Origin of the sequence: Hathewaya limosa, assembly GCF_030815255.1 — a bacterium.
Classification (GTDB): Bacteria; Bacillota; Clostridia; order Clostridiales; family Clostridiaceae; genus Hathewaya; species Hathewaya limosa.
The window spans coordinates 57,672-107,877 of the sequence record NZ_JAUSWN010000012.1 but is presented as its reverse complement, the minus strand read 5'-3'; the positions used below and the strand labels follow the sequence as shown (position 1 = coordinate 107,877).

Genomic DNA, 50,206 nt, shown 5'->3' with positions numbered 1-50,206 from the left:
TTTCCTCCATAATTAAATTTAATTTATGAAGATCTTCTAGTTTATCTATTTGAATTTCAGAATTAATATTCATTTGTATAATCATAATTACCTCCCGTTTGAATGTTGGTAATTATATTATTATACATAAACTTAATTCTTACATCCTTAAATGATCACTTTCTTACATTTTTATAGTATCATTTATACTGTATTAAACATTGACATAATCATTCCCTTTTCTAAAGAACTATCTTATCTACCACAAACCTTTTGTATGAAAAATTCGTCTATAAGTACCTCCACCCTTACAGGTTTCTATATTGGCAACGCTATGGACACATATTCTCATGTAACAGAAAAGATTCAAAATAATACAATATATATATTTTAAAAATTAGTAGTAAAAAATAAATTTGCTACCAACTAAATATCATTGGTAGCAAATTCGTAGTAATTATTAAAATTTTATATATTAAATGTTTTTAAAACGTTGGTATTACTTAGTTAAACTAACCACAGTTTCTAGCAGTAGCTTTCTGCCGTTCAAAGTTCGTCTCCGACTCCTTTTCATGGGAAAGCCTTGCATGGACAGTTGTAGTAAACTTACTTCGTCCCTTTGGTCCTTGTAAGTTTAACCACAGTTTCTAAATGCATGTAGGGGTTATATAAGGCAAAAAGGAAAAATATAAATAATTCATTTACCTAAATTCACTCTTTTGTGTATGCATCTATATATAGCTCGATTGCTCTTTGTGTTAAACGATATCTGTATGGTTCATTATCCTTAAATTTCACTCTTTCAATCAAACCTTGCTTTATATCCAAAAGCTTACAACGTGTAGCTACTACGTTTTTAGAATAATCTAACTCCTCTGCGATTTCTCTTGCAAACTTATACTCATTATCTGCATTAGAAAGTTCAATAATGATATTCAAATCTTCTTTTGGTAATAATTTTCTTTGATCAATTTTAGATATTTCATTTAGTAACTGTGGTGAAAATGACTGTATTACTACTTGACTTCCACATACATTACATTTATTATTACTAAACTCTAAAAAAGGTACATCTTCAATTCTGAATAATTTCCCACAATCTTTATTAGTACATTGTATTTTTTTTGTGGTAGCCATATATTCTGTAACTACTTTATTAAAATTAAATGGTCTCTCGATAAAATATTTTCTATATTCAGTACCTTTAGGCTTTCCCCAACTAATATTATTACTCTTAGCTAAACCATAATTAATACAGTAAATGTATACTAACTTACCATCTTTATCACTTAACTCATCATATTTACTTAGAAAATGATTTAATTCCAGTGTCTTTAAGAAGTTTTCTAAGTTTGGATATACATGAAAGTGACTTGAGTACGGTGAATTTGATAAATATATTTTACCTTTCAAATCCCCTGTAACTATCCTCTTCTTTATTTCTAATAATTTATCTATAAGTAATCTTTTTAACTCATTTAATTGAAAAATAGAAATTCTTTCATTTAGCGACATTAAGCAATATGTATTTGTATGAAAAAATGTATCAATCTTTTCATTAAAATACTTTTCAGCAGCTACTTCTATATCTGACTTCGTTATTTGCTTTTGGAAAATTATTCTGTTTTGATGGCAATAAGAAAGTATATATCCTATTATTCTCGGAACATTCATTGAAACTTGAAATAAAAGTTCATAGTACTCACTAATATTAGTTTTTGATGTATCGAAAAAATATTCTAAGTCCTTTCCGGTAAAGTGTAAAATTCTTTTTTCTATTAATCTCTTTGTAAAATCAATAGCATATTCCTCCATCTTATTCCTATCAAACTCTGAATATAAGTTATAAAAATCTAAATTTATTGTATCTATTTTGCCTGGATCAATCTTACCGTAATGAATACGGTTTGGATATGCAGCAATTTTAAATTTAATAAACTCCTCTGACCAATTATTTAGAGGCGCAATAATTGTATCTACAAACATTTTGATTGCATCATCATCTATTTCTGATAAGTCATCCAATAGAACTACCAAATGTTTAACATCAAGTGCTTTTAGTATTTCTTGTATCTCATTTATTATATCCTTAATTTGAAAGACTTTTAAAAATATCTCTGAAAATTGAACTGCTTTTCCATTAATATCTTTAGTTTGTTTTCCAGTATCATACTTTGAATTATCTTTTAGTCCTAGAGTTATTGAATCTGGTTTAATAGTTGCTGTAGTTTCTGTTACACCAATTGATTTAGATGCTGATTTTTGTTGTTCTAAGCTATTATTGATACTAATGTTACTTTGTTTTATAACAGGTATTTCTATCTCCATTAGGTGTCTATTATTCTCAATTTTATTATTTAAATTTTCAATCTTATCTTTAACAATTGTAGGCTTTGTATTAATAATTTTACTAATAGTACGCTGAAATAAACTGTTATATTTTTGAGTTAACTCATTCTTAATTGCCTTCAGTATGTTTTGAATAAATGTTCTTTCTAATAAATATTTTTCTAGTATCTGTGGAGTCAAATATTCCCTCAGATGATCATAATCTATAACTTGCGCTTGTGATGATTCATATATTGTTTTTACATCAATATAACATGGCAAATATGTCTTCTTTTTTCTAAGTTCTCTTTCCATCTTTAAAAATATTGTAGATTTACCAGTTCCTTTTCTACCTATTAGAAAAGTTGTATTATCTAATAAGCACTTTTTTAATATATGATCGTTTGGCAATAAATCTGTATATAACTCATCTAAAAGATTTTCTCCATCTTCATCTATTAAATCAGCTCTTCGGTATTTTTTAAGGACTCCACAGTCTGTGAAAAATTATCTATCTCTTTCTTTGTATATCTCATACCTTTCACCCCAAATAACACTTATATTATTTTAGTTAACTATTCTAGTACACTCTAATCTAATTCATTTACCAATTTAAAAGCCTTAATTGTTTCTTCATAACAATCTATATAATTTTATATATTATCTAACTAAATATCTTTATCTTTTTTAGTTACTGCAACTTCTGAAAATGTATAAGCATTATAGTGCAATGAACTTTGAATATTATCTAGATTACCTTTATATTCATCAGCTAAATTCCAAATATCATCAAAATGTTTTAAATATGATTGAAAAATTCCATCCTTAACATTTTTGTATGAAAATAATGGTGCAGCTGAACCTTTTACCCCATATAAATGTGGAGTTACTAGCATTTCTGAATCAAATCTATATATTGAGCAATACAATGGAGTATCATGGAGCCTTATCTCTATACATCCTAATTTAATTAGTTCATTTAATCTGATTAAGCTTGTCTCGATTCTAGAAGTGATAGATCCTTCTTCTTTTTCCTCAATATTTCTTTGACTAACAGAAGCACAATTTGGTTTTCCTAATAATATCCTAATCCTACAATTTTGTTTATACTTATCTTGTATTATTTTTTTAAAATCAGGATGGTCTGGTAAAAATGCTACAGCATAACCTAAAATATCTATATTTTCTTTAGCATCTGCAATTTTCTTTATCCAAATATTATTATCTAGTAATCCTCTTTTGGACCACACACCTACAACTCCTGTTTTTGAAGCTTGTTCTAATAGATTTACTGATTCTCTTAAACTTATATCTACTTTTTGAAGTTTATTTACTACTGGTTTTAAAGGATCGCCAACAAAAGAATTAAGTAAAAAATAGATTACGCATGCTGCAATTATTGATGTACCTATGCTAACAAAAATACTTCCAACATTTTGATTTATAAAAAATGATACTATTATAGTTATAATTCCTATTAAAAAAATAATTATATAAACTATAGATTCCTTACTTTTAAAATTCTCATTCATTATAATAATACTGCCTTTCCTACTTAATAAATGGATATTCTTTATTATCAAGATAATCTTTAATCCTTACCCATTGTGCCTCATGAATATTTAATTTATTTAGTTCATCTATATTAAAGAATTGTACATCTTTTGATTCATCACTAATAGTAAGATTACCTGCCACAACCTCACAATTAAAGCATATAGAAAATTGTTGTCTTATTTCACCATCTGAATATTCAATAACATGCTGTGGATCTGTATATATTCCTATTAACTTATTAATCTTTACATCATACCCTGACTCTTCCTTAACTTCTCTTATAATCGTTTGTGAAATTGATTCACCAGTTTCCATTGCTCCACCTAATAATGACCACATATTATTGTCTTTCCTTTTATGTAGTAATATTCTACCAGATTGATCTATTATAACAGCAGATGCTGCTGCAACAATTGAGTTTGCCATAGGTGAATTTTTATCATGATAGTAATCTTTTCTTCCCATTTTTAATACCCTCCTCAATTTAAATTAAAAATTTTTATTCTATATAAACATTTTTATATTATTTATAATCTATTTCTTAATGAAACTATCCCATTTTAAACTTATCTACTATAATTATACTTCAATTTTTCCTATTATTCCATTATTTTTCCTAAAATAATATTTCTTTTCCTATAATACCACTCTTAAACACAAACTCCACTTCCACCAAACTTATCACCTTTACCTGCTCCACCACCTGCATAAAAAGCTCCTCATCAAACTCTTTAAGAATATCTTCCTTATTTTTAAGCAATTTCTTAATTTCTTTTACTTTCTGAAATCCCTTCTCCCTTATTAAATCCGTATTATCAAACTTAGCTTTCTTTTCTTTTAACTTCTGTATTTCTTCTTCAAGTCTTTGGTATTCTTCATCATAAATCTGATTGTCTAAGCCACTTCTTACATTCAACCTTACCAAATTCATCATTTGTTCTTTCAGCTCTTGTAGCCTTTCATTTATGCCCTTTACCTCTTCCTCATCTTCTTTACTTTCAAAAACTTTGTTTATATTTTTCATTAGTTTTTTAATAAACTCCTCTTTGTTCTCAATAATCTTATTTATTGATTTTACAAAAGCAGCTTTTAACTTTTCTTCATCTACTGCTTTCATATCGCAAGCCTTAACCCCGTTGTCTATATGATTTGCACAAAGCCAAACTGGTCTTATGTCAATATCATGGACACGAAAGGTCAAGTTCAGTCATTTTTCTTTGAACTCTCTTTAATGATACATTAAACCCTTGTGTACTAAGTATATGATGAATCCTAGGAGCACCGTATATGCCTTTATTCTCTTTGTATATCCTTTTAATAGCTGATTTTAGTTCCTTATTTTCTACTTCTCTTGCAGAGTTAGTTTTATCAAAAGATTTATAATATGTGCTTCTGGCTACGCCTAGAACAGTACACATAGTCTTAATATTATGGTTGTTTTTATTAATGTCTATAAATTCTATTACTTGATTTAATTTCTTGTTGCAAATATGGCCATAGCTTTTTTTAATATTTCATTTTCCTCTTTAATTTTTGCCATTTCTTTTTTTAGAGTTTTAACTTCTTTTAAGGTCATGACTTCATTATGATCTATTTTTACTTCTTTAACATCTTTTATCTAGCCGTTAATTGTTGATTTTGCAATGCCATATTCGCTATTTAGCTCTGTTAAGCTCATCCCTGTTTTATATAAGTCTACTATCATATCTTTATATTCTTGATCGTATCTTTTGCCCTTTCCCATTGTGGACACATCCCTTCTTAACTAAATATTATTTTACTTAGTTTGACTTAATGTGTCCACTACTTTATACTAATACCAACCTTTGTTTTATCTACTTTTGGTACAAGTTTTTAAAATGTACCTGTTTTAATCTTAAGTATCTTAGAAACAATTATTTAGTTCTTGTAAACTTGCTTTAGTTTTCATCTTTTATATATGTTAACTGTGGACCATAAATAGGAATTCTCATTTTACCAAATTTATTACCCCTGTAACGCTTCCATCCTCCTATTTTTACTAAAATACCTTGTATTTCAAAAGAATCACTTCTTTTTATATCTTCTTTCTTTTTACCAAAACATTCACACCAGATCTCTTGAATGCATACTCTCATTCTTTTTACGTTACCTACTAAAGTTTCAGTGCCAAATTCGCTGTCACCGACTAAAAAATTACGTCTTTGAAATAAGTCCATCTCATCCCAATTATGAGGTAAAAGTGTATTTAAATAATCTCTAACAAGACCTTCACGATCATCTTCTTCCATAGCCTCTTGCTGATGCTGATAAGCCATTACTGCTGATTCTCCTTTTAAGGTTAGTTCTTCTCCTGCTTTATACTTCACAATTGCCTCTGCCCAAATTTGATCGACTTCATTTTGTGTAAGTTCATCCCAAACACTCTTTTTTCCTAATTTAACTTGAACGGGCCAAAATCTTCTGTTGCCTGTAACATCTCTTAAAAATCCTTTTTCTGCATTAGTAGTTCCAACTATAATACACTGTCTAGGGTGGTTTTCAACAATTACTCCATAGCTTTGTCTAAACTTATCATCTGTTCTAGTTATAAAGGATTTAACTGTTTCAACATCCATTTTTCTAAGCCCCGCAAACTCTCCAAGTTCTAAAATCCAGTATCCTTGAAGCTTTTCTGCGGCAGCTTTATCTCTCATATCTGATATAGTTAAACTGTCAGAAAACCATTTTCCTGCAAGCTTAGAAAAGAACGTAGATTTTCCACTACCTTGATCTCCATTTAAAATTAAGACATAATCAAATTTTGTACCGGGTTCATATATTCTAGCTACTGCTGCAACTAAAGTTTTTCTCATTACCTCTTTTGTATAAGGGTTATCTTCAGCATCAAAATAATCAATAAGAAGTGTATCTACTCTTTCCTTTTCATCCCAATTAGGTAGTGAATTAAAATAATTCTTAATTGGATGAAATGCTCTTTCTGATGCTCCTGCAAGTAGTGCATCTTTAAACTTTCCAGGAGACCAAATACCATACTTTTTATCTAAATACACTTTGGCATAAGAAAAGTCTGAATCATTCCATCCCTTTTTTACTTGTTTCCATGGAAGTTCTCCATTGACATCTATGGTATGAGATAACTCATTGTATGCAATAGACTTAAACATACTATCATGACGAAATATTTCTGTTATATTACTAAGAGTATCTTTAACTGTCCCATTTTTATTAAGTTCTAAATTAAGCTCCCACTCATTATCATTTTTAAATTCTTCCAAAGCCTCTTCTTCACGTTCTTTTGAAAGCTGCCTTTTTACCTTTTCATCTTCTCTGCAAAATTCCATCATTGCTTTATAGGATGGTAACTGTTTCTTTTCATCTGCATCTGCATCTTCATCCATATCTCCATAGCTATGAGTTCTTACAAGGTCAAATGCATTTAAAAGTTTGTTGCATGCTGGATCTGTAGCATGATGTGAATATGCATATTTATTATCATAAATAATAACCCTAGCTGCAGAATCAGCAGGAATATAATCATACCTATCTGTAATAATACTAGGCGCATAAATATCTGATAAAAAAGTTTCTATAGCTTCTATAATTGTATAACTTCTGCAAAATGCTCCTACCATACCTTGTTTCTTTAAAGGATCTTCCTGCTTTTTCATAGTCTTTTGAATAATAGCTGTTTGCCTTGAAGATACAGGCCATGAAGATGTATCCTTCCAATCTTTATATAAAGAAAGAATATCAACCTATTTGGCTCATAAGTGGTATCATCAAATAATCCAATACCTATTTCCTTTGCTATCATTCGTGATATAGCTTGATACTCATCTGCATTTACAGTTTTTGATAAAGGAATAATAATTCTAAGTCTTGGGTTATCTTTGGTATGCTTATGAGTAGAATAAATGCAACAAGCATAATCATATAGCATTTCAATATCTGAAGTTATTACTTCTGCATCATCTGCATAATCCATATCTAAAGTTAACATGGAACGTGATAAAACATTTTCCTTCTTACGTCTACCATCTTTAAGTTCTCCTGCTACAAAACTACCTACATCTTTTACATTATCCTGCTGAAATTTTTTCATTTTTCTATACTCTGCTTGGGTTTCGCTTGTAACAGTTGTATGAAAAAGTTTTTGTGTAAACTCCTCCCAAGTTACTGATTGTTTTTTCCATAATTTATCTTTACGGCTATTGCCAGTTGAAATAACAAAATTCATGGTACCGTTACCTCCTCTTTCTTCCTATATTTTCTCTATGATGTACTTTACTTTCTTTAAGTACATACTTAATCTTTCATATAAAAATTGCATTCATAGCCATCTGCTTTTAAGGGTAATCCCTTTACCCATTTAGGTGATTCTGCCATAATTGCACACATTTCTTCTACAGAACCTTCTCCTATAGGTACTTCACATATGGCTTCATCATGTACGTGGGCCACTATTTTATACCCTGCTTTATCTAATCTAAGCATGGCTTCTGCTAATAAATCTCTTGAAGTTGCTTGCACAATATTTTCTACAATTTTAGGTCCATAAGTTTCTATCCTCTCCCACTTTTTTGTTGCTCCAATGCCTTCATAAGTAAGTCCTTCTCTACCAAATTTATTTAATCCAATCCTTGGTTTTACATAAACGAGGTTTCTTCCAGATGGCAAAGTAACAAATAGCATTCCACTTTTATAAGTAAAAATAATCCCATGGGTAGATGTTTGTCCTCTTTCCTTTACTGCTTTAATAGCTACCTTATCAACATCCCACCAAAACTTCACAATATGAGGATTTGCAGTTCTCCAATTATCAATAAGCCCTTGAAGTTCAGCTTCCTCAACTCCCATCTCTAAAGCTCCCATAGATTTTAAAGCACCAACACCGCCGCCATATCCACAAGCCAATTCTGAAATCTTCCCTTTCTGCCTTAGTGGACTTCCTTTAGTAATGCTTTCAATAGGTACATGAAACATCATAGATGCCGCAGCTTCATATATCTTTCCATGGGATGCAAAGACATCAAGTCTCCACTTCTCACCAGCAAGCCATGAGATTACTCTTGCCTCTATTGCTGAAAAATCAGCTACTATAAAACGATGTCCCTCTTTAGGAATAAAATTAGTTCTTATAAGTTCAGATAAAACACTAGGTGTATTTCCAAATAGAAGTTCTACATCCTCAAATCTGCCTTCTTTTATTAAATCTCTTGCAAGAGTTAAATCCTTAAGATGGTTTTGGGGTAGGTTTTGGAACTGAACTAAACGACCACTCCACCTGTCAGTTCTATTTGCACCATAAAACTGAAATAATCCATGAACCCTGACATCACAGCAAACTACTCTTTCTATAGCTTCATATTTTTTAACACTAGTTTTAGCCATTAAAAGTCTTAACTTTAAAGCTTCAGCAACTTCTCCTTCTGTTTCTTCTACTAAATCCATTACAGCTTTCTTTGAAAGGCTCTGGACTTCAACTCCTCGCTCTTTTAGCCAACCTTTCAGCTGTGCTACAGAATTGGGATTTTCAAGTCCTGTTAATTCATATGCTTTTTCTGTAGCTACAACTGTAAACTGCCTATGGCAAGAAATAGCTTCTTCTACTAATTTCATATCTACTAATAATCCAAGATCATTTATTTTCTGATCTAGTACATAAAATTCTTGCTCTTTTTCTGATATAGGATACTTCTTTAACTTTTCACGAATGGCAAGTTCTACTTGAACATCCCTAACATTATATTTTTTAAATAACTCCCATTTTTCTGGGGCATCCTTTGGCATATTCCTTGTTCTTCCTCCATTAGCTGCAGTAGCTCTACAAGGTGTACAAAAATATCTAATTAATGCTTTACCTTCATCCATTTTCTGCTCATCAAGTTTTAACACTTTGCCTACTCCTGCTAAACTAAGTGGTAATCCTAGCATTGAAGCTTGTACTTCTGTACAACTCCATGAAGATGAATGAAGGTATATACTTTTATTTAATAATCTTGAAAGATATCTCATTAAACAAACCCTTTCAAACTGAGCATTAAAAGCTGTTTTTATAACATTATCATCAATTATTGCATCTATAATAAACTGTGGTAGTTTTTCTCCACTAGCCATATCTATTACTTCTACTGGTCCACCATCTATACTGTATCCAAATAACAAAATATCAAAATTTGAACTATCAGCATAACGATATACACCACATTTACCAATATCAACATCAGAAAAAGTTTCTATATCTATAGATAATATCTTCAATTCTTCACTACCTCCTTATGCAAGGCAAAGAGCCAATAAGGCTCTACCTGCATAAAAGTTATTTTATTTTTATGACATAAAGTCATCATCATCGTCTTCTTCAATTTCAAAGTCATCCTCAGCTCTACTATGACCACCTAAAGATTCCCCATCTCGAAGCTTTTGAACATTACCAAGACCTGCTGCAATTCCACGATTTCCATTTACATTAAATGCATAAAAGTTAACACTTACCTTTCCATAGCAGCCACTATAAACTTCACTTCTATCAAGAATTGGCTGTATTCTTTTATCTACAATCTGAGGTGCATCTTTTGAATTTGTATTTATAAAATAGCTATTTTCATATGCTGGATCATCGGGTCTGTCAATATCCCCATCTCTTAGTGGAGTTTTTAAGTTTTTAGGAATCTTTCCACCAAACTTACCTATACCTTCTTTTTTAGCATCTTCAACTGCTTTTTGAATCATAGTTAAAGTTTTCTTATCACCTTTAGGTATAATTATAGAAACACTATACTTAGGCTCACTTCCATTAATACTTTTTGGCTCAAATAGATTTGTATAACTTAATCTCCCTGGTATTACTACTTTTGTATTTTTACTCATAACAAAATCCTCCTAATATTTTAAATTCAGCTATTTTAAGCTGTATATTATTCTTCAACTTGAAACTCTCCAGCTACTACATCTACTGCATTTCTTTTATCTGTATCTAAAACTAATGTTAATTTACCTTTTGGTTTTTCTACAAAAGAGCCTAATATATCCTTAAACTTTTTCTTTCCCATTAACTTTTCCATCTCAGTTATGGAAATTAAGTTCTTCTTATAAATATCACTATATCCAGCACCCTTTGCAGCTTGAGCTACAGCTTCTTCATCCGTATATTTTCTTCTAGTCCTTCCTTCTACAAGTTTAAATCCATTCCAATTTTTGCCTTCATTAATAGCAAGTGCTGTAGCATAGGTATAAATATCACTTGCCCACTTAGAAAGTTCTTCTGCAACTCCCATAATTTCAGATATTTCATCATCTGAAAGTAATGCTGGGTCAGAAAATTCATATTTCAAAAGTTCTAAATTTTTAACTGCTCTAGCTCTACACTGATTTTTAGCTCTGCAAAACCTACAATGTTCTCCAGCACAAAATTCTCCTTCTCCTTTTAATGCTAATTCTGCTTTTGGTTTTAGTTCTTCTTCTGCCCATTTAAGAAGTTCATCTACAGTTATTTCATAGGTAGAAAAGTTATCTACTCTTGGCTGAACTATAGTCATAGTAACTTTTTCTATGTCATAAAGCATATCAAATAAAGATAAAGCACCTAATGCATAAAGCATCATCTGTGGATTTTTTTCTGCAGATACTATAACCCCTCTGCCATATTTAAAATCTATAACCTGAAGTGTACCTGTTCCAACTATCACAAGATCTCCAGTTCCAAAGCCACCTTCAACATAGTCACTAAAATCTAACTTTTGCTCAATTAAAATCTGAAGGTCTTTGCAATTTTCCCTAGCCTTTTCTATAATTCCTAAGCTGTACTCTACATAAATATCTGTATACTCATCCATTTCATCTGAATCATACTTGCTAACGGGTTTTCTTGACCTCATTTTTAAAGCTTTCTTTAATTTATGTTCAGCGAGATCATGTGCCGCAGTTCCTTCTTCTGCATAGGTGCTTGTCTCATTTGGAAACTGCTGCTCTAAAAGCATTGAAGGTGTGCAAGCTAAAATTCTATGAGCCGCTGATGGTGAAAATTTAGAATGCTCATTATAAGAACCACTCATTTTATTTCACCAACTTCCTTAAGTACCTCTGCATAACACTTTGGCTCAAGTGCAGTTAACTTATTTGCTCCATACTTTACTATAATTGCCTTAACCTCTTCTCTATGTCCTTCACGATTTTTCTCAGCCATAACTGCTCTAACTTCTTCTAAGGTTGGTTGTTTTTGCTCTTGTGAATCTTCTTTATTTGCTTTAACCTTAGACTCTTTTACTGCATTTTCTTTTCCTTCTACTTCTTCTGAATTTACTGGCTCATTTAATACTTTTGTTAAAGTTTCTAAACTACCAGTAATACCCTTTAGATTGTCTATAATGTGTTGAATTATTTCAATTTTGTTCATGCCTTACTTCTCCTTTCTTATTTTCTTTTTCACTTTGTTCTATTAATCTTGTAGCTACTCTCTTAGATACAATACTTATTGCAGTAAGAACACCAACCATTTCCTCTTGCATTTCTTTGTTTACATTTGCCTCCATATATTTTTACTCCCTTCATTTTTTAATTAACCCCTTCACTTATTAGCCAATGACAAGTATGGTTTGGTAACCAAAATTTAAAAATTTTATTAGTTCTTCTTTTCAAAATAATAAAAGTTGCTTTATTCCTGGAGTATTACTCAAATTTAAGTAATACTCCTCAGTTATTAGCCTTTAAAAATACATTTTGGGTAACCTATGTTTGAAAATTTTTATATAGATGATCCTTTTATTAAAAGCCTAAAAGTTTCTCTTCCTTTTGGAGTAATAAGTGTCTGTGTACCAACCCATCCTGTCTTTTCATTTTTTACTTCCTTAATTTCAAACAGTCCATCATTTTTATCTGCATAAGGCTTAAGTTTTTGTTTTTTATCACGATAGACATATCCTATATTTAGAAGAAAACTAATAAATGCTTTTTCCTTAACCTTTAATTCTTTAGCTGTATCTCTAAAATTAGTAAGTAAATTTCTATCTACTAATTCATCAAAATATTCAGCCTTGGGTTGCATATTAGTATTAGCAACTAATAGTTCTTCATTTTCTATCTGTAGATTTTTTATTGTTATATCTGCCATCTTTAATGCTCTAGACATAACCATTTCTGGTGTATTCCATGCTTTTTCTATAGAAAGAAAATACTGACGTGCCATTTTTCCTTTTTCCGTTCTTTGAATCATACACAATTCCTTTGCCATTGGAATTGTAAGTTCATGATCAGTTGATGGTCTTCCTCCACATCCATATGTTTTACTCAAATTTGAGTAAAAGTCTACACCCTCCGTAAATCCATATTCACACATTCTCTTAAACCAATCATTATATCTAGTTTCTACTTCTAAAAACTCATGTAATTCTCTACCAGATACTGTTGGTTCTTCTTTGCTATAATCTACTTTAATTAGTTCATTCATTTATATAACCTCCGTATACTTTGATGGGAGATAACCCCCTCACTTGTTAGCCAATGAGGAGATATGTTTGGTAACCAAATTTATAAAAAATATTTTTTAAGCTTTTCTAGAATTTTTTTATGTTTTTTACCAACTGTTACATGAGATTTGTTTATTTTCTTTCCTGTTTCCCTAGTTGTGAAATTTTTGTAATATAATGAATCTATAATTTCACGTTCCTCATTATTTAGTTCTTCCATAGCTTTTTGTAAAATAAAAAGCATTGCTTTATCACAAACAATGTCTTCTACATCTTGGACATCTGCAAAATCTAATCCCTTGTCCATTAATCTTTCAATAGAATCTTCTTTGCTAGGTTTATATTTAATTGCTCCTGTTATTGGGTCAATCTTACTACTTCCTACTTTCACATCTTTTTGAAGATATCTAGCATGTCTATCCATCTTGTAGTAAGCTTTATAAACCTCATCTGTTACTGGTATAGGCTCCTTTCCAATAAAAATCACTCTATCTTCTCTACAATTAGTATCTACTGCTTTATCATCACAATTGTGTAGTGTATCTGTATCCCCATTTTCATTAGGTATAATTTCTATCGCTTGTCCATCAGTTGAGTAATAAATATAGTTGGTTTTAAATTTTCTTAACATAATTCATCCTTTCCACCAGACTGCATTGGCGGCAAAGGATATAAAAATAGGTCTGTGCCAAAAAGTACACAGACCCATATGCTGTAAAAAGGACGCAATAAGGTTAAGGTACTTCGATTGCACCGCAACTGTTCTTGTTAACAGTGCGAAACAATATGTATCCTTTGCCCTTATTGCAAATCAGGCATTCGATTATTTTTACAGACGGAAATGATAGGATTTTCTACTTACGAATAACCTTTCCTCTGTCTATTATTATTGTAATGCGCCAAAATTAGTAAGTATAATCCGTAAATACTCTATTACTATTTATAATTTTTTTTATAATCATTATTGTTAACATTATTATTTTTTGATATATTATAAATAACATTACTTTTATCATTACTACAATAAAGCAAAAAATTTTTAAGTTATTTTTATCATTATTTATTAAAGAGATGAGGTTAACATTAATGGGCGAAAAAAAAGAAAATTTTTTTGAAAATAATTTATTTAGATATGACAGTTTCTCTTGTCACTGCGATGAAGATACATTTCATGAAACTCTTGGACGTGAACCAATTAAGACTTTGAAAATACAAAGTATGTCTAATCAACCTGTTAGATTTGCATTTGCTGCTCAAGATGGGTTAATTCGTCTTGCACATACCGGATCCATTGAGGAAAAGAATATACTTGCCTCTTTAATCTCACTTCCAAATAGGAACTTATCTGCTATTTTTAATTTTTTTAAGCAAAACGGTTTCTTTTTCCCTGTAAGCAATTATGAATATGAAGCTATTGATGCCGCTACTATTCAAGAACTAATCAATCGAATCAAAGCTACAGTAAGACTTATGAGTGCCATTGGTGCTATTAGAAAAAACTATCAAGAAATATTGCATCTAACCCTATACTTACTACTATCTGAACCTGTCTCCTTACAAATGCAGTCACTCATACATCCATATATAACTTGTCAGCATCCATTTAAAACAGAATTAGAAAAAGCCTCAAGTCTACAAGTTATAAACCGAGGCCAAGAGGCTTTTGATAACGATACATATACAATTGTTGATACGCTTTACCCACCAACATATGAAATTGATATTAATGAATATAATGATATAACAGCAGGATATGATATTTCCGTCCCCGGTGCTGATGATTACCGTTATAAGAACATCGTATTACTATATTGTAATGCTCTAAATGTAGATCCATCCATAAGATTTATTGTTGATTTTCTTTTTCATTATCAACATGATGTTGGCATCATTAGAGGAATTGACTATGAAAGTGGACTAGAATACTATACTGAACCCGATTACTCCAAATTCAATAATTCCATGAAACGTGCTCTCATAGATATTGCAAAAATTGTAATCGGCGAAGAAATAAATTCAAACCTTGATGGAATTCATCCTCAATATAATGTTACAAAAATGAGTCCATCTTGGAAAGTTGATTCATTAATGGGAGCTATATATTTTTCAATTTTTTATATGAAACCAGACTTAGAACTTTACCGACGATGTGAAAATCCTACTTGCAACAACTATTTCTTGGTTAAATCAACATCTACGAGAAATAAATATTGTAGTCCAGAATGTTGCAACCGTGCTTCCCAAAGCAGGTATAGAAAAAGGAAAAGAGAAGAAAAAGAAAACTTATAAAAAAAAGACCTTGGTCTACTAGATTTTTTCTATAGATCAAAGGTCTTATTATCTTATGTACATGCTACTTGTTCATTTGTCATCAATATCTCTTCTTTAGCTTTTGCTGCTACTTCGTTTTTTGTAGTAAAAGTCTCTTCTATAGATTGTGACAATGCCTCTATACTCTTTTGTGGATTCCCTCTATAGTGATACATCAAATAGCGAGTATCAACGACTATTCCTTGAATTCTCTCATAGTTGAGTTTATTTGTTTTCCATTCACCAACTGCTTCACCAATATTTCCAAATGGTTCTGATAAGCCAAAGTAATTATTAGCCATATTATATGGCATTATAAAAGCATTAAAAAGTGATTCATTTGATAAATTGCGCTGTCTCTGTATATATTCTCCATAAGTAATTTGTTTATTTATAGATGAAGAATTTGGTAAATCCTTAGGTTCTCCAGTTATTCCATAACGATAGTACTTTGCGTCCAATACATAATATTTGCCTTTGTATATCATTATGCTATCTGGCTCTAATGGATACTTATCTTTACCCTTATATTTTCCATATCGCAGCGTCCAATGTGTCTTTGGAAAAAAATCTTGTTTGTTTTTTTCGCCAAAAACTCTGTCTAGTAGCTTTTCCCATACAGTCTCGAAGTATTCAGTGCCAAAATAAAATTGTTTTTCAGATGTTTTCTCGTCTATATACTCAAGCATATCCTTCATGGCTTTAAAAAGCCTTTTATCCTTATCATTGTTTGTATGTGCCAATTTATCATTCAAAATAATAATAAATCGTTTAACATTAAGTGGAATTTGTGGTGGTTCCGGCATATTTGGCACATAGAGCCATCCCAATTTTTCAAAACTTTCATAAACACAATACCTGTGTATATGTGTTATCAATTTATTGTCATTAGGTGTTGATGTCCTTACTGTAAACTGAGTATAAACAGGTGACCCATTAGGTTGTATAAGTGGCTTTTGGTCACGAAATGTTTTAGCCCAATCCATGTTTCCACGGGTACTTGTTTTGAACATAGGTTCTGTCTCTGCATAATAAGCTCCATTTTTATCCATATAATAATTAATTACTTCTAAATATGCATTTATAGGGAAGTCTACAAACTGGGGTGCTTCAAACTTATTCATAGCAAGTACACGATCTTTTTTCTCCGTAAATTCAGATAGTACTTGAAATAAATGTTTAATATCTCGCCTTATTTCAGCATCTTTTTCTGGTAGTTGATAACCAATTGGAAAATACACTACTGCATCATCAGAATCTGCTTTGATGCCTACAAAACGATCTCCTTCTTCATTTGTATTTATGTGGCAACGTTTTTTAATTTCTGAATCCTTGTCCATATTATGTCACCACCTTACTGGTTCTGCCCATTTGAATCAATAACAATAGCATCAAACACATTTTGCTTAAATATTAAAAAACGTGAATTTCCTTTTTCCTGCATAAATTTTCTAATTATAGCCTCTAAACTATTATACTGATCAACCTCAAAAATTTCTTCACGCGAAAATTTAAATGCATCATCCCAAAGATATTTAATTACTTTTTCAGGAAATCTCCTATTATTTCTATTTGCCTTAGCACGAGTAAATTTATCAAGATTGGTATTATCAGCATCATTATCATAAATAAAATCTTGTAAATGAACAAAATAAGTTCCTAAACGCTTGTCCTCAGATGAAGTCATTCTAACATTCTTATCAAGAATAATTTCATTAATTGCTGTACAAAATCTTTTCCATGTTACCGTTGTATCCAATATTTTGTGATTAGAAAATTCAACATTTACATTTTCAAAGCTATTTTCTATTAAACGCATATTCCATCTACGTTGAAATGCAGTATCTAAAGTAAATACATTTTGGTCAGAAGTATTCATTGTTCCAATAATTGACATATTAGATGGGATACGCACCTTGTGCTTTGAATCCTTATATACTACCTTTGCAATATCAACATTGGTAATCGAATACTCACTTGTGCCAATGGGATATCCATCATCGTCTTTGTCTTGAATCACCATTTTTCTATCAAGTAATTGGAATACCTCACCAAATATAGCTGGTGCATTTCCACGGTTGATTTCCTCAATTACAAGGAAATATTCCTTGTCTGGGTGGATATATGCTTCTCTTAAAAGTGTTGTAAATGGTCCCGGTGTGAAAACATAGCTTACCTTACCATCATCATCATTATCTACTTTTGGTAAAATTTGTCCAACAAAATCAGAGTATGTATAATCTGGATGAAATACTAATCGTTCCATAACACTTTCATCATTACAATATTCATGTTGTATTGTCCAACTTTTACCCGAACCTGGAACTCCATACAATAAAGTATTAGAGCCACCGGATACTCGGTCAACTTTGTCAAAATTATTTTCAACATTTTCAGATTGAACTGAATGTTCAACAGATGACAAATCTATCAATTTGTCATCTAATAAATAAGGGCGATTATCATATTTTTCCATATAATCAAAAATGCTGTCCTTATAAATAACAGAAATAAAAAATCCGTTTTTTGTAAGAATCCTATCAAATGCTTTATGTGGTACATAATCATTCGGAATTACTACTTGCGTACCACTTCCGGCTCTGACTCCACCTTTCGTGCCTGAAACCTCTTCAACAGTCTTTTCGTTGCACTCTAAACTAAATATATAATCCTTATAACGGGTTACTTCATCATGAACTGCAAAACAAAAGTATTTCATTTTGTTTTGTAATGCATAGTTCCATGTTATTCCTCTCTCATAAGCTCCACTATCTCTTGTATCAAAAAAGTTTTTTGAATCATCTGCTTTGTGGCTTATTGGATATATAAAAATTACACATTGCTCTCCACTTGCTGTATTATAAATAAAGCCCCTCTTATGAGTATTTTCAATGAATTTAATACTCTGCTCAGTTATATTTAAGTAACGAAACAAAGTTTTACTTGCATCCTTAGCTGTATATGCCATAAATATCCTCCCATAATACTTAAATTCTTTATTTTTTATAAATATTCAATAAATCATAAATTGCATTTCCAAGACATTTAGCAAATAACGGTGGCACTGCATTTCCTATCATTTTATATTGATCTGCTTGGCTTCCAATAAATACATAATCATCATCAAATGTTTGAAGCCTAGCTGCCTCTCTAACCGTCAAAGTCCTAGCTTGTTCTGAGTCCGGATGGATATGCCTTAATCCATCTTTATATAAATGTGCAGGTATTAAATTACTTGGTCTATCCCATTTTATTACATGATATTTATGTACATTAGATTGTCTTCCTGTCTTTTCAGTATACAATTTTTTTAATGCTTCAGTTGATGAATATTTATTTACTCCAGTCTCTATATCCTTTTCTAGTTCTCTAAAAATATCTATATCTCTTTTACTATGCCATCTTGGAATATGATTTTCAACAAATGGTTCTGGTAATGAATGAGATAGTTTTTTTCCCTGATATTTCACTTCATCTTTTATAGGATATAATTTAGGAAGATCACCAATTGCATCATATGAGGTTAACTTTTTATCTACCTTATATGATGGTAAGATTTTTGTATAAAATTCCTCCAACATCAACTGACAATTATCACTGTATTCTGATTCACTTAACCCTAATATTATTATTCTTTTTCTATTCTGGGGAACTCCATAGTCTGTAAAATCAATAATTGCATTTTTTAAGTCTGGTAGCACTAAGTATCCTGCTTCATGGAAACTTTCTTTTATTTCTTCTATAATAGGTCTATCACCTGGATGAGCACTTAATATCCCAGGCACATTTTCAAACACAAAAGCTTTAGGCTTATATTTCTTTACTACACGCAAATAGCTTTCAAAAAGGTAATTGCGATAGTCATTTTTCATTCCATGTTCATCTCGAACCCTACCTGCTATTGAATATGCTTGACAAGGCGGCCCTCCAATTATCAAGTCAATTCCTCCAGCTTCTTCCACCAACTTATCTAGCCCCTGTGCTTTTCCATATTCATCGTCATCCCAACCATTAATTAATTCATCAGTTCTCTGAATATCAAATCGCAAAACACGTTTATCTGCATTCAAATACTTCCACTTTTCTAATAATCGCTTCTTCAAATTATTACATTGTGCGCTTTCCCATTCCACTGCTGCCACTGTGTTGTAATGCCCAGACTGTTCAAAACCATCCATTAGTCCTCCACAGCCTGCAAATAAATCAATTGTATTTACCTTCTTCATTTTTCACTACCTTCTATAATCTTTTTTAGTTGTATTGCTAAGTAATATCCTAATAATGGTGGCACAGCATTTCCTACCTGCCTATTTTGTTGTGTCCTTGTACCTGTAAATATAAAATCATCAGGAAATGATTGTAACCTAGCATTTTCTCTTATAGTTGGCACTCTATTGTATTGATAATGGAAATGGTTTCTGTGCCCAGTGTCTATTGTTTTCGACGGCTTATTTCCATGATATCTGGTCCACGCCTCATTAAATTTTCTACTTTCTCCCCAACCTTTAGGCAAATCTTTATAATTTCCACCTTCTGGAACAAGTGCAATTGTATCTTTTACCATCTGGGTATGATTAGTAGCTACATGATTATGTAATATAGTACTATTCTTTCTCATAAGTTTTTGATATTCTGTTTGTGGCTCACATGAATAAGAATCTTCTTCTGTTCCTAGCTCATTTTCACGTGAAGGTAAATCACTAATAGCATCTCTGCATGTTCTATAATTATCAGGTGTAAATATAGGCTCAGGAAAAACAGGCTGCCCTATATCCTTTCTTACCCCCATAAATATTAACCTCTTCCTCATCTGAGGAACACCATAATCAGCAGCGCATAAAATTTTACATTGTATGTTATACCCCATGTCATCAAACCTTTTTAAAATTTCATCTTTTATCTGACCGTCATAAAGAGTAGCCATACCTGGAACATTTTCGATAATAAAGCCTTTGGGTTTATATTGTCTTACCATCTCAATAACAGCTAAATACAATTTATTGCGTTCATCATCAAAATTTCTTGGTCCTGACAATGAAAATCCTTGACATGGTGGTCCTGCGATCACGACATCTATACTTCTTTCTCCTGCTATTCTTTTTATCTCATCAAATGTTTCTTGTTCTGATAAATCAGCATTTAATCCTTCTGCTCCATCATGATTTGCTGCAAATGTATTAAGTGCTGCTTGATCATTATCAACACCTACGATAATCTTATACCCTGCATCTAAAAAGCCTTTAGACAGTCCTCCACAACCTGCAAATAAATCTATAGCATTCACAATATCTTCCTCCGTTTTTTTCTTTAGTCGTTTTTTACAAATTCACATATGTCTGAAATATCACAATCTAACTTGGTACAAATTTTCATCAATACATCCATACTAACTTGTTGGTTTTTACTAAGTTTTGCAAGTGTATTTGTTCCAATACCAGTTAATAGTCTCAAATTACTTTTATTAATATGCCTATCAATTAGTAATTTCCATAATTTATTATAGCTTACCTCCATTTTCTCACTCCAATATGTTACTAATTTATAAAAATAAATAATTACACTCATTTACTATACATCTTTTTATTAATTTACTCAAGTATTTTCGCTGGTATATAAAATATTTCCATTCTGAAACTTTTTATTTTGTTTTTAATATTCTTTAATAATTATAAAAACCTCTTCACTCGAAATTGCGAGAATAGGTTTCATCATCCCTTGTCTATTAACTTTAATTTTTTACACATTGACAACTTATTAGGCATAATGTAATATTTAATATAAGGAAGGAAGTGGTTATTATGCCTGATTTAGAATTATATAGCATTAAATACAACACAGTACAGCAACAAGCCGGTTTGAATTGGGGATTTTCATATGGACATACATGCCTAGCCGATGCATATATAGCATTGACTACTCACTTTTTAAGATCAAATCCTAATTTTTTTCCTTCACAAGGAAGTCCAATTATTACTGAATGGGACGATGGTACTGTTATTCAATGTTTGCTTGAAGGAACTCAAGAGATTAACGGCATAGTTTGTCCAAAACAAATTTCATCAGATGGAGACAAATCAACTCTTGGATATTATTTAAGAAGACGAATTGGCGTATCTCCTAATCATAGAATTACAATGTCCGACTTAACGAATTATGGAAGAAATTATGTGTCTGTTTCTTATATAGAAGGAAATAGATATTATTTCGATTTCCATTAACCTTTTTTACCAAAAACTCTTAGATTAAAATTTGGTATGCTCCCCTTATGGTAGAGGCAAGAGGTACGTTTTTCTTCTATCACATAAACAAATACTCAAAACCTAAACCTTAACGCAAATATACTTAGTTTTGAGTATTTGTTCAACCCCCTAACCAAAAAATTCCCTCAAACCGTAGTCTGAGGGAACATAAAACACACTTCAATATTCACTTAAAATCCTTCAAAGCCTTTGATATCAGCCTATTTCTTTACTAGCTTAACAACCGTCTCCACATGTGTGTAGACAAGCCGTAAATACATTTTCGCACAAAAAGCATATTTTTTTCGGGGGTCTTTAGCATTTAATGGGGGTCGAACTAAAAAGTGTAACAAATTCAATCCTTCTTTAATGTATTATTGCCTTATAAATAAAAAATTTTATTAAAATAAGCTAGAAATTATAACTTTAAAACTACTTTCGGCTAAACACTAACTTCTCATATTCTAACCCTAAGGCTTTTCAATACTATTTTTTACCCTAGTAAAATTTTACTCATCATTTGTTTTAAGCAATAAATCTTTTACCCATTTAGGTATTGAAGGAATACTTTCTCTTTTAAATAATTTTCTTACAATCTCAGCAGCATCTTCTTCTCTCCAAAACCTATCTCGAATATAGCACTCATGGCTACAATATTTTCGATTTTTAAATCCTTTAGACTCATAGTCTTTGCCACAATATTGGCATTTAAGAATATATATTTTTCTATGCCCTTTTTCCCATTCTCTTTTACATTCTATACTACAGTATTTTTTTCTTCGTCCTGTTTGTTTTTGCTCAAGTTTTTTCCCACAATAAAGGCAAATCTTGTATGTGAATTCATCAATAACTATTTTTTTATGTGATTCTTTAATATCAGCTGCTTGACCATTAAGACCATTTCTTTTACAAAACGCCCTAATTGTATCCCTCTTCAATCCTAATGCTTTTGATATCTTCTCATAACTTAAACCCTGGCATCTCAATAATATTATTTGATCTCTTTCCTCATTCGTCATCTTGCTATTCCTCCTTAACAAATAGTAATCTAGTAATTACTCTAAATTTGGTATTTGTCAAGGAGTTGTTTAAATACTTTAATTCTTGCTATTTATTCTTTATCTTTACTATGTAATTTTTATAATTATGATACTATTTTATTGAATTGAACAATTGCATCTATTGTTGACAATCCTAATTTTTTTGCCACATAATACCTAAGATATTTATCATGCAGTAGATATTTATCTTCATTTTCAATAACTATGATTGGTTTGTCTAAAGTTTTATGCTTTTGATAATATTCAATTAGTGCATTGACTTTACCTATGTGTGGTTCTATATGGAATTTATGTTTATCAACTATAATTTGCGACATTTTAATTTGGACAACATTATTATTTTTAATCGTTGATACTGTGAAATTTGCATCTCCATTTAACACTTCACTTGTTTCTTTTCCCTTTTCGACATTGTTGTTATTAGATACAATTTGTTTTTCTCCAAGCAAACGATAAATTTCATTTATAATTTTTTCTTTCAAAGCATCTTCATCAAAATAATCTAGAATATATGTACCTCCAAGAACATTTAAATACTGTGTTGCTTTTCTAAAAATATCTCCATTTACAGAAGCCCCTCTATCTTCATGAAACTTTATAGCAGACAAAAAACTCCTACAAATCATAGGATTTGCTGAATACATATTACTATAAAGTAAATCATTAACTCTTGTTGTAAAATCTCTTTTTAATACTTCTGTTAACTCAAAATGATTTTTTCTGGTTTCATCATATGTTAATCTGCCTACCCACCATAATTTAGAAAGTGTATTACGATAATTACTAGCTCTTATACCATAACCAAACATATAACGTGTTTCAATATTTCTTGCAATAGGAATCTCTTTATCATACTGCCATCTATAGCGCATAAATTCCCACAGTTGCCCATGTGCTAACCCAGCCCATAATCTCTCATCGCTCGCATCTGTTTCACTTAACGTTTTCATTGCAGTATATATTCGTTTAACATTTTCAAGGTCAGTTGTATTAGGCTTATCACTTGACATATCCAATGTAAATTCATCAACTTCTTTTTTATATTCCACAAAAGGAGATTCTCTGTCAAAAAAATCTATTATCCAATCATTAGTTTGATTCATATATTTTTTTGCATTTGTTTCTAAATTACCTCGAAGTGTATCTAGTGCGTCTTGTTTTAAAAAATACAATTTCATACTTCTTCGTCCTCCTCTCCTATACTTACCATTGAAGATAATGCCCTTTTAATTGGTAAATCTAATAATTTTTGTGAAAGCTTATATGTAGGAATATTTTCTAAACATTCGCTATCCAAACTCAATTCAGATTTTTTTAAAGTCCTATCGATAGATTTATACCATCTATAACTTTCATATTCATCTGTACCATTTTGCTTTAATATTTCAAATGCATAAAGTAAAGCAGGCATGATAATCATTGAATGTAACACTGGAAGATAAGAAGGTCTATTGCAAACATTTTTATAATTATAAAAATCCTCATTTGAGAGCCAAATCTTGATTTTATCCCCATTAATGTCTATTTGCATTCCCTCATTATCATTAGCATCTCTTCTTAAAATTGAAAATATTGAAGGTATCTTTGATATCTCATCCATTTCTTTTGTTATATCAATATTAGTTTGTCCACCAATCCCTAATATGCTACCTTTTGAAATATTAAACATCATATTTCCATAATCTTTATTTAACCTAGAATTCATATAATTGGGAATATTTTCTTTAGCAACTATAAACGAACATATAGATACTTTACCATTTAATTTTGATTCAGCTATTCTTTTTATATTTTCAGTATTACATGTTTTAAGTATAGAACGATATGATGTTTGTGAGCACTCAATATGGAATAAATACTCAGCTTTATTTAACTTAATAAGATTTTGTAATTCAGCATTATCCATAAGCACATTCATTTTAATAACAATATCTCGTATGTCTCGCACAACTTTTATATCAGAGATAAATGAACAATCTATGTAATCATCCGAAAAAGGACTAAGTACTGGATAAGGATATAACTTATAACGAATATCCATATAAAGCCACCTCCATTGAGCAACTTTCTACATATTCTAGCTCAAATATTATTGATATTTTTTGTTTCTCAATAAAAGAATTTAGAAATATCTTTCCATCTGCACAGTGTAAGTTTTGATTTCTATTCGATTCTAATTTTGCTGATTTTATTGAAGCATTAAAATTACTCTGTTCACCAGAAAGTTTTACCATTACATATCCTTTCTGAGCATTTTTTTCTGGTGTTAATACCAATTTATATTCATTAGGTTTTATACCTGTGTTGAAAAGTCGAGTTTGAACTGATCCTATCTCTACCCATTTTTTAATCGTATTAGTTCCATCAATCTTTCCGGTTGCACCTGTAGGTGTACCATTACCACCAGAACTATTGTTTCTTCTTCCTTGATGAGTCCTCGCTGTACCGTCAATATCACCGCCATCAATTGCTATATTTCCATACGCATCTATTTCCTCATCTAAGGAATCTCCATTTATTTTTGATATTCCTTTAGGTATCTTAACCTTTTCAACAACCTCAATTTCTATATTCTTTGTTTTGTCTGTAATAGTTTCCTCTTTATCATTTTGATTTTGATCTTGTACTATAAATAACTCGTCAGGCAAATATTCGCCAACACCATCAGCATCTATTTCATCAGTTGCTTCATTTCTTCCCATCTGTATTACAACTTCTTTTATATACCGGAATAATTCAGTTCTTATTTTTTTAGCCCTCTTTTTATCTGAATGAAAACCTGGCTCCCAAGCATTATGCTGTGGTGTTTCCATTTCTCTAAAAAATTTATTAACTTCTATACCTTTTAAAGTTAGTATTGCAGCAAATGGTATAGTACTTGATATATTAGCCTTATCAAATATTTTCATTCCACTACTTCGACACAATAAGGCCCTTCGATGTAATTCTGGAGATATTAACACCTTTAATTCTATTTCACCCAAACCAGAAAAATCAGTATTAAAAGTTTCCCCTTCAGTTAAAGCACGATAATAATTATAAGTCCATTTAATATCATTTTTATAATCATTTAGAACAAGCGGAAGAGTTTTCTGTGATATTTCAATATCCCCAACTTTAATAACTATTTTGTTGTTATAAATAGCAACCAAGAACCCTTCTAAAATTGATTTAACAATTTCAGTTTTCCATTCTTCTTCATCAATAAATCCCATTACATATATATCTGTTCCTGTATTATTTCCTCTAGAATATGTAGGATCAATGCCAAGTTCATAGTTAATTGCTGAATTTCTAGATGTTTGTCCAAAATATCCAATACCTTGAGTGATATTTCCTTCATCGTTTTTAAAAGAAACAAGTTTTGAAACACCTTGTGTAGCACAAAGACCATCTTTATCAAAAGTACTATAAAACAAAGTCCTTAAATTAGAACAAGCATATGGTGCTGATTTTCCTATGCCAAAACTACCTCCATCGGAATCACCTTTATCTGAAACGCCGGATGATTTCACAAGATTTTGCCAAGGCGTAATATCATATTCTTTGTCTGAACCAGTAAGACCTGTTGTATTGAAATCGCTTATTCTCAATACACACAACTTTTCTTTATCCAAAACTTTACTTCCATTTTTTAAAAAATCAACTGCTTTTTTATTATTTCTTGCGATCCAAAAATCTAAACATTTTGTCCATATATCTGAAAAATCATTATATCCTGGCAGATTATTTTTATAAATGTATATCTTTTGAAAATCTACTTTAACCGGTTCATCATCTTTCAAACGTGCATCTAAGGAATTCTGACATATCTCACGAGCCAATGAATTATATATATTTGCTCTAAATGTTTCAATCCCAGCTTCGCTAATGCCCGTTAAAGATCCAAAATTATTTTCTGGGAACTTCCAACCTATTTCCATACAAATCACCTCAATTTAAATTTACTTTCTTTTAATTCATTATCTTGAAATTTGTTCTTAGCATTCTTTAATTCACACTCTATAGCATTAAATATTGCCTTAGCATCTTCATCGCTATATTCGTACACCACCTTATTAGAGCAATTTCCTAAAAGTCTAATCATATCAATTATTTTATTTGTTCTATTTTCAGCTATTCTTACAAATTTATCATGTTTACTTTCGCCCATAAAATTCACCTTCTTGAAATATATGTTTAATATGTAATTAATATATTATATTTATTGTGTATATGTCAATATTATTTTTTATATATTTTTATTTTATTATAATTATATTTCTTATATAATTATAATATTTTTCATATATTTAAAATCATCCAAATAAAATAGGGCCAATTAAAATGAATTTATTTCATCTTAATTGGCTCTATCTTTAACCTTACCTATTTAATTAAATCTATATATAACATCAACTAGTGATACCTTCCATTCAATAATAAAAGATAAAACCAAAGTTTTCTCTTTTATTATTGAATATAGTTTTACTTTAATGAATAATTCCCTTCTGAATTCATATATATACTTATTTTCCCATCTTCAATGTCTTGCGTAAATCTATCAGTTAATGATTGAGAAATACGTTTCTTCCCATAATAGTCGCATACATCTGCCTTCATATTATATGTCCTTGTACAAGAAGAATTATTAAGAGTTACATTTAACTGTGCCGCTTTTACTAGAACCCAATACCCATTTCTATCTTCTTTGATATAATATCCGGCATTAAGATATTTCTCAATATCTTTTCTTTTTCCCTGCATCTCAATAGAATCTGATGATTCGTACATTGTGGATAAAATTGTTGCTTTTTCCATTTAAAACTCCTCCTTTTACTGTTTGATATAGTTATATTTTAGCAAGAAAACGACTGTCTATTTATAATGTAGGAATTATTTAAATATCTTGCATTATTATTTTATAAACTCATTTAATGCCTGCCCAACAAAGATATCTACAATATTATATAAATCTTTATATTCCTTGTCTGATTCTTTGCAATATTCAATATAATCTTTCTGAAGTTTTTCTAAAAATTCATTTTTAGGCTCATCCTCATCCAACAGTTCTAACCTTTCTAATTCTTCTTCATGTGCTGCAAGATCACTCTTAATTATTTGTATATTTTGCTTGAGAATCTCTTTCTTTTTTTCAATTGTCAGTTCACTTGGCTCTCTAAACTCACTAGCTAATATTTTATCAGTTATTGGTTTCCATTCTGCTACTTTTTCTCTATAATGATTCATCACAAATTCATTATTTTTTAATCTCCCCTCATCTAGACAAGGTTCAATCATCAATGAATAATAAGCTGCTCTTAGCTCTTCATCTGATGGATTTTTTATGTCTTTAAACAATTCTTTTCCATCTGCATTTGTTAATGTCTTCTCTATTCCTATGAGTCCATACATGCTATTTTGCTCTCTAAGAAAATCTACTAAATCTGGAAAACCTTTATCCCTAATATCTTTTGCATACACATCAAACCATTTAATCATATTTGCAATCAGTTTATCTATGCTTAAATTTTGTTTATCCAAAAGTTTATTAATTTCAAGACGCTCATCATCATCTTCTTGAAATTGCTCTGAATTTATATCTCTAGCCATTTGAACAGCATAATTGCCTCTAAATAAATTATAATTCATTTCATCAAGTTTTTTAGTGAATACCCTTAGTGCTGCCCCTACATTTTCATTTCCCAATGTAGTAATATTAATTAAAAAATAGGTAAGCTGCCTTACTAAAGGTTTGGTCCAATTAGCTATCTCTTGTGAAACCATATGCGCTGGCATTGTATATACTAACTTACGGAATATATCATTCAGTTCAGTATCAATGTCTTTAATCATCAAATTGTTATACATTCCAACTGCTGTAGCAGTTATTTTGCTTTTATCTGGGTTTTTCCTAGCTAATGGATTATCTGCATGATGTCTTATTAATGATGCTAATAGTTCAGAACATTCAGGTGTGAAAAAAAATCCGCTTTTTTCTTTTGTTTCATCCACCTTAAAATCTAATGGATTAATATCATACATTTCACATATTCTTTTAAATGTATCTATAAATTTAGTTCTGCTCTCCATTCTAGACTTTTTTACCATTTCATCTTGACTAAAATCAACGCGTCTTTCTTTTTTTTTCTTTGCCATAGTTATCTCCTCCAATATCATAATTCATACAAATTATTCTTTAAACATATAAATGTTTTATAATATCTTTAAGTAATAAATAATATTATATATCTTATTTTTCTAATATAAAATATTCCATTATCATATTTCTAAATATTGTATTACCAAAATAAAGAAATAGCCAACAAAAGTGCAATTAACACCTTAATCGGCTATTTTTATAGACATTATTCAATTACAACCTCAATCTCCGTCCCATCAAGCAAACTTACAATAATCTTCTCTCCATTAAACACAGTCATCTTCTCCACTATCCTAAAAAATAAATCCTCTTTAAATTCTTTTATTGGTTTTGCATTTTTTAAAATATCAATGAATTGCTTTGCCTTATATCTAACTAAAACATTGTCACTTTTTAAATGTTCCTTCCACTTCTCCATGAAGTAATCTTTATTTTCAATCATAGCATTGAAGGTATCTATGAAGGCTTGGTATAAAACCTTATCATTTATATGTTTATTATTACAGCCCTTCTTACCTTTTTTAATATATCTTTTATTGCATCTCCAAACAATTCTCCTGCGTAATTCATTTGTGGAGTTCCAAACCTTTCTTCCAAAAACACTGCCGCAGTATCCGCAAATAACTTTTCCTGCAAAAGGATTTGTTACTGTAGCATAATCTACTTTTACAATATCATGTTCTTTAGCAAAAATTCTTCTTCTCTCCATCTCGAGTTGTACTGCCTCCCACATTTCTTTATCTATAATTGCTGGGTGACTTTCCTCCACATAATACTGTGGAACTTCCCCATTGTTTTCTGACCTTTTCTTGGTAAGAAAATCTACTGTGTAAGTTTTTTGCAGTAGTGCATCTCCCTTGTATTTTTCATTTGTTAATATTCCTCTTATAGTGCTTTCATACCATTTAGCTTTTCCATTCCAACCTTTAATTCCTTCTTCTTCAAATTCTTTTGCTATTCTATTTGTACCTTTTCCATCAAGGTAATCCTTATAAATTCTTCTTACAATCTTGGCTTGTTTTTCATCTATTATAAGATTACCTTCCTCATCTTTAGTATATCCTAAAAACTTTTTATGGTTTATATGAAGCTTTCCTTGTTCAAATCTCCTTCTTATTCCCCATGTTGAATTCTCAGAAATTGAGCGACTTTCATCTTGAGCCAAACTTGCTAAAATGGAAATTAGTACCTCTCCTTTAGCATCTAATGTATTTATATTTTCCTTTTCAAAAATGACTCCAATGCCAAGTTCCTTAAGGGTTCTTACATAATTTAAACAATCCAAGGTATTACGGGCAAATCTTGATATTGATTTTGTTATAATTACATCTATTTTTCCTGCCTTGCAATCTCTAATCATTTCATTAAATTGTTCTCTCTTTTTTGTGTTAGTTCCTGAAATTCCTTCATCCGCATAAACTTTTACCATTTCATATTCGGAACTATTATTTATAAAATTAGTATAATAATTTACCTGTGCTTCATAGCTTGATAACTGTTCTACTTGGTCTGTTGATACCCTGCAATATGCAGCCATTCTCTTTTTCTGTGACTTTGCCGATTGTACTATGTTGGTTCTGTTGGATCTTGCTGGTATAACTGTAATACTTCTTGCCATTTCTAAATTCCTCCTTTACTACAGTTTCTTCCTTTATATTAAGCTTGCTTATAACCTCATCATCTATTGAAGTTCCCCTGCAAGCATTCTTTCCATTTTTAACGTAGTTGCTACACTGCCATACTATCTTTTTGCAAGAATGTTTAGTATTCCAGGTTCTTCTTCTTAAGCTAGAACCACATTTACTGCAGTAAAGCATTCCTGTTAGTTGATATCTTCTCTTATACTTTTTTGTATCTCCTAAAATAATCCCCTTTTTCTTTGCTCTCTTTTTAATTTCTTCTTGAACAGTTTCCCATTCTTCTCTTGAAACTATTGGCACATGATCATCTTCAATATAATAGCTCTCAACTTCTCCGTTATTCTTAACTTTCTTTTTTCTTAAATGATCTGATGTATAATATTTTTGAAGTAATGCATCCCCTTTGTATTTCTCATTTTTTAGTATTCTTAAAATAGTACTGTCTCTCCATGTTCCACCGGCAACTGTAGGAACTCCTTCTTCTCTAAGTCCTTTTGCAATTGTAAAACATCCTTTTCCATTTAAGTATTCATTAAAAATTCTTTTTACTACCTCAGCCTCTTTAGGATTTATCACTAAATCTCCATACTCATCCTTGTCATACCCCAAAAATCTTTTAGTATTTATAATCATTTCTCCTTGCTGAAACTTCTTTCTCATTCTCCATTTGATGTTATCACTTACATTTTTACTTTCTTCTTGGGCAAAAGAAGAGAGGACAGTAAGCATTAACTCACCATCCCCTGACAAAGTATTTACATTTTCTTTTTCAAACCTCACTTCTATGTTTAGTAATTTCAGTTGTCTTACAGTTTCCAAAACTATAGCAGTATTCCTTGCAAATCTAGATATTGATTTAGTAACAATTAAGTCTATCTTTCCTTGTCTACAAAAGTTCATCATACTTTGGAATTCCGGTCGTTCTTCAGTAGTCCCTGTTATTCCTCTATCTGCAAACACTCCTATAAATTCATATTCTGGATTAGTTGATATAAGATTTTCATAATATTGTATTTGATTTTCTAAAGATTCTTCTTGCTTTTCACTATCAGTTGAAACTCTTGCATAAGCACATACTTTTTTCTTTATTTTTTCAGTTTTTAAAGTAGGTTCTATAATCCTTACACGCACTGTAACTCCTCCTTTCTATCAAATTTGTACTACTATATATCACTCTAAAACTGATAGAAGTCAAGGTTTTTAGAGTTATGAACGTACTTATTTAAAATCATAATACAAGCATCAAAACCTGCTGACTTTAGTTTCTGCACTTGTTTTTCTGCATTTTCCTTTACCACATAAGAACCTACCATAACCCTATAAAGAGTTTGTCCAATTGAGGCTTGCTGCTTTTGCAGAGCTATTGCTTCATTGGATTTATTTTCTTTATATCCTATGCCTAACTGAAATAATATAGCTTTAGCTATTTCTATAATAATTTCATTTCTTTTTCCATCAAATAAATTATTATCATTTGTACTATCAATAAATCCCATCTCAATTAAAACTGCTGGGCATCTAGTTTCTCTTAGTACATGATAATTAGCAGTCTTTACTCCCTATTAACAAACCCAATACCTACAAGTCCAGCTTGTATTTTTTCAGCTAGTGTTTTAGCTTTTGTACTTGTACTTAAATAAGTGTAAGTTTCAGCTCCTCTAGCTTTTTCTGGTTTAAAAGCATTTCTATGAAAAGATATAAAATAATCATAACTATTTCTATTTCCAAAGTTACTTCTATCATTAAGACTTACTGTAACATCACTAGTTCTTGTTTCATCAACAGTAACCCCATGTCTCCTAACTTCTTCTGCTACAGCCTTGCCCACACTTAATACATCATTACTTTCTTTTCTTTCTTTATAACATGCACCACTATCTACTCCTCCATGTCTATAATCAAAACATAATCTACCTATTTCTATTTTCCTCCTTTAATTGCTCTAAAATATTTTTTAATTTATCTGGTACTGGAAGTCCTATTCTTGTAGCATTTTCTAGAATACTTATGCCTTCATTTGAGATATAAAAAAATATAACAGTGGTACGAATTGCGTTACCACTGCCTATAAGATAAGAATCAATTATATTTGCTACTCCTACTAAAACAAAGATAAGTATTTTTTTAAATATTCCTCTAAATCCAACTTCACTAGATAACTTTTGTTCAAGAATTGAAGCCATAATTCCAGTTAAATAATCAATAACAACAAAAGCTATAAGTGCATATAAAAATCCATCTGCTCCTCCAAGTATCCATCCAAGCCATCCACCTATAGATGCAAATATCATTTGTATAGTTTTAATAACATTTTTCATTGTCAAAACCTCCTTGTTACATAATTAAAGCCCACCCAAGTTAATGAGCAGGCATGTCTAATGGATTAACATAATCACAGGTAAAATCATATTGAATTTTCATTGTATTTACTGGCGTTTTTGTTACTGATTCTGGGAGAAGCGTATGCGCTGAAGCTGGAACTATATAGTATTCATCTATACTTCCACTACTATAATCATTATAAGCAAATAAAGTTTGAGTATCAAAATCCCAACTTATACTGTAATACCACGTTGAAGTAAGACTTGTACTACCATAAATATCTAGATTACTATTTAACTGTATTCCTCTATTATCATTAACTATCGCATATAACTTATTATTAGGAATTCTAGTAATAAATAATCTGCTACTAATTCCAGTATAAACTTCAACCTTTTTAACAAATGTACCATCCTTATCATACATAGCTACACAACTTCGATAATCTTTGCTGTTTTCATTTCTATTAATACATCCATTATAGGTTATATATAAATTACTTTCTGTAACAGCTATATCATAATATTGAACATTATAAACTAGATTATCTGGAACTTTAGGACTTTTAGTATAACTTTCTATTATATTAAAACTCTCATCTAACTTTTTAAACGAACCATCTTTTATAAGTATCCAAAAATATTCTCCATCATGATCTATAGCTTTTACTTCGCATTTAAGATTTATATTACTTTTCTTCTCAATAGTAAATTTATCATATACATTAACTATAGTCTTATTTGGCTCTAAAGTATAAATATTTTTTTTATCTGTACATATATTATAATAAAATGCTGAGCGACAGTCCCCCACTATAGTTCTCTTTTTATAAGTACAATTCATTCTAGGCTTTTGTGCCTCACTTCTATCCGCTTGTCCTCCTGTCCAATAAATACTTTTAAATGTTCCATTAGCAGCATGAGTTGGGAAATCAAAGACAAAGTGTTTTATTCCTTTTCCATCTTTATTCTCTCTTGACCATTCCCCCTTATTTATAGTTCCCCTAAATTCTGAATCTCCACTATATGTGTACCACGCATCAGCATAACCTATTAAACTTCCCCATGTAAAATAATCATATGGATTTTCTTCTATATCTCCTGTGGTTAGAGCTAAAACCCTAAAAGGATAAGTTTTAAATATATCCTCAAGTAATCTCTCCTGTTTATTATCAAGCATTGGGTAATAAAATTCATCTAAAAAAGCTATATTTGCAAGTACTGCTGTAATTCTATTTTCACTTTTTGCCTCATAAACTTGCTTTCCAGTTAAATCGTCATAAAGTTTTACTGTAGCTATTCCTTGAACGGACATTATTAATTTATTCTTTACTTTTTCAATCTTTCTACCTGTTAAAAAATCTTTACTGTATGATATACTTTCTCTAAAACCCAAATTATCATCCCCTTCTGTATAAAACTTTTAATACATGTACTTAGGTAGGAATTTTTTATTTAAAGCTTATATTATAATTTGTTGTAATTTCTTTATTACTAAATAAATGATTATTTAACGTCATACCTTCACCAAATATCACTGGTATAGGTTTTTTAAAAGTTATAAACTTATTTACTACTTGTAATTTTTCAAAATACAAACCACGAATATTAACAAGTGATTGATACTCTTTAACTTCTGCATGTGGTGGCTCTGAACTTAGTCCACCCTGAAGATTTCTTCCATCCACCATACATTGCAAATTAAACTTTGGTATTTTCATACTTCCTGTATCAACGCATAAAAAAACACCTAAATAGTGAGCACCACATTTAACTTGCGGTATTCCTATAGGTATTCCTACAACATTATCTCCTTTTAAAAGTTTTTGCTTTGGTGTAAAAGTGATGTCTTCTCCATCTAGTTGAATTTGAATTGTTAGTGTACATTCTTCATTTGCTATACAATATAATGAAAGATTCATTGAAAGATTTGTTGATGCTACTGCAGATATCCCTAAATATACTGGTTGTATTTTGCTTGTACCAACTGTAAACTCTACTGGATTTGCATAATAAAGCATTGATGTTAGTGTTTCTGCTACTTTGTTTCCAAGTTCATCTACAGTTGTTTTAATTTCAGAAGTATCCATTTTATTTAAAATATTATCTTTAGGTTGCCCTAGTTCTACTTTTGCGTTTAATCCTCTAAGTACATCCTTCCTTATTTTTATAACTGGAACTTTAATATCTATATCAAAATCTTTGTATCTTACAATAACTCTATCTCCTACATTAACTTTTTGTAGATGTTTATAATTTTCGTATTCTTTAGTTTTACTAAGTTCTATAAAATCTACTTCAATATTTATTTTGCTAAGACCTATGGTTTTTATACTTTCTTTTGCCATAGCTCTCAAGGTTACTTCATCCTCAGCTTCTTTGAATTGAATCTTTTTAACTATAGGAAAAGGTGGATATTTATCACTATTCCAATTAGGTATATTTATATATTTTTCAGTAAGTTTTATTCCATTGTAACCTACTGGATAAAGCTTTGTAACAACATCCTTTGTATCAGAATTAAATTTAATTCCTAAAATATTTTTACCTTGAGCTATTAAAACTCCTGAATCTTTTCCTATTTTCTTTAGAATTTTTATATCAAAATTATCTCTTTTAATTTCTCCACATTTCCACCTTTTAATTATTCCAAACATAGCTTCCACAGGATTAGTTTGAACAAAGTAAATGGTATTAGCTAAAATAATATTGCTATCTACTTTGTATATAGTACTAACATCTCCAGGTAGAGCTTTTTCCATAGCAGTTTTTATACTGCAATTTACAGCTCTACTATCTTCAATAAAGTAATACAGAAGATCATAGAAGATATGCTTTGCCCACACCTTTATTATCTTAATTTCTTTACTTATCTTTTCAACTCTATAAATTCTAAAAAGCTGTCCATCTGCTTTAATTATGTTCCATTCTTCAAGATATTTTGCTCTTCTTCCCTTAGCTGAATACTCAAGTTCTAACTCATAATCTCCATTAAGTTCTTCTGTAATAAAGCAGCTTATAACTTCGTCTAAAACTCCAAGACCATTAGTTTCAAAATTGCCTTTTGTGGTTTTCTTATCGTATATGCATATCACTCTATCACCTCCAATCATTTAAATTTGGGTATGAAAAAAGCAAAGTTATACATTTAATATAACCTTGCTAATTTAATCATAATGCCAAAATATTACATATAACTTATTATGCTAATAAACCTATAAATTGGAATTTGGAGTTATCCACTGACTACAATCTCCACCATATGGTTTCTTCTTGTTTGTAATTTTTGAATCCGCATCTCTCAAGAATTCTTTGAGATGCAAAACCATCTAAATCAGTTTCAGCAATTACACTTGTAACACCATTTTGTTTTAATGCCCACTCACACATTGTTTTTACCGATTCTGTCATATAACCGTTGTGCTCAAACTCTTTACCTAAACCATAACCAATCTCAACTTCTCCATTTTCATTAGGAACATCTTTAAAATCCGCTGAACCTACTACAACCCTATCCTCTTTGCGAATTAAGAAAAAAAAGCTATGCCATAGATAATTATTAGGATCTTTTCGTGTTATTTCATACTGTCCCTTTACTATTTTAAGAAAAAATCCTTTCATTTCTTCTGCCTTATAGTAACAGTCTAATTCTTTTTCGAGTTTAGGAATATCTTCAATCCATAATTTCAACTGATTAACGGTTAAGGGTATAAGTTCCAATCGTTCAGTTTGTATCATCATTTTGCTACCTCCATTAAAAAATTCATTCTTTCGTAAAATAGTTTTATAAATTACTATTTATCGTTATCTTATATAAGTAACCTACTAACTGTATTTACTTATTCTATTGTATCTCTTATTAATTGAATTTTTTCAATATCTAAATCTGTTAATTCTTTTATCGTTTCATTATCTAAACCTTTTTTTATTGCTTTTTTAACTACATCTAAAGTTTTTTTCTTTATTCCTTTTTCTATTCCTTCTTGTATTAAACTTTTACCAAGTTCAGTCATTCTTAATTCCTCCTTTACTTTTTCCAGATCTTTTCCACTTAAAAATTTATTTGCAAAAGCATATAGTATTGATTCCACGTCATACTTATAATCTTCATTTACATCCTTTACTATATCTATAACATTAAGTATTTTATCTACTTTACTTATATTTCCACCCATAATAGGCGTAAATGTTAAAGATATTACATCTTCTTTTGTAATTTCTTTTCCAGATTTTATTTTTTCTACAATATCATTATATATTTTATCTCCATCTTTACTAGCCATAGATATTGTATTAACCTTAAATTCACTTATTCCAGTTTCTAAAGTATTTCCTGGATTTTTTATGTTACCTGAATAAACAATATATGTAACTACATCTTTTCCTGTTTGATGGCTTAATAATGCTTCATAGGCTCTAAATCTTCTTAAATCTATTTTTCCTTTATTAGTTGTTTGAAACTCAAAATGTATAAAAGTATCATCTTCCATTAGGAAAGTATAGTCCATAAACATATTTTTAGTTTCTAAAACTACTAACTCTGTCGGTCCAAGTTCCTTAACTTTTTTGTTTATACCAAAGAATTTTAGTCCTTCCTCCGCAAAAAGATCCATTGCTCTTTTCATTATTAAATCTTCATAATTCGTAGGCTTCATTAGTTCACCTTCCTAGCTTCTTAATTATATCTCTATTTTAATTCATTAGTAGAAATAGTTCAAATAAAAGTAATTTTATTTTTGTTTATATTTCTATACCCAAACCTCATTAATCCTAACTTCCACCTTACTAACATTTCCACTAAACCCTATAGTATTTTCTCCAACTTTAAACACTGGAAACTTTCCAATCATATTCCTATTTTTTAAAACATCCTCTTTATATGCATCCTTTAGAACTGAATCTATAGTTACATATTCATCTACTTTTTTACAGTAATCTCATCATCATTAATCTTTAATTTTATATGTCCACTTTCATAAACATTAATTACAGGCTCACTTTGAAAAGTTCCTTCATTACAATCAATTTTTTATGTACTTCTTTTACTAATGATTTTTCTATTTTTTTATTTACCTTTTATACCTTTATAATTATAGTTATCTTTTTTAATCTCTTCATGGTAAACCTTAAGTGTTTTTTATAATCCTTATGTTTATTTTTTATACCAATCTATGCAAATTCACTCTGTATTAAACATTTACATAATCATTCCCTTTTCTAAAGAACTATCTCATCTACCACAAACCTTTTGTATGAAAAATTCGTCTATAAGTACCCCCACCCTTATAGGTTTCTATATTACCAACGCTATGGACACATATTCTCATGTAACAGAAAAGATTCAAAATAATACAATAGATATATTTTAAAAATTAGTAGTAAAAAATAAATTTGCTACCAACTAAATATCATTGGTAGCAAATTCGTAGTAATTATTAAAATTTTATATATTAAATGTTTTTAAAACGTTGGTATTACTTAGTTAAACCACAGTTTCTAGCAGTAGCTTTCCGCCATTCAAAGTTCGTCTCCAACTCCTTTTCATGGGAAAGCCTTGCATGGATAGTTGTATTAAACTTACTTCGTCCCTTTGGTTCTTGTAAGTTTAACAACTGTTTCTAAATGTGGTGTATGTGGGAACATATCCTTTCCCTTTACTTTCTCTAACTTATAACCTTGCTCTGTTAAGTATTTCAAATCTTCCACTAATGTCTTTGGATTACATGACACATAAATTATATTTTTAGGATCAAATTTCACTACATATTCTAGAGCTACTGGATGAACCCCTGGTCTTGGTGGATCTAAGATTATTGTATCTGGTTTTTCTTTAACTGCACCAATTGTTTTTGCTACATCTCCAGCTATAAATTCACAGTTTTCTAGATTGTTTAATTTTGCATTTTCTTTTGCTGCCTCAACCGCTTCTTCTATAAGTTCTATTCCTATTACTTTTTTAGCTTTTGGAGCAACTATTTGACCAATTGTTCCTGTTCCACAATATAAGTCAAACACTACCTTATCTTCTGTATTGTCTATGAAATCTCTTACTATGCTATATAATTCTTCTGCACCTTTTGTATTTGTTTGGAAAAATGCAAAAGGATTTATTTTAAATTTTAATCCTAACAACTCATCATAAATATATGGTCTTCCGTATAAAAGTTCTACCTTTTCTGGAATAACAGCATCACTTAAAGAATCATTAATTGTATGAATTATTCCTTTGATTTCACCTTTATAACTTTGCTTTTGAATTAACTCTAAGTATTCTGATAGGTCAAAGTCTATTTGAGAAGTTGTAACTAAATTTACTAATATCTCTCCTGTATTAGTTCCCTTTCGTAAAACAAAATGTCTTAAGTATCCTTCTCTTTTCATTACTTTATAATAAGTAAGTCCTTTTTCTCTAAAATAATTCATTGTTAAAGACTGAAGCTTTCTAAAATCTTCATCCATAATCATACAGGAATCTGTACTTACAATAGAAAATCCTCTATTTTTAACATGCATTCCTAATGTTAGTTCTCCGCCCTTTTCCATGTCTCCAAAAGTGAATTCCATTTTATTTCTATATTCAAAAACCTCTGGACTTCCTTCTACACCAAGGAATTCGAAATCATTAAATCCTGCTCTATTAAATAACTGTAAAAGTTGTTCTTTTTTTAAGTCTAATTGCTTTTCATATGGTACGTCTTGAGCTGTACATCCACCACAAAGATTAGTTACAGGACACTTTGGTTCAATTTTATAAGGTGCATCTTCTAGTACCTTATAAAGTTTAGCTTCTATTCTACTACTACTTTTTTTGCTTACCTTTCCTATAACTTTTTGTCCTGGAAATGCTCCTTTTACAAGAACTCTAACTCCATCTACTTCTGTAGTTCCCATACCTGGAAATGCAGTTCCTTCTATATTAAATTCGTATTCTTTTCCTTTTCTCATGTTTTCACTCCTATTTTATGATGTGATTATGCTAACTCAATATCTCTTAATATATTTTTTATGATCTCAAGTATATTTTATCTTTTTAAAGCTATTATATTAATTAGCATACTCCCTTTTACGCATTATCTTTTAATTTTATCATAAAACTATCTATTTTTCATAAGAAAATTTAACTAAATACTTTCTTTAAAAACTACACAATGATTTCCTTCTGGTGTTCTACACTTTGAACATCTAATACATTTAGCCGGAGATACATCTCCTTCTTTCCATCTTCTAATTAGATGTGGTTCTGCAAGCAATGGTCTTGATATTGCAAAGTATTCTATATCTGTATTATTTAAAATTGATTCTATCCTATCTAAGTTAGTAAATCCCCCAACAGTTATTATTGGTACATTTACTTCTTTTGCTACTATTTCTCCATAACCTAAGAAATATCCCTCTTCTTTAATTTCAATATTATCAAACTTTTCTCCAACCATTCCCTTAGCCTTACCATGAACGTTTCCTGAAAGTTCTATTGCATCAATACCTATTTTCTCCATCTCTTTGCAGATAACTCTTGTTTCTTCAAAGGTTAAACCACCTTCAAAAAAGTCTGTAGCTGTAAGTTTAACTAAAATAGGATAATCCTCTCCTACTTTTTCTCTCATTTTATAGTAAATTTCCTTTAGAAATCTCATTCTATTTTCAAGTGATCCACCGTATTCATCACATCTTCTATTATAATAAGGACTTAAAAATTGATTTATTAAATAAGTATGAGCCCCATGAATCTCAATTCCATCAAAGCCTGATTCTTTAGCTCTTCTTGCAGATTCTCCAAAGGCTTCTACTATATAATTTATATCATCCTTTGTCATTTCTTTTCCTTTAGTTCCTGTACCTCTCTCTTCCACATCACTTGGAGCAAAAATAATTCTTTCCCCCACATTAAACTTTGTTTTAGTTCCTCCATAAGCTACTTGAAGTACAATTTTAGAATCATATTTATGTACTAAACTTGTTAACTTTTTATATTCTTCAATAAAGGAATCTTCATATATACCTATCATACCTGGATTAGGTTGTTCTTCCCTTACAACATTTGCATATCCTGTGATTATAAGTCCAACTTCCCCTTTTGCTAACTCTTCATATACCTTATAAAGTTCCTCTGTCATATGCCCTGTCTTAGTAGCCATATTCCCCCATGTTGCACTTCTCATAAAACGATTTTTGATTTTCATATTGCCTATAGTTGTTTTTTCGAATAAGTTCCTCATATCATTTCCACTCCCATATGAATTTACTAAAAGTTTTAGATTATTACTTGATCTAAAGTTAAATTAAACTCTTATAATCCTTGTATCTTTATTTTTATAATAAATTATAAGAATTTTCTTGTCAAAGTATATCTTTATTCGAGTGTCTAAAGATAAAAAATAATTGCAATATTTATGTAAACTTTCTTATAAAACTTTGAATTAACCATTAAACTTTTGATATTATGATACTAATGTAAAAATTGAAATTCATCTACTAAAAAGGAGAAACAATATGATTTTTCAAAAACTACTCAGTATCTTAATAATTGTTCTTGGAGTATTAGAAGCTAAGGTAGGAATCCAGCTTAACCCAGAAAACAATAATAAAAATCTATCAGAATCTGATTCTAAATTCTATAAATTTCAAAAAACTTATTTTGTTATAATGGGTGCTTATAGTATACTTATAGGAATAATTTCTTTTATAAAACCACTTTCTATAATTCTATTGTTGGTACTAGCCCTAACACCTCTACTGGCTGATAAACTTATTGGAAATGTATGGATAAAAAAACATAACTAATTTTTAAATTTTATCTTAATAAAAAAGACTATTTCTAAGAAATTTTTAGAAATAGTCTTCCTTTTGCATAATTAAATTCTTTAATTCTCGCGTTACTAATTTTGATTTGATGCTAGTGTTTCTGAAAATGGCATAAAATATTTCTGAGGGTATTCACATACTGGACATAGTTTTGGCGCTTCTTTTCCTGTTATTATATATCCACATTGACTGCACATCCACTTAATTTCTGTAGGTTTACTAAACATAGTGTTGTTTTCAAGATCTTGAGCTAACCTTTTAAATCTTTCACTGTGAATTTTTTCAACTTTAGCTATTTCAGCAAAAACAAATGCTTCTCTTTGGAACCCTTCTTGTTTTGCTACCTCACTAAAATTAACATATATATTATCTGATTCTTCTTGTTCATTATGAGCAGCATCTTTTAATAAATCAAGAGTATTATCTTTTAAATCTACAGGATACCCTGCACAAATATTTACATTATTTACTCCACCTTTTCTAAGTAACTTAACAAATTGTTCGGCATGACCTTTTTCTTGATTAGCAGTATAATTAAATATACCTTCGATAACATGATAGCCTTCTCTTTTGGCTGTTTCAGCTGCAAGCGTATATCTATTTCTTGCCTGACTTTCTCCTGCAAATGCTCTCATTAAATTTTCAAAAGTTTTGCTTTCTTTAAAATCCATAAGAATTCCTCCTAAAAGTATTTCTAAATATTATTATTTGTTTTTAGCAAAACCTTATTCATTTTAATTAATCATATAAGCCTTTTTAGCTAAACCAATAAATCCTAACTTGTTATAAAAACTTTCTGCATCGTTTCCTACAATTAAATTTAGCCTAATATAGGGATATTTATTAAAGAACATATTCAATGTTCTTTCCATGATTTTTGTTCCAATCTTTTGTCCTTGGAACTCACTATGTACAACAAAATCAATGATATACGGCAATCCATTGACTAATCCTACCATGCAAGCACCAACCAACTTCTCACTTTTAGTATCATAAACTAAGGTTGACCATTCACTAGGAACATTATTTCTTCTTATATGATTAAAATAAACTTGTACACCAGCTAATTGTGAATCATAACTTGTATCTGCATTATATTCAAAATTTCCATTACTATATGATTCGTAAAAAAGCTCAGCGATTTTTTCTCTATTTTGTATTTTTGGAGTTAAAACTTTAAAATTTTCTTTCCAAGTTACTTGAATTTTTTTCGTAGGACAAATCATAAGTTTTTGTATTCTATCTAACTTAAAACTATACCTTTTGAAATGTTCAATGTCTTCTAACTCAACATCTGGAACTATAATACCTCTATTTTTATCACTTATGGATTGAGCATACAAAACTATAGTATCAATTAAATTTTTCTTTTTATCATAAGGAGGTATAACAAAAATACATTTAATCATATTAGGTTTTATAAAAGCTCCTCCTATTTTTACATTATCATTATCTACTATCCAATAACAAAATTCTGATCTTTTATATTTATCAACTTCCTCCTGAAAACTTAGTGAAAACCATTCATTAAAATTACTTACTCTATAAATACAATAATATCTCGCCCATTCTTCTGCCTGGGCTTTACATATCTTATATGCCATAATCTTATCTATCCTTTTCTTCATTATTTACCTTAAAAATATCAATTAAAAACTCTTTAGGCCCTCTATTATATAACTCTACTATAGAATCATAATTATATTTACTTTCTACAAATGCATCTGAAATAGTAAATAAACCTGATATTGCACCAAACTTTTCCCAAAATGGTCCTGAATTTGCTTTTTCAAGTATTTCCTTATTATCTTGTTTTTGAGTAATTGCCACTTTAAGCATATTATAAGCATTTTTCTTTCTATCTTTCATAACATTACTATGCCATTGCACAGTCTTTATATCTTTATCAAAGGACAAGAAATGTGCTATACCCTCATCAAAACATAAGTACTGAATATTTTCTAAATCTTCAGTACTATTTAAAGGTGGATATTTACAATGTATACAAGTATGTGCATATTCATGGGTAAACAAATTCTTAATTATATCTATAACTTCTTCTCCCTTATTAACATAACTTAACATTCTATTAATATCAATTATTATTGCTTCTTCCCCTTTAGGTGAAACCCTAGTCATTGCATCATAAGGATTAGGACATCCAACCACTAAATATACTAAAGAACTGTTTATAATACTTTCCCATCTTGGAAATATTAAATTCCAAATTTCAATATTATATGGTTTAAAATTTACAAGTTCTTTTTGTAGTAAATACGTTATTTTCTTTATTGTATCTCTTTTATTTTCTGATACCTTTTCAATAAGATATTTATCTTTTTCAATAGACTTAAAAATCCATTGATTAGAATAATTATTTAGATCTTTTCCACTTAAATAATCATTAACTGTGTCTACATTAACTCGCATAACTTTATCTATCCTTTCTTCATTATTTACCTTAAAAATATCAATTAAAAACTGTTTGGATTCTTTAATTTATAAAAATTCTCTTACTAATTTTTATCTACCTCTTCGAAAAATTTCGTAACATATTATGCCTATTATACTATACTTTGTATAATACTTGTGTTATTTCAATAAAAAACTGTTCTACTTTAAAGAAAACTTCTCTTTTTGCAGAACAGTTACTTATATATTAAATTTATACTTTATGACTAAAACACTATTATTAAAACATTCTCTCTGAATTATTATATTTCTTAGAAAGTATATAAACAATTTTTTTATCTAAAATTGTAGCTAAAAGTTTATCCAAATAATCAGTAATAAACTGGACTATAAATGCACTTGCAATAGTACCTAATCCTAATTTTCTTAAAAGCAATACTATATAACTTGATCCAGATGAAGTAAATCCTCCAAATAAAATTCCTGCTATAATGGCACCTACAAAACTAATAAAAATATTAGCTACTAATACTGAAAAGAATAACTTTTTACCCTTTAAATAATTATTTTTATACATAAATCCAAATAAAAATCCTGTAAATATTTGAACAGGTGCAAACCATAAGGAATATATATCAAAGGTTATTCCACTAACTATACTACCTAAAAGTCCTGTTATAATTCCAAAAGTAGGTCCTAACAAGAAGCTAATTAATATAGTTCCTATAGAATCTAAATATATTGGTAATCTTAAATTTAAGGCTATAAAAGCTCCAACTATATTAAGTGCAATTCCCATTCCTACCATTGATATTTTTAAAGTTTTCGTAATCTTCATATTTTCCCTTTCATCCTTTCTTCTGTTATATATTTGCTTCTATTAAGTTATATAAACATTTTTTATTCTTTTAATATCTTTATTATTTTTGAAGACTATTTCCATTTTATTTCTCACCATATATTTAAATATAGTAAGCTTATGATCTTCAAATCTATGTTTTTATAACTTTTTAACAAAACTTTATATTCTTGTATACACTTCATTTTCTAATATTAAATCTATATCTTCCTTTTTATCTCTAAATATTCTTTTTAAAAACTCTTTCATAAAAAACTTAGAATTGACTTTAGTTAAAACTTTACAATTAGCTTTCTTTTTATAAAAGTTTTTACTATCTACAATTGTTTGTCCCATAGCAATTCCCTCTGTTACTATATCCATGTAGGCTTTAAATCCATTACATACTTCTCTATTTATAAAATATAAAACCGCCAATGGATCATTTATAACACATCCTAAAGTTCTTTCTTGCTGCCAATGAAAATCCACATAAAACCTAGTAATTTCAACTATAAAATCAGCCTTTTCATCATTAAATTGTCTTAAGAGTTCTATATAATTAGGTGTTAAAACACATTCTCTTGTAACATCTAATCCAACCATGTGAAAAGGTACCCTTGAATGTTTCATAATATATCTAACACTATGAGGATCTACCCAATAATTAAACTCTGCAACTGGAGAACAGTTCCCATGACTTTTAAAAGCTCCTCCCATTGAAACTATTTCTTCTATCTTATTAAAAACTTTAGGATTTTCTTGTAAAGCTTCTGCAAGATTTGTTAAAGGTCCTAGAGCAATTATAGAAACATCTTTATTTTCTATTACAGCATCTAAAATAAAATTCTTAGCACCTTTTTTAACACTTCCGCCTTCAACTTCTTCTATAAATGTTTCCCCTAATCCATCTTCACCATGAGTATCCTCTGCTACCACTAACTCTCGCTGAAGTGGATTTCCTTCTCCTATGTAAATGGGAATATCTAATCTATTCATTAGTCTTAAAACCTTTAAGGCATTCTTTACACCTTTATTTACATGAACATTTCCTGATACAATTGTTATTCCTATAATATTTAACTCCTCACTAGATAAAGCAAGCATTAAAGCTAGTGAATCATCTATCCCTGGATCACAATCTATAATTACATTTCTTTTTTTCATATTCAAAACCCCTTTTCTAAAAATAAAAAAGGAGTAGGTTCTCCTACTCCTAAAACTTCAATTTTACATAGTAAAAATAAAAGGTCACTAAAAATAGTGACCTTAACAATTACTAATACTAAATTTTTGAAAACATTTATTAAAATTGCCTAGTTTTTTATAGAGGGATGGTCTTACTGAACCTCTCTCATAGCATAGTGCTATGAAATTAAATCTTTATATTCAATTTTTAGTTTAATTTTACATTCACATTATATATTATACATCAACAATTGTAAACCTTTAATTATTTATACATAATATTGTGCTTGTGCATTATACATCTTCTCATATTGATTATCACTATCTTTTATTAATTCCTCATGAGTTCCATATTGAATAATTTCTCCTTTATGGAATACAGCTATTTTATCACAGAATTTACAACTAGATAACCTGTGAGAAATATATATTGCAGTTTTATTTCCTATAAGCTCATTGAATCTACTATATATTTCAGATTCTGCAATTGGATCTAATGCTGCTGTAGGTTCATCTAAAACAACTATTGGCGCATCTTTATATACTGCTCTTGAAATAGCTAATTTTTGTGATTGTCCACCTGAAAATTCTATTCCATTCTCTTCAAATATTTTATATATATGCGTATCTATCCCCTCTGGCATTTTTAAAATATCTTTTTCTAATCCCGATTGTTTCAATGAATTTTCTATACCTCTATCATTATTTTCTTCCTCATTATTAAGAACTATATTTTCCTTTACAGTAAATGCGAATAATTTAAAATCTTGAAAAACTACAGATAACAATTTCATATATTCATCATAGTTATATTCTTTTATATTTATACCATTTAATAAAATTTCTCCATCTGTAGGCTCATAAAGTCTAGTAAGTAATTTTATAAATGTAGTTTTACCTGCTCCATTTGAACCTACTACTGAAAGTTTTTCACCTTGCTTAATAGTTATTGAAACATTTTTTAAAGTGTATTCATCACATCTAGGATATTTAAAACTTACATTTTTAAATTCAACAGTGCATTGTTCTGTATTTTTAAGGGATTTTCCTTTTCCTGTTTTATTCGATTTAATCTGTTCAAGACTTATGTAATCCTCTAAATATCTACACATTTGACTTAATTCTATAAAACTTCTTACAAATTTAGATACTGTAGCACTAAAATTATTAGCAGAAGCTACATACATGGTAAATGATCCAATTCCTATAGTTCCTATACACACTTTATATGTCATATAAGCATAAATACCAAACATTTGTACTTGTAATCCTACTTCATTTGTTCCATTATATCTACCCATAATTTTAAATAGTTTAACAAATTGTTCTACGGAATCCTTATTAAAACTTCTTACTTTATCCATAATAAGAGGACATATATTGTATAATCTTACATCCTTACCCATAGAAAAATCTGTTGTTATATTAGAATAATATAGATATCCTCTATTTAAAGGCATTAAGGATTTATGGAATTCATACTGAGCCTTTTGCGATTTTTGATATATAAAAGAAGTAATAATTACAATAACTATTATGAATAAAACTATATATAAATCTAAACTAGCAATTACCGCAATTAATCCTATTAAGGAAATAATCTGAGTAAATATACTAACAGCTGCATTTATCATTCTACCTATAATTCCTTGTGTTCTAAGAGCTAACCTTACCCGTTCTTTCAAATCTAATACTTCTGGATCTTCTATGTTTTGGAATTCCATTTCCATTATTTTTTTCCCAATTAACATATCAAATCCATTTAAAATTTCAATGTTCTTTATTTCTATTAAAGTATCAAACCATGAATTAATAAGATTTAAAGTAAAATTAGCAATTATAGTTACTAAGACTAATGCTATAAATATTTTTATTCTCTTCTGTCCCATTAATTCATCTATAATAAATTTAGGCATAATTATATTAATAAATGGAGTTATAGCTTTAAATATAGAGGAAATAACTAATGTAGGAATATACGTTTTAGAAATACCATGTGCTAACTTTAAAATATATCTTGAGATTTTAATATTTTTCTTCAATTGAGCAATACTTTTATTTTTCATTTAAGCTTCCTCCATTTCTAAAGATTTTTCTTTATAATAAGAAGCTTGAATATTAAACATTTCTGAATACGCTCCACCTTGATTTAAAAGCTCCTCATGAGTACCATATTCCTTAATTTCACCATTTTCTAAAAAGGCTATACCATCGCAAAAACGGGTACTTGATAATCTATGAGAAATATATATTGCTGTTTTATCACCAATCATATCATTAAAACCTTTATACAAATTATATTCTGCAAGAGGATCAAGTGCTGCAGTAGGTTCATCTAATATTACAATAGAACCATTTTTATATAATGCTCTTGCTAAAGCTAATTTTTGATTTTCTCCACCTGAAAGTTCTATTCCATTAGAATCTAATACTTTTAATAGAGATGTATCAATTCCATTTTCTAAAGAGTCTATTTTTTCTTTTAACCCGGATTTTTCAATACATTGGTTTACCATATTTTTATCTATCTTAGATTTTGCAATAAGTGCCACATTCTCTGCTATAGAAAATGCAAGCATTTTTATTTCTTGAAATTCTACAGAGAATAATTTATAGTACTCCTCTTTATTAAACTCTAAGATGTTAATTCCATTTAATAAAATTTCACCTTCTGTAGGTTCATAAAGTCTAGTTATTAGTTTTACAAAAGTGGTTTTACCTGCACCATTTACCCCTACAAGTGCTAGTCTTTGTCCTTTTTTTACTTTCAAAGATAGATTCTTATAAATATATTTTTCACTATTAGGATATTTAAAAGATACATTTTTAAATTCTATTTCATAAGTATCAGCTTTTGGAATGTTTCTAAATTGCTTTTTCTCTTTCTCATTATCAAATTCTAATAAATTTCTAAAATCATTTATATATAAGTTTTGTGCATTTATATGTGCTATATCATCTAAAACTTTTTGCATCCATCCTGCAAATCCAGCAATTGTTGTAAAGTACATAGTAAATGATCCTATACTTAAAGATCCCTTTAACACCATATAAATTAAATATGCATATACCACACCTTCCCTAAGTAAAAGAAGGAATACATCTAATACTGAAACTCCAAAATATTTATATTTAATGTCCTTCTGAATTTTAAGACTAGAATTTTGAAAAACTCTAAGTTTATTCTGTAGCCAGTTGCTTAAATTAAAAATTCGTATATCCTTACCATATGCAAAATTACTCATAACATCATAAATATAATAACTTTTTCTCTCTATTTCTGAAACCTGATCTGCTCTACTATATTCATATTTCTTTGCCCTTGTAGTTAAATAGTATATAAATATAACATTTAATAATAGATATAATAATATCAAAGGATTCAATGTAAAAACTATAGCAACATATCCAAAAAATGCGATACTTTCTCCAAAAATTGCAAAAAGTTTATGTAATACACCTTCTATACCCTCTTGATTATTTTGTACCGCTCTGTATGCCGTTTGAATATCATTTAATACTTTAGGATCTTCCGTATATTTAAAATCCATCGTCATACATTTTTCTTGCAGTTTATGCGTGAAATTAAATCTTATTCCTATCATTCTGGGAAAATAAGCACCTTCCAAATAAGTAGACATATAATTTACAATAGAAGATATAATAAAAAAAGTTAAAAGTATAGCTATTAAATTTAATATCCTTTTCTGCCCTGTTAATTCATCAATTAAAAATTTAGGTATAAATATTGATATGAATGGTTCTATAGAAACTACTATAGTAAATAACCCAAAATACATAAAAGCTTTTTTATCCCACTTCCATGCATTTTTAATTAAATAAAAAATATTATCTTTGATACTTCTTTTATTTTTTGTCAAAGTTTATCTCTCCAATCCCATTTTTTTAATATCTTTCACTCATTTACTGAATATTCAAACTT

45 protein-coding genes, 2 pseudogenes and 1 riboswitch are annotated in these 50,206 nt (G+C 29.6%); of the genes and pseudogenes, 3 read left to right on the top strand and 44 right to left on the bottom strand.

Annotation, left to right across the window (positions count from 1 at the left end):
* Window positions 1-690 precede the first annotated feature (690 nt).
* The 14 genes and pseudogenes from QOZ93_RS08330 to QOZ93_RS08265 all read right to left on the bottom strand — a co-directional run bounded on the left by QOZ93_RS08330 (window position 691) and on the right by QOZ93_RS08265 (window position 13,941).
* Entirely contained in the window at window positions 691-2,718 is a 2,028-nt protein-coding gene (locus QOZ93_RS08330) for a hypothetical protein (RefSeq protein ID WP_307355856.1), read from the bottom strand.
* 257 nt (window positions 2,719-2,975) lie between these two features.
* Window positions 2,976-3,839 carry a hypothetical protein gene (locus QOZ93_RS08325; protein WP_307355855.1) on the bottom strand — a complete coding sequence of 288 codons (864 nt, stop codon included), beginning with the start codon at window positions 3,837-3,839 and terminating at the stop codon, window positions 2,976-2,978.
* A gap of 19 nt (window positions 3,840-3,858) precedes the next feature.
* Window positions 3,859-4,329, bottom strand: a complete 471-nt coding sequence (locus QOZ93_RS08320) for an NUDIX hydrolase (RefSeq protein ID WP_307355853.1) — start codon at window positions 4,327-4,329, stop codon at window positions 3,859-3,861.
* 151 nt (window positions 4,330-4,480) lie between these two features.
* Window positions 4,481-4,981: a hypothetical protein gene (locus QOZ93_RS08315; RefSeq protein ID WP_307355851.1), complete on the bottom strand. Its 501-nt coding sequence runs from the start codon at window positions 4,979-4,981 to the stop codon at window positions 4,481-4,483.
* Window positions 4,982-5,045: 64 nt separating this feature from the next.
* Window positions 5,046-5,282 (bottom strand): IS3 family transposase, encoded by a 237-nt coding sequence (locus QOZ93_RS08310; protein ID WP_307355850.1) that lies wholly within the window; start codon window positions 5,280-5,282, stop codon window positions 5,046-5,048.
* Window positions 5,283-5,482: 200 nt separating this feature from the next.
* The gene (locus QOZ93_RS08305; protein WP_307355849.1) at window positions 5,483-5,608 is read right to left on the bottom strand and encodes a hypothetical protein; all 126 of its coding nucleotides are present in this window, start codon (window positions 5,606-5,608) and stop codon (window positions 5,483-5,485) included.
* A gap of 175 nt (window positions 5,609-5,783) precedes the next feature.
* A pseudogene (locus tag QOZ93_RS08300) lies at window positions 5,784-8,083 on the bottom strand (virulence-associated E family protein).
* Window positions 8,084-8,151: 68 nt separating this feature from the next.
* Window positions 8,152-10,107 carry a DNA polymerase gene (locus QOZ93_RS08295; RefSeq protein WP_307355848.1) on the bottom strand — a complete coding sequence of 652 codons (1,956 nt, stop codon included), beginning with the start codon at window positions 10,105-10,107 and terminating at the stop codon, window positions 8,152-8,154.
* 69 nt (window positions 10,108-10,176) lie between these two features.
* Complete coding sequence (locus tag QOZ93_RS08290) at window positions 10,177-10,716, bottom strand: DUF2815 family protein (RefSeq protein WP_307355847.1); 540 nt, start codon at window positions 10,714-10,716, stop codon at window positions 10,177-10,179.
* Window positions 10,717-10,763: 47 nt separating this feature from the next.
* The gene (locus QOZ93_RS08285; protein ID WP_307355846.1) at window positions 10,764-11,900 is read right to left on the bottom strand and encodes a DUF2800 domain-containing protein; all 1,137 of its coding nucleotides are present in this window, start codon (window positions 11,898-11,900) and stop codon (window positions 10,764-10,766) included.
* Window positions 11,897-12,241, bottom strand: a complete 345-nt coding sequence (locus QOZ93_RS08280) for a hypothetical protein (RefSeq protein WP_307355845.1) — start codon at window positions 12,239-12,241, stop codon at window positions 11,897-11,899. Before QOZ93_RS08280 ends, QOZ93_RS08285 begins: the two co-directional genes overlap by 4 nt.
* Window positions 12,228-12,377 carry a hypothetical protein gene (locus QOZ93_RS08275; RefSeq protein WP_307355844.1) on the bottom strand — a complete coding sequence of 50 codons (150 nt, stop codon included), beginning with the start codon at window positions 12,375-12,377 and terminating at the stop codon, window positions 12,228-12,230. The genes QOZ93_RS08280 and QOZ93_RS08275 overlap by 14 nt, the downstream gene beginning before the upstream one ends.
* Window positions 12,378-12,589: 212 nt before the next feature.
* A complete protein-coding gene (locus QOZ93_RS08270; RefSeq protein ID WP_307355843.1) occupies window positions 12,590-13,291 on the bottom strand; it encodes an antA/AntB antirepressor family protein in 702 nt (233 codons plus the stop codon).
* 80 nt (window positions 13,292-13,371) lie between these two features.
* Entirely contained in the window at window positions 13,372-13,941 is a 570-nt protein-coding gene (locus QOZ93_RS08265) for a sigma-70 family RNA polymerase sigma factor (protein WP_307355842.1), read from the bottom strand.
* A gap of 455 nt (window positions 13,942-14,396) precedes the next feature.
* Here QOZ93_RS08265 and QOZ93_RS08260 point away from each other — a divergent pair, with 455 nt between their 5' ends.
* Window positions 14,397-15,599 (top strand): CGNR zinc finger domain-containing protein, encoded by a 1,203-nt coding sequence (locus tag QOZ93_RS08260; RefSeq protein WP_307355841.1) that lies wholly within the window; start codon window positions 14,397-14,399, stop codon window positions 15,597-15,599.
* A 53-nt stretch (window positions 15,600-15,652) separates the two neighbouring features.
* On the opposite strand, the gene QOZ93_RS08255 is transcribed toward QOZ93_RS08260, so the two are convergent.
* Genes QOZ93_RS08255 through QOZ93_RS08235 form a run of 5 tightly spaced genes read right to left on the bottom strand, consistent with a single transcriptional unit; the run spans window position 15,653 to window position 21,134 of the window.
* Window positions 15,653-16,960 carry an LlaJI family restriction endonuclease gene (locus QOZ93_RS08255; protein ID WP_307355840.1) on the bottom strand — a complete coding sequence of 436 codons (1,308 nt, stop codon included), beginning with the start codon at window positions 16,958-16,960 and terminating at the stop codon, window positions 15,653-15,655.
* Window positions 16,961-16,974: 14 nt separating this feature from the next.
* Window positions 16,975-18,588 carry an McrB family protein gene (locus QOZ93_RS08250; RefSeq protein WP_307355839.1) on the bottom strand — a complete coding sequence of 538 codons (1,614 nt, stop codon included), beginning with the start codon at window positions 18,586-18,588 and terminating at the stop codon, window positions 16,975-16,977.
* Between the two features lie 28 nt (window positions 18,589-18,616).
* Complete coding sequence (locus QOZ93_RS08245; RefSeq protein WP_307355838.1) at window positions 18,617-19,846, bottom strand: DNA cytosine methyltransferase; 1,230 nt, start codon at window positions 19,844-19,846, stop codon at window positions 18,617-18,619.
* A complete protein-coding gene (locus tag QOZ93_RS08240; RefSeq protein WP_307355836.1) occupies window positions 19,843-20,904 on the bottom strand; it encodes a DNA cytosine methyltransferase in 1,062 nt (353 codons plus the stop codon). The genes QOZ93_RS08245 and QOZ93_RS08240 overlap by 4 nt, the downstream gene beginning before the upstream one ends.
* A 23-nt stretch (window positions 20,905-20,927) precedes the next feature.
* On the bottom strand, window positions 20,928-21,134 hold the full coding sequence (locus QOZ93_RS08235; protein ID WP_076236842.1) for a helix-turn-helix domain-containing protein: 207 nt from the start codon (window positions 21,132-21,134) through the stop codon (window positions 20,928-20,930).
* 284 nt (window positions 21,135-21,418) lie between these two features.
* On the opposite strand from QOZ93_RS08235, the gene QOZ93_RS08230 reads away from it, so the two are divergent.
* The gene (locus tag QOZ93_RS08230) at window positions 21,419-21,838 is read left to right on the top strand and encodes a phospholipase D-like domain-containing protein (protein WP_307355835.1); all 420 of its coding nucleotides are present in this window, start codon (window positions 21,419-21,421) and stop codon (window positions 21,836-21,838) included.
* Window positions 21,839-22,368: 530 nt separating this feature from the next.
* On the opposite strand, the gene QOZ93_RS08225 is transcribed toward QOZ93_RS08230, so the two are convergent.
* The 18 genes and pseudogenes from QOZ93_RS08225 to QOZ93_RS08140 all read right to left on the bottom strand — a co-directional run bounded on the left by QOZ93_RS08225 (window position 22,369) and on the right by QOZ93_RS08140 (window position 41,239).
* Window positions 22,369-22,878 carry a helix-turn-helix domain-containing protein gene (locus tag QOZ93_RS08225; protein WP_307355834.1) on the bottom strand — a complete coding sequence of 170 codons (510 nt, stop codon included), beginning with the start codon at window positions 22,876-22,878 and terminating at the stop codon, window positions 22,369-22,371.
* A 125-nt stretch (window positions 22,879-23,003) separates the two neighbouring features.
* Window positions 23,004-24,098 (bottom strand): DUF6339 family protein, encoded by a 1,095-nt coding sequence (locus QOZ93_RS08220; protein WP_307355833.1) that lies wholly within the window; start codon window positions 24,096-24,098, stop codon window positions 23,004-23,006.
* Window positions 24,095-24,961, bottom strand: coding sequence for a hypothetical protein (locus tag QOZ93_RS08215; RefSeq protein WP_307355832.1), 867 nt, complete (start codon window positions 24,959-24,961; stop codon window positions 24,095-24,097). Before QOZ93_RS08215 ends, QOZ93_RS08220 begins: the two co-directional genes overlap by 4 nt.
* On the bottom strand, window positions 24,945-26,843 hold the full coding sequence (locus QOZ93_RS08210) for a hypothetical protein (RefSeq protein ID WP_307355831.1): 1,899 nt from the start codon (window positions 26,841-26,843) through the stop codon (window positions 24,945-24,947). The genes QOZ93_RS08215 and QOZ93_RS08210 overlap by 17 nt, the downstream gene beginning before the upstream one ends.
* 5 nt (window positions 26,844-26,848) lie before the next feature.
* Entirely contained in the window at window positions 26,849-27,073 is a 225-nt protein-coding gene (locus QOZ93_RS08205) for a hypothetical protein (RefSeq protein WP_307355829.1), read from the bottom strand.
* A 314-nt stretch (window positions 27,074-27,387) separates the two neighbouring features.
* Entirely contained in the window at window positions 27,388-27,720 is a 333-nt protein-coding gene (locus QOZ93_RS08200) for a hypothetical protein (RefSeq protein WP_307355828.1), read from the bottom strand.
* Window positions 27,721-27,816: 96 nt separating this feature from the next.
* A complete protein-coding gene (locus QOZ93_RS08195) occupies window positions 27,817-29,058 on the bottom strand; it encodes a hypothetical protein (protein WP_307355827.1) in 1,242 nt (413 codons plus the stop codon).
* A gap of 209 nt (window positions 29,059-29,267) precedes the next feature.
* Window positions 29,268-30,599 (bottom strand): recombinase family protein, encoded by a 1,332-nt coding sequence (locus tag QOZ93_RS08190; RefSeq protein ID WP_307355857.1) that lies wholly within the window; start codon window positions 30,597-30,599, stop codon window positions 29,268-29,270.
* A complete protein-coding gene (locus tag QOZ93_RS08185; protein ID WP_307355825.1) occupies window positions 30,544-31,833 on the bottom strand; it encodes a recombinase family protein in 1,290 nt (429 codons plus the stop codon). Before QOZ93_RS08185 ends, QOZ93_RS08190 begins: the two co-directional genes overlap by 56 nt.
* 44 nt (window positions 31,834-31,877) lie before the next feature.
* Window positions 31,878-32,620 (bottom strand): annotated as a pseudogene (locus QOZ93_RS08180) (N-acetylmuramoyl-L-alanine amidase).
* Window positions 32,613-33,020, bottom strand: coding sequence for a phage holin family protein (locus tag QOZ93_RS08175; RefSeq protein WP_307355824.1), 408 nt, complete (start codon window positions 33,018-33,020; stop codon window positions 32,613-32,615). Before QOZ93_RS08175 ends, QOZ93_RS08180 begins: the two are co-directional and overlap by 8 nt.
* Before the next feature lie 40 nt (window positions 33,021-33,060).
* Window positions 33,061-34,419 (bottom strand): hypothetical protein, encoded by a 1,359-nt coding sequence (locus QOZ93_RS08170; RefSeq protein ID WP_307355822.1) that lies wholly within the window; start codon window positions 34,417-34,419, stop codon window positions 33,061-33,063.
* A 55-nt stretch (window positions 34,420-34,474) separates the two neighbouring features.
* Window positions 34,475-36,118, bottom strand: coding sequence for a phage tail spike protein (locus QOZ93_RS08165; protein ID WP_307355821.1), 1,644 nt, complete (start codon window positions 36,116-36,118; stop codon window positions 34,475-34,477).
* A 151-nt stretch (window positions 36,119-36,269) separates the two neighbouring features.
* A complete protein-coding gene (locus tag QOZ93_RS08160) occupies window positions 36,270-36,764 on the bottom strand; it encodes a GNAT family N-acetyltransferase (protein ID WP_307355819.1) in 495 nt (164 codons plus the stop codon).
* 98 nt (window positions 36,765-36,862) lie between these two features.
* A complete protein-coding gene (locus QOZ93_RS08155; protein WP_307355818.1) occupies window positions 36,863-37,678 on the bottom strand; it encodes a hypothetical protein in 816 nt (271 codons plus the stop codon).
* Between the two features lie 93 nt (window positions 37,679-37,771).
* Complete coding sequence (locus QOZ93_RS08150) at window positions 37,772-37,873, bottom strand: phage tail protein (protein ID WP_307355817.1); 102 nt, start codon at window positions 37,871-37,873, stop codon at window positions 37,772-37,774.
* A gap of 727 nt (window positions 37,874-38,600) precedes the next feature.
* Window positions 38,601-39,968: a 23S rRNA (uracil(1939)-C(5))-methyltransferase RlmD gene (rlmD, locus tag QOZ93_RS08145; RefSeq protein ID WP_307355816.1), complete on the bottom strand. Its 1,368-nt coding sequence runs from the start codon at window positions 39,966-39,968 to the stop codon at window positions 38,601-38,603.
* A 176-nt stretch (window positions 39,969-40,144) separates the two neighbouring features.
* Window positions 40,145-41,239: an NADH:flavin oxidoreductase gene (locus QOZ93_RS08140; protein ID WP_307355814.1), complete on the bottom strand. Its 1,095-nt coding sequence runs from the start codon at window positions 41,237-41,239 to the stop codon at window positions 40,145-40,147.
* Window positions 41,240-41,513: 274 nt separating this feature from the next.
* Here QOZ93_RS08140 and QOZ93_RS08135 point away from each other — a divergent pair, with 274 nt between their 5' ends.
* On the top strand, window positions 41,514-41,804 hold the full coding sequence (locus QOZ93_RS08135; protein ID WP_307355813.1) for a hypothetical protein: 291 nt from the start codon (window positions 41,514-41,516) through the stop codon (window positions 41,802-41,804).
* Window positions 41,805-41,899: 95 nt separating this feature from the next.
* Here the strand turns inward: QOZ93_RS08135 and rbr are convergent, their stop codons facing one another.
* The 7 genes from rbr to QOZ93_RS08100 form a co-directional block, all read right to left on the bottom strand.
* Entirely contained in the window at window positions 41,900-42,496 is a 597-nt protein-coding gene (rbr, locus tag QOZ93_RS08130) for a rubrerythrin (RefSeq protein ID WP_307355812.1), read from the bottom strand.
* A 63-nt stretch (window positions 42,497-42,559) separates the two neighbouring features.
* Window positions 42,560-43,453 carry a GNAT family N-acetyltransferase gene (locus tag QOZ93_RS08125; RefSeq protein WP_307355811.1) on the bottom strand — a complete coding sequence of 298 codons (894 nt, stop codon included), beginning with the start codon at window positions 43,451-43,453 and terminating at the stop codon, window positions 42,560-42,562.
* Window positions 43,434-44,255 (bottom strand): hypothetical protein, encoded by an 822-nt coding sequence (locus QOZ93_RS08120; protein WP_307355810.1) that lies wholly within the window; start codon window positions 44,253-44,255, stop codon window positions 43,434-43,436. The genes QOZ93_RS08125 and QOZ93_RS08120 overlap by 20 nt, the downstream gene beginning before the upstream one ends.
* A 262-nt stretch (window positions 44,256-44,517) precedes the next feature.
* On the bottom strand, window positions 44,518-45,075 hold the full coding sequence (locus QOZ93_RS08115) for an ECF transporter S component (protein ID WP_307355809.1): 558 nt from the start codon (window positions 45,073-45,075) through the stop codon (window positions 44,518-44,520).
* A 183-nt stretch (window positions 45,076-45,258) separates the two neighbouring features.
* Window positions 45,259-46,242, bottom strand: coding sequence for a nucleoside hydrolase (locus QOZ93_RS08110; protein ID WP_307355808.1), 984 nt, complete (start codon window positions 46,240-46,242; stop codon window positions 45,259-45,261).
* Window positions 46,243-46,385: 143 nt separating this feature from the next.
* Window positions 46,386-46,433: riboswitch (PreQ1 riboswitch) on the bottom strand.
* A 99-nt stretch (window positions 46,434-46,532) separates the two neighbouring features.
* On the bottom strand, window positions 46,533-48,329 hold the full coding sequence (locus QOZ93_RS08105; RefSeq protein WP_307355807.1) for an ABC transporter ATP-binding protein: 1,797 nt from the start codon (window positions 48,327-48,329) through the stop codon (window positions 46,533-46,535).
* The gene (locus QOZ93_RS08100) at window positions 48,330-50,144 is read right to left on the bottom strand and encodes an ABC transporter ATP-binding protein (protein WP_307355806.1); all 1,815 of its coding nucleotides are present in this window, start codon (window positions 50,142-50,144) and stop codon (window positions 48,330-48,332) included. It lies immediately after the preceding gene.
* Between the last annotated feature and the right edge of the window lie 62 nt (window positions 50,145-50,206).

What these genes read in the sequence shown, in the direction of transcription:
- QOZ93_RS08325 (WP_307355855.1), bottom strand. Translation starts at nt 3,839, where the DNA reads ATGAATGAGAATTTTAAAAGTAAGGAATCTATAGTTTATATAATTATT.
- QOZ93_RS08320 (WP_307355853.1), bottom strand. Translation starts at nt 4,329, where the DNA reads ATGGGAAGAAAAGATTACTATCATGATAAAAATTCACCTATGGCAAAC.
- QOZ93_RS08315 (WP_307355851.1), bottom strand. Translation starts at nt 4,981, where the DNA reads ATGAAAGCAGTAGATGAAGAAAAGTTAAAAGCTGCTTTTGTAAAATCA.
- QOZ93_RS08310 (WP_307355850.1), bottom strand. Translation starts at nt 5,282, where the DNA reads ATGTGTACTGTTCTAGGCGTAGCCAGAAGCACATATTATAAATCTTTT.
- QOZ93_RS08305 (WP_307355849.1), bottom strand. Translation starts at nt 5,608, where the DNA reads ATGGGAAAGGGCAAAAGATACGATCAAGAATATAAAGATATGATAGTA.
- QOZ93_RS08290 (WP_307355847.1), bottom strand. Translation starts at nt 10,716, where the DNA reads ATGAGTAAAAATACAAAAGTAGTAATACCAGGGAGATTAAGTTATACA.
- QOZ93_RS08285 (WP_307355846.1), bottom strand. Translation starts at nt 11,900, where the DNA reads ATGAGTGGTTCTTATAATGAGCATTCTAAATTTTCACCATCAGCGGCT.
- QOZ93_RS08280 (WP_307355845.1), bottom strand. Translation starts at nt 12,241, where the DNA reads ATGAACAAAATTGAAATAATTCAACACATTATAGACAATCTAAAGGGT.
- QOZ93_RS08275 (WP_307355844.1), bottom strand. Translation starts at nt 12,377, where the DNA reads ATGGAGGCAAATGTAAACAAAGAAATGCAAGAGGAAATGGTTGGTGTT.
- QOZ93_RS08270 (WP_307355843.1), bottom strand. Translation starts at nt 13,291, where the DNA reads ATGAATGAACTAATTAAAGTAGATTATAGCAAAGAAGAACCAACAGTA.
- QOZ93_RS08265 (WP_307355842.1), bottom strand. Translation starts at nt 13,941, where the DNA reads ATGTTAAGAAAATTTAAAACCAACTATATTTATTACTCAACTGATGGA.
- QOZ93_RS08260 (WP_307355841.1), top strand. Translation starts at nt 14,397, where the DNA reads ATGGGCGAAAAAAAAGAAAATTTTTTTGAAAATAATTTATTTAGATAT.
- QOZ93_RS08255 (WP_307355840.1), bottom strand. Translation starts at nt 16,960, where the DNA reads ATGGACAAGGATTCAGAAATTAAAAAACGTTGCCACATAAATACAAAT.
- QOZ93_RS08250 (WP_307355839.1), bottom strand. Translation starts at nt 18,588, where the DNA reads ATGGCATATACAGCTAAGGATGCAAGTAAAACTTTGTTTCGTTACTTA.
- QOZ93_RS08245 (WP_307355838.1), bottom strand. Translation starts at nt 19,846, where the DNA reads ATGAAGAAGGTAAATACAATTGATTTATTTGCAGGCTGTGGAGGACTA.
- QOZ93_RS08235 (WP_076236842.1), bottom strand. Translation starts at nt 21,134, where the DNA reads ATGGAGGTAAGCTATAATAAATTATGGAAATTACTAATTGATAGGCAT.
- QOZ93_RS08230 (WP_307355835.1), top strand. Translation starts at nt 21,419, where the DNA reads ATGCCTGATTTAGAATTATATAGCATTAAATACAACACAGTACAGCAA.
- QOZ93_RS08225 (WP_307355834.1), bottom strand. Translation starts at nt 22,878, where the DNA reads ATGACGAATGAGGAAAGAGATCAAATAATATTATTGAGATGCCAGGGT.
- QOZ93_RS08220 (WP_307355833.1), bottom strand. Translation starts at nt 24,098, where the DNA reads ATGAAATTGTATTTTTTAAAACAAGACGCACTAGATACACTTCGAGGT.
- QOZ93_RS08215 (WP_307355832.1), bottom strand. Translation starts at nt 24,961, where the DNA reads ATGGATATTCGTTATAAGTTATATCCTTATCCAGTACTTAGTCCTTTT.
- QOZ93_RS08210 (WP_307355831.1), bottom strand. Translation starts at nt 26,843, where the DNA reads ATGGAAATAGGTTGGAAGTTCCCAGAAAATAATTTTGGATCTTTAACG.
- QOZ93_RS08205 (WP_307355829.1), bottom strand. Translation starts at nt 27,073, where the DNA reads ATGGGCGAAAGTAAACATGATAAATTTGTAAGAATAGCTGAAAATAGA.
- QOZ93_RS08200 (WP_307355828.1), bottom strand. Translation starts at nt 27,720, where the DNA reads ATGGAAAAAGCAACAATTTTATCCACAATGTACGAATCATCAGATTCT.
- QOZ93_RS08195 (WP_307355827.1), bottom strand. Translation starts at nt 29,058, where the DNA reads ATGGCAAAGAAAAAAAAAGAAAGACGCGTTGATTTTAGTCAAGATGAA.
- QOZ93_RS08190 (WP_307355857.1), bottom strand. Translation starts at nt 30,599, where the DNA reads ATGGCTGCATATTGCAGGGTATCAACAGACCAAGTAGAACAGTTATCA.
- QOZ93_RS08175 (WP_307355824.1), bottom strand. Translation starts at nt 33,020, where the DNA reads ATGAAAAATGTTATTAAAACTATACAAATGATATTTGCATCTATAGGT.
- QOZ93_RS08160 (WP_307355819.1), bottom strand. Translation starts at nt 36,764, where the DNA reads ATGATGATACAAACTGAACGATTGGAACTTATACCCTTAACCGTTAAT.
- QOZ93_RS08155 (WP_307355818.1), bottom strand. Translation starts at nt 37,678, where the DNA reads ATGAAGCCTACGAATTATGAAGATTTAATAATGAAAAGAGCAATGGAT.
- QOZ93_RS08150 (WP_307355817.1), bottom strand. Translation starts at nt 37,873, where the DNA reads ATGATTGGAAAGTTTCCAGTGTTTAAAGTTGGAGAAAATACTATAGGG.
- rlmD (WP_307355816.1), bottom strand. Translation starts at nt 39,968, where the DNA reads ATGAGAAAAGGAAAAGAATACGAATTTAATATAGAAGGAACTGCATTT.
- QOZ93_RS08140 (WP_307355814.1), bottom strand. Translation starts at nt 41,239, where the DNA reads ATGAGGAACTTATTCGAAAAAACAACTATAGGCAATATGAAAATCAAA.
- QOZ93_RS08135 (WP_307355813.1), top strand. Translation starts at nt 41,514, where the DNA reads ATGATTTTTCAAAAACTACTCAGTATCTTAATAATTGTTCTTGGAGTA.
- rbr (WP_307355812.1), bottom strand. Translation starts at nt 42,496, where the DNA reads ATGGATTTTAAAGAAAGCAAAACTTTTGAAAATTTAATGAGAGCATTT.
- QOZ93_RS08125 (WP_307355811.1), bottom strand. Translation starts at nt 43,453, where the DNA reads ATGAAGAAAAGGATAGATAAGATTATGGCATATAAGATATGTAAAGCC.
- QOZ93_RS08120 (WP_307355810.1), bottom strand. Translation starts at nt 44,255, where the DNA reads ATGCGAGTTAATGTAGACACAGTTAATGATTATTTAAGTGGAAAAGAT.
- QOZ93_RS08115 (WP_307355809.1), bottom strand. Translation starts at nt 45,075, where the DNA reads ATGAAGATTACGAAAACTTTAAAAATATCAATGGTAGGAATGGGAATT.
- QOZ93_RS08110 (WP_307355808.1), bottom strand. Translation starts at nt 46,242, where the DNA reads ATGAAAAAAAGAAATGTAATTATAGATTGTGATCCAGGGATAGATGAT.
- QOZ93_RS08105 (WP_307355807.1), bottom strand. Translation starts at nt 48,329, where the DNA reads ATGAAAAATAAAAGTATTGCTCAATTGAAGAAAAATATTAAAATCTCA.